Origin of the sequence: Dolichospermum sp. FACHB-1091 (assembly GCF_014697585.1) — a bacterium.
Classification (GTDB): Bacteria; Cyanobacteriota; Cyanobacteriia; order Cyanobacteriales; family Nostocaceae; genus Dolichospermum.
The window spans coordinates 1-57,671 of sequence record NZ_JACJSB010000005.1 but is presented as its reverse complement, the minus strand read 5'-3'; the positions used below and the strand labels follow the sequence as shown (position 1 = coordinate 57,671).

Annotated in this window: 52 protein-coding genes, 1 tRNA gene and 2 pseudogenes; 29 read left to right on the top strand and 26 right to left on the bottom strand. The window is 37.3% G+C overall.

Annotated features, from left to right (window positions below; genetic code table 11):
- Positions 1 to 11: 11 nt before the first annotated feature.
- Both H6G25_RS04715 and H6G25_RS04710 read right to left on the bottom strand, forming a co-directional pair.
- Entirely contained in the window at positions 12 to 1,901 is a 1,890-nt protein-coding gene (locus H6G25_RS04715; RefSeq protein WP_190391474.1) for a PP2C family serine/threonine-protein phosphatase, read from the bottom strand.
- A 424-nt stretch (positions 1,902 to 2,325) separates the two neighbouring features.
- A complete protein-coding gene (locus H6G25_RS04710; protein ID WP_277881729.1) occupies positions 2,326 to 2,682 on the bottom strand; it encodes an NAD(P)H-quinone oxidoreductase subunit M in 357 nt (118 codons plus the stop codon).
- A 667-nt stretch (positions 2,683 to 3,349) separates the two neighbouring features.
- On the opposite strand from H6G25_RS04710, the gene H6G25_RS04705 reads away from it, so the two are divergent.
- The gene (locus H6G25_RS04705; RefSeq protein ID WP_190391472.1) at positions 3,350 to 3,634 is read left to right on the top strand and encodes an Npun_R1517 family heterocyst differentiation transcriptional regulator; all 285 of its coding nucleotides are present in this window, start codon (positions 3,350 to 3,352) and stop codon (positions 3,632 to 3,634) included.
- A 261-nt stretch (positions 3,635 to 3,895) separates the two neighbouring features.
- On the opposite strand, the gene H6G25_RS04700 is transcribed toward H6G25_RS04705, so the two are convergent.
- A complete protein-coding gene (locus H6G25_RS04700) occupies positions 3,896 to 4,591 on the bottom strand; it encodes a response regulator transcription factor (protein WP_190391471.1) in 696 nt (231 codons plus the stop codon).
- Positions 4,592 to 4,727: 136 nt separating this feature from the next.
- On the opposite strand from H6G25_RS04700, the gene trpB reads away from it, so the two are divergent.
- The 9 genes from trpB (at position 4,728) to H6G25_RS04655 (ending at position 16,817) form a co-directional block, all read left to right on the top strand.
- Positions 4,728 to 5,966 carry a tryptophan synthase subunit beta gene (gene trpB / locus H6G25_RS04695; RefSeq protein WP_190391470.1) on the top strand — a complete coding sequence of 413 codons (1,239 nt, stop codon included), beginning with the start codon at positions 4,728 to 4,730 and terminating at the stop codon, positions 5,964 to 5,966.
- A 95-nt stretch (positions 5,967 to 6,061) separates the two neighbouring features.
- Entirely contained in the window at positions 6,062 to 6,577 is a 516-nt protein-coding gene (locus H6G25_RS04690; RefSeq protein WP_190391469.1) for a CAP domain-containing protein, read from the top strand.
- A gap of 316 nt (positions 6,578 to 6,893) precedes the next feature.
- Positions 6,894 to 7,457: a CAP domain-containing protein gene (locus H6G25_RS04685; protein ID WP_190391468.1), complete on the top strand. Its 564-nt coding sequence runs from the start codon at positions 6,894 to 6,896 to the stop codon at positions 7,455 to 7,457.
- A 235-nt stretch (positions 7,458 to 7,692) separates the two neighbouring features.
- Positions 7,693 to 8,322 carry a ribonuclease D gene (locus tag H6G25_RS04680; protein WP_190391467.1) on the top strand — a complete coding sequence of 210 codons (630 nt, stop codon included), beginning with the start codon at positions 7,693 to 7,695 and terminating at the stop codon, positions 8,320 to 8,322.
- Positions 8,323 to 9,786: 1,464 nt separating this feature from the next.
- Positions 9,787 to 10,098, top strand: a complete 312-nt coding sequence (locus H6G25_RS04675) for a HetP family heterocyst commitment protein (protein WP_190391466.1) — start codon at positions 9,787 to 9,789, stop codon at positions 10,096 to 10,098.
- A 302-nt stretch (positions 10,099 to 10,400) separates the two neighbouring features.
- A complete protein-coding gene (locus H6G25_RS04670) occupies positions 10,401 to 10,667 on the top strand; it encodes a hypothetical protein (protein ID WP_190391465.1) in 267 nt (88 codons plus the stop codon).
- Between the two features lie 9 nt (positions 10,668 to 10,676).
- Complete coding sequence (gene nifJ / locus H6G25_RS04665) at positions 10,677 to 14,237, top strand: pyruvate:ferredoxin (flavodoxin) oxidoreductase (protein WP_190391464.1); 3,561 nt, start codon at positions 10,677 to 10,679, stop codon at positions 14,235 to 14,237.
- A gap of 391 nt (positions 14,238 to 14,628) precedes the next feature.
- Entirely contained in the window at positions 14,629 to 15,648 is a 1,020-nt protein-coding gene (locus H6G25_RS04660) for a dihydroorotate dehydrogenase-like protein (protein ID WP_190391463.1), read from the top strand.
- 80 nt (positions 15,649 to 15,728) lie between these two features.
- On the top strand, positions 15,729 to 16,817 hold the full coding sequence (locus tag H6G25_RS04655) for an ATP-dependent 6-phosphofructokinase (RefSeq protein WP_190391462.1): 1,089 nt from the start codon (positions 15,729 to 15,731) through the stop codon (positions 16,815 to 16,817).
- A gap of 135 nt (positions 16,818 to 16,952) precedes the next feature.
- On the opposite strand, the gene H6G25_RS04650 is transcribed toward H6G25_RS04655, so the two are convergent.
- The 4 genes from H6G25_RS04650 to ppsA form a co-directional block, all read right to left on the bottom strand.
- Positions 16,953 to 17,159 carry a hypothetical protein gene (locus H6G25_RS04650; RefSeq protein WP_028084306.1) on the bottom strand — a complete coding sequence of 69 codons (207 nt, stop codon included), beginning with the start codon at positions 17,157 to 17,159 and terminating at the stop codon, positions 16,953 to 16,955.
- A 176-nt stretch (positions 17,160 to 17,335) separates the two neighbouring features.
- Complete coding sequence (locus H6G25_RS04645) at positions 17,336 to 20,467, bottom strand: PAS domain S-box protein (RefSeq protein WP_242034884.1); 3,132 nt, start codon at positions 20,465 to 20,467, stop codon at positions 17,336 to 17,338.
- A gap of 301 nt (positions 20,468 to 20,768) precedes the next feature.
- Positions 20,769 to 22,277, bottom strand: coding sequence for a pyruvate kinase (locus tag H6G25_RS04640; RefSeq protein WP_190391461.1), 1,509 nt, complete (start codon positions 22,275 to 22,277; stop codon positions 20,769 to 20,771).
- An 87-nt stretch (positions 22,278 to 22,364) separates the two neighbouring features.
- On the bottom strand, positions 22,365 to 24,800 hold the full coding sequence (gene ppsA, locus H6G25_RS04635; protein WP_190391460.1) for a phosphoenolpyruvate synthase: 2,436 nt from the start codon (positions 24,798 to 24,800) through the stop codon (positions 22,365 to 22,367).
- Between the two features lie 757 nt (positions 24,801 to 25,557).
- Here ppsA and H6G25_RS04630 point away from each other — a divergent pair.
- Both H6G25_RS04630 and H6G25_RS04625 read left to right on the top strand, forming a co-directional pair.
- On the top strand, positions 25,558 to 26,298 hold the full coding sequence (locus H6G25_RS04630) for a cytochrome c biogenesis protein CcdA (RefSeq protein WP_190391459.1): 741 nt from the start codon (positions 25,558 to 25,560) through the stop codon (positions 26,296 to 26,298).
- Positions 26,299 to 26,301: 3 nt separating this feature from the next.
- Positions 26,302 to 27,681 carry a cytochrome c biogenesis protein gene (locus tag H6G25_RS04625; protein ID WP_190391458.1) on the top strand — a complete coding sequence of 460 codons (1,380 nt, stop codon included), beginning with the start codon at positions 26,302 to 26,304 and terminating at the stop codon, positions 27,679 to 27,681.
- Between the two features lie 241 nt (positions 27,682 to 27,922).
- On the opposite strand, the gene hisG is transcribed toward H6G25_RS04625, so the two are convergent.
- Positions 27,923 to 28,567: an ATP phosphoribosyltransferase gene (hisG, locus tag H6G25_RS04620; RefSeq protein WP_028089852.1), complete on the bottom strand. Its 645-nt coding sequence runs from the start codon at positions 28,565 to 28,567 to the stop codon at positions 27,923 to 27,925.
- Between the two features lie 75 nt (positions 28,568 to 28,642).
- Between hisG and rppA the strand changes: the two genes are divergently transcribed.
- Positions 28,643 to 29,335, top strand: coding sequence for a two-component system response regulator RppA (rppA, locus tag H6G25_RS04615; RefSeq protein WP_190391457.1), 693 nt, complete (start codon positions 28,643 to 28,645; stop codon positions 29,333 to 29,335).
- 96 nt (positions 29,336 to 29,431) lie between these two features.
- Here rppA and H6G25_RS04610 read toward each other — a convergent pair whose 3' ends face one another.
- The 3 genes from H6G25_RS04610 to H6G25_RS04600 all read right to left on the bottom strand — a co-directional run bounded on the left by H6G25_RS04610 (position 29,432) and on the right by H6G25_RS04600 (position 32,298).
- Complete coding sequence (locus tag H6G25_RS04610) at positions 29,432 to 29,845, bottom strand: secondary thiamine-phosphate synthase enzyme YjbQ (protein ID WP_190391456.1); 414 nt, start codon at positions 29,843 to 29,845, stop codon at positions 29,432 to 29,434.
- Positions 29,846 to 29,931: 86 nt separating this feature from the next.
- Positions 29,932 to 31,005, bottom strand: a complete 1,074-nt coding sequence (locus H6G25_RS04605; protein WP_190391455.1) for a glycosyl transferase — start codon at positions 31,003 to 31,005, stop codon at positions 29,932 to 29,934.
- 126 nt (positions 31,006 to 31,131) lie between these two features.
- The gene (locus H6G25_RS04600; RefSeq protein WP_190391454.1) at positions 31,132 to 32,298 is read right to left on the bottom strand and encodes an aminotransferase class V-fold PLP-dependent enzyme; all 1,167 of its coding nucleotides are present in this window, start codon (positions 32,296 to 32,298) and stop codon (positions 31,132 to 31,134) included.
- A gap of 89 nt (positions 32,299 to 32,387) precedes the next feature.
- Here H6G25_RS04600 and H6G25_RS04595 point away from each other — a divergent pair, with 89 nt between their 5' ends.
- Positions 32,388 to 33,503: an ABC transporter permease gene (locus H6G25_RS04595; protein ID WP_190391453.1), complete on the top strand. Its 1,116-nt coding sequence runs from the start codon at positions 32,388 to 32,390 to the stop codon at positions 33,501 to 33,503.
- A gap of 81 nt (positions 33,504 to 33,584) precedes the next feature.
- Here H6G25_RS04595 and H6G25_RS04590 read toward each other — a convergent pair.
- The 5 genes from H6G25_RS04590 to ileS all read right to left on the bottom strand — a co-directional run bounded on the left by H6G25_RS04590 (position 33,585) and on the right by ileS (position 39,715).
- A tRNA-Leu gene (locus tag H6G25_RS04590) sits at positions 33,585 to 33,668 on the bottom strand.
- Between the two features lie 75 nt (positions 33,669 to 33,743).
- Complete coding sequence (locus H6G25_RS04585; protein WP_190391452.1) at positions 33,744 to 34,820, bottom strand: alpha-hydroxy acid oxidase; 1,077 nt, start codon at positions 34,818 to 34,820, stop codon at positions 33,744 to 33,746.
- A gap of 54 nt (positions 34,821 to 34,874) precedes the next feature.
- Positions 34,875 to 35,750 carry a M48 family metallopeptidase gene (locus H6G25_RS04580; protein ID WP_190391451.1) on the bottom strand — a complete coding sequence of 292 codons (876 nt, stop codon included), beginning with the start codon at positions 35,748 to 35,750 and terminating at the stop codon, positions 34,875 to 34,877.
- Positions 35,751 to 35,898: 148 nt separating this feature from the next.
- The gene (msrA, locus tag H6G25_RS04575; RefSeq protein WP_190391450.1) at positions 35,899 to 36,564 is read right to left on the bottom strand and encodes a peptide-methionine (S)-S-oxide reductase MsrA; all 666 of its coding nucleotides are present in this window, start codon (positions 36,562 to 36,564) and stop codon (positions 35,899 to 35,901) included.
- Positions 36,565 to 36,736: 172 nt separating this feature from the next.
- Positions 36,737 to 39,715, bottom strand: a complete 2,979-nt coding sequence (gene ileS, locus H6G25_RS04570) for an isoleucine--tRNA ligase (protein WP_190391449.1) — start codon at positions 39,713 to 39,715, stop codon at positions 36,737 to 36,739.
- 160 nt (positions 39,716 to 39,875) lie between these two features.
- Between ileS and H6G25_RS04565 the strand changes: the two genes are divergently transcribed.
- From H6G25_RS04565 to H6G25_RS04550, 4 genes are all read left to right on the top strand, one after another.
- Complete coding sequence (locus H6G25_RS04565; RefSeq protein WP_190391448.1) at positions 39,876 to 40,145, top strand: hypothetical protein; 270 nt, start codon at positions 39,876 to 39,878, stop codon at positions 40,143 to 40,145.
- Positions 40,142 to 40,594, top strand: a complete 453-nt coding sequence (locus H6G25_RS04560; RefSeq protein ID WP_190391447.1) for a nuclease — start codon at positions 40,142 to 40,144, stop codon at positions 40,592 to 40,594. Before H6G25_RS04565 ends, H6G25_RS04560 begins: the two co-directional genes overlap by 4 nt.
- A 216-nt stretch (positions 40,595 to 40,810) precedes the next feature.
- Entirely contained in the window at positions 40,811 to 41,062 is a 252-nt protein-coding gene (locus H6G25_RS04555; protein ID WP_190391446.1) for a hypothetical protein, read from the top strand.
- Positions 41,052 to 41,426, top strand: a complete 375-nt coding sequence (locus tag H6G25_RS04550; protein ID WP_190391445.1) for a type II toxin-antitoxin system RelE/ParE family toxin — start codon at positions 41,052 to 41,054, stop codon at positions 41,424 to 41,426. Before H6G25_RS04555 ends, H6G25_RS04550 begins: the two co-directional genes overlap by 11 nt.
- A 49-nt stretch (positions 41,427 to 41,475) precedes the next feature.
- On the opposite strand, the gene H6G25_RS04545 is transcribed toward H6G25_RS04550, so the two are convergent.
- From H6G25_RS04545 to H6G25_RS04535, 3 genes are all read right to left on the bottom strand, one after another.
- Entirely contained in the window at positions 41,476 to 41,943 is a 468-nt protein-coding gene (locus H6G25_RS04545) for a hypothetical protein (RefSeq protein ID WP_028090020.1), read from the bottom strand.
- Between the two features lie 26 nt (positions 41,944 to 41,969).
- Positions 41,970 to 42,902 (bottom strand): AAA family ATPase, encoded by a 933-nt coding sequence (locus tag H6G25_RS04540; protein WP_028090019.1) that lies wholly within the window; start codon positions 42,900 to 42,902, stop codon positions 41,970 to 41,972.
- Positions 42,903 to 43,077: 175 nt separating this feature from the next.
- Positions 43,078 to 43,620, bottom strand: coding sequence for a transposase (locus H6G25_RS04535; protein ID WP_190391444.1), 543 nt, complete (start codon positions 43,618 to 43,620; stop codon positions 43,078 to 43,080).
- A 369-nt stretch (positions 43,621 to 43,989) separates the two neighbouring features.
- Here H6G25_RS04535 and H6G25_RS04530 point away from each other — a divergent pair, with 369 nt between their 5' ends.
- Genes H6G25_RS04530 through H6G25_RS04520 form a run of 3 tightly spaced genes read left to right on the top strand, consistent with a single transcriptional unit; the run spans position 43,990 to position 44,740 of the window.
- Complete coding sequence (locus H6G25_RS04530; protein ID WP_190391443.1) at positions 43,990 to 44,220, top strand: DUF4926 domain-containing protein; 231 nt, start codon at positions 43,990 to 43,992, stop codon at positions 44,218 to 44,220.
- A 10-nt stretch (positions 44,221 to 44,230) separates the two neighbouring features.
- On the top strand, positions 44,231 to 44,572 hold the full coding sequence (locus H6G25_RS04525; protein ID WP_190391442.1) for a hypothetical protein: 342 nt from the start codon (positions 44,231 to 44,233) through the stop codon (positions 44,570 to 44,572).
- Between the two features lie 48 nt (positions 44,573 to 44,620).
- On the top strand, positions 44,621 to 44,740 hold the full coding sequence (locus tag H6G25_RS04520) for a toxin-antitoxin system HicB family antitoxin (protein WP_190391441.1): 120 nt from the start codon (positions 44,621 to 44,623) through the stop codon (positions 44,738 to 44,740).
- A 60-nt stretch (positions 44,741 to 44,800) separates the two neighbouring features.
- Here H6G25_RS04520 and H6G25_RS04515 read toward each other — a convergent pair whose 3' ends face one another.
- Positions 44,801 to 45,040, bottom strand: a complete 240-nt coding sequence (locus H6G25_RS04515; protein ID WP_190391440.1) for a thioesterase domain-containing protein — start codon at positions 45,038 to 45,040, stop codon at positions 44,801 to 44,803.
- 375 nt (positions 45,041 to 45,415) lie between these two features.
- Here H6G25_RS04515 and H6G25_RS04510 point away from each other — a divergent pair, with 375 nt between their 5' ends.
- The 4 genes from H6G25_RS04510 (at position 45,416) to wecB (ending at position 48,788) form a co-directional block, all read left to right on the top strand.
- On the top strand, positions 45,416 to 46,459 hold the full coding sequence (locus tag H6G25_RS04510; RefSeq protein WP_190391439.1) for a DUF2207 domain-containing protein: 1,044 nt from the start codon (positions 45,416 to 45,418) through the stop codon (positions 46,457 to 46,459).
- Between the two features lie 117 nt (positions 46,460 to 46,576).
- Entirely contained in the window at positions 46,577 to 47,251 is a 675-nt protein-coding gene (locus tag H6G25_RS04505) for a DUF1822 family protein (protein WP_190391438.1), read from the top strand.
- A 66-nt stretch (positions 47,252 to 47,317) separates the two neighbouring features.
- Positions 47,318 to 47,611 (top strand): hypothetical protein, encoded by a 294-nt coding sequence (locus H6G25_RS04500; RefSeq protein ID WP_206754772.1) that lies wholly within the window; start codon positions 47,318 to 47,320, stop codon positions 47,609 to 47,611.
- Positions 47,612 to 47,663: 52 nt separating this feature from the next.
- On the top strand, positions 47,664 to 48,788 hold the full coding sequence (gene wecB, locus H6G25_RS04495; protein WP_190391436.1) for a UDP-N-acetylglucosamine 2-epimerase (non-hydrolyzing): 1,125 nt from the start codon (positions 47,664 to 47,666) through the stop codon (positions 48,786 to 48,788).
- Here the strand turns inward: wecB and H6G25_RS04490 are convergent.
- From H6G25_RS04490 to H6G25_RS04480, 3 genes and pseudogenes are all read right to left on the bottom strand, one after another.
- Positions 48,777 to 49,388 carry a peptidoglycan-binding domain-containing protein gene (locus H6G25_RS04490; protein WP_190391435.1) on the bottom strand — a complete coding sequence of 204 codons (612 nt, stop codon included), beginning with the start codon at positions 49,386 to 49,388 and terminating at the stop codon, positions 48,777 to 48,779. The genes wecB and H6G25_RS04490 overlap by 12 nt on opposite strands.
- Positions 49,389 to 49,754: 366 nt before the next feature.
- Positions 49,755 to 50,405, bottom strand: a pseudogene (locus H6G25_RS04485) (M23 family metallopeptidase); the annotation flags it as partial.
- A gap of 131 nt (positions 50,406 to 50,536) precedes the next feature.
- Positions 50,537 to 51,190 carry a bifunctional 4-hydroxy-2-oxoglutarate aldolase/2-dehydro-3-deoxy-phosphogluconate aldolase gene (locus H6G25_RS04480; protein WP_190391433.1) on the bottom strand — a complete coding sequence of 218 codons (654 nt, stop codon included), beginning with the start codon at positions 51,188 to 51,190 and terminating at the stop codon, positions 50,537 to 50,539.
- A 235-nt stretch (positions 51,191 to 51,425) separates the two neighbouring features.
- Here H6G25_RS04480 and H6G25_RS04475 point away from each other — a divergent pair, with 235 nt between their 5' ends.
- Positions 51,426 to 52,604 carry an MFS transporter gene (locus tag H6G25_RS04475; protein WP_190391432.1) on the top strand — a complete coding sequence of 393 codons (1,179 nt, stop codon included), beginning with the start codon at positions 51,426 to 51,428 and terminating at the stop codon, positions 52,602 to 52,604.
- Positions 52,605 to 52,829: 225 nt separating this feature from the next.
- Here H6G25_RS04475 and H6G25_RS04470 read toward each other — a convergent pair whose 3' ends face one another.
- The 3 genes from H6G25_RS04470 to H6G25_RS04460 form a co-directional block, all read right to left on the bottom strand.
- The gene (locus H6G25_RS04470) at positions 52,830 to 53,081 is read right to left on the bottom strand and encodes a hypothetical protein (protein ID WP_028083014.1); all 252 of its coding nucleotides are present in this window, start codon (positions 53,079 to 53,081) and stop codon (positions 52,830 to 52,832) included.
- Between the two features lie 72 nt (positions 53,082 to 53,153).
- A complete protein-coding gene (locus H6G25_RS04465; protein WP_190391431.1) occupies positions 53,154 to 53,579 on the bottom strand; it encodes a hypothetical protein in 426 nt (141 codons plus the stop codon).
- 89 nt (positions 53,580 to 53,668) lie between these two features.
- Positions 53,669 to 54,025 (bottom strand): iron-sulfur cluster assembly accessory protein, encoded by a 357-nt coding sequence (locus tag H6G25_RS04460; protein WP_028083016.1) that lies wholly within the window; start codon positions 54,023 to 54,025, stop codon positions 53,669 to 53,671.
- 297 nt (positions 54,026 to 54,322) lie between these two features.
- On the opposite strand from H6G25_RS04460, the gene H6G25_RS04455 reads away from it, so the two are divergent.
- From H6G25_RS04455 to H6G25_RS04445, 3 genes and pseudogenes are all read left to right on the top strand, one after another.
- Positions 54,323 to 55,918, top strand: coding sequence for a hypothetical protein (locus H6G25_RS04455; protein WP_190391430.1), 1,596 nt, complete (start codon positions 54,323 to 54,325; stop codon positions 55,916 to 55,918).
- Positions 55,919 to 56,150: 232 nt separating this feature from the next.
- A pseudogene (locus H6G25_RS04450) lies at positions 56,151 to 56,453 on the top strand (AMP-binding protein); the annotation flags it as partial.
- A 660-nt stretch (positions 56,454 to 57,113) separates the two neighbouring features.
- Positions 57,114 to 57,671: ISAs1 family transposase (locus H6G25_RS04445; protein ID WP_190391428.1), on the top strand; the 558-nt coding region annotated here is incomplete at its 3' end.

The following is a 57,671-nucleotide window of genomic DNA, read 5'->3' as shown; positions in this document are numbered from 1 at the left end:
TAATTAAATGCCTACCTATTCCCTGTTCCCTGTTCCCTCTTTCCTGTTCCCTCTTCTGTTTGTGCTTGACTAGCCGACGGGGTTGGAGAGGAAGTTGTTGGTGGTTGTGATTTAAATTGCTCTTTCCACTTGTTTGCTAATAATAAACCAAATATTAACCCAAATCCCACAATAACAACTAACAATAGTGGTAATAATGGGGAAAATTTAACGGTCTTATTTTCCGTAATCACTTGAGTTTTCTGGTGATCATCCAATGGATCTAATTCTGTGTCAGCTAAAACCTGAGAAATATCTACTGTAATTGTTAAATCTGGTTCAGAATATTTCACATCATAATGTACTAAAGCAATGGTGACATTATCATGTCCATTTTTAGTATTGGCAATTTCTATGAGTCGTTGTCCAACATTTTCTATACTTTTATTCTCGGAGATAATAAGTAAAATTTCTGCTTCCCCACATTCTTCTACTCGGTCAAAATCACTCAAACCATCGGATGTCAGCAAGAAAACAGCATCTTCATCAATAATAAAGCGTTGTGATGTGGGGTGTAATGAGCTACTTTTGCTCATTCCCAAAGCCTGAATTAATGATCCAGAACCACTGTGTTGCAATGCTTCCCTGTAGAGAGCATAACCTAAACGGACTTCGCGGGAAGCGACATCATCATCTAAGGTAACTTGATGACAACTATGGCGAGTAATCCAATAGGCACGACTATCACCGACATGAGTAATATACATTTCATGGGCGATAGGTAAGGCCATGACAATGGTTGTTCCCATGCGTTGTCGCCCTTGGCGATTTTCGCTATCGTTTTGCTGGCTAATTTTGTCGTTAGCGGTTGCTACTGCTTGTTCTAACTTGTGTAGTATGACTGAGGGATTTATTTGATCATCGGTAACTGGAATCAGTTCTTTGACTTCTTGCACGATAGTTTCAATTGCTAAATTAGAAGCCACACTACCTCCATCGTGTCCACCAATACCATCACAGACAATTGCCAGGGCGTTATCCTGGGGTGGTTTAGTAATTAAAGTGTCGCTGGCAGGGTAACAAGCATCTTCATTCCGTGGACGGACTGGACCTGAGTCAGTTTTAGTATAGATTTTAATAGTAGTTGCTTGGAATCTTTCTAATTGCTTCAATCCCTGATCTAAAACTTGGATTAATCCGCTTGATGACTTAATTTCTCCCTCCATCAGCAGCTTACACACTTCTTGCATAAAAGGAGCAATATTTGGTTTGGCACTTTTGAGGAGTTCTTGCCAAAATGCTCCCAATTGAGATAATGTCGGTGTGTTTTGTCTATCAAAACGCAATTCTAATAAGCGAACTAATACCCCCTCAACTCTTAATACATAAGGATCTAGTAGGGTAGATACTACACCTTGGCTGACTAAGGGTTGCCATAAATTTGCTAATTGCCATAGCCAATGAATTTGGCGAATTGATGAGGCTTCACTCCAGGCATCATCTAAACTACTGCACAGACTTACTTGAGTAATACCTGCATCAACTAATAATGGCGATCTTTCTAATAATAATATTTCTGATTGGGGCTGCCCATTACCTAAGTCGAGGATTCCATAAACTTGGGGTATATGGAGACGATAGGGAATTAGTTTCAGATAAGGTCTAATTTTTCCTAAATCCTCTAATTCAGGGATTTGGGGCAATAACCCAGGTTTGATATCTAAAAGTATGGATTTATTAATGACTAAATAGCGGTCAGCTAAGATAGATCCAGGATGACTTGGGCTGAAATCATCCCCCACAGCCCAGAGGTAACGCTTAGGTAAGGGTGTGGAACACTGCTGGCAAAATTTGTGGGTAAGGGGATTAGCAAATTGACATTCAATATTTGGGCAGCAGAGCGTTACCGCATCATTTTCCATAGTTTTCCCACCGGTTCTGCAATTGGCATTTTATTCAACAGTATTTGGTAACGGCATTTGATACCGCCCATATTTTCTTTAACCCACAGCCCAATCATAACTGCTATTGTGCTGGGAATATGTAGCTAAGTAGGTTGGCGTTAAAAATTGTCGTTATGACAAGGGAACTCTTAACTCTTAACTCTTAACTGGGAAGAGGTTTTGGGCAACTTTACTTTTCGTTACTTGTGTCGGGTTTTTTCCGTTCACTTACTTATATCAGAACTAATTTTCAACTTTTGACATACCGACTAAACAAAATTTTACCACAATAATCGCCAAGCAGTCCTAGAAGGACGGGGCTTGTGTTCCATGTTTTTGGTCACTAAAGCTTGACATACCTGGCGAATTAGATTCGCCAGGATTAGGTAGATATGTACTAAGTTTATTGATTTTCTACAACTGCAACTTGAGGTAGTCCCATGCTGTAGTTAGTAACGCGACTAGAGAGATTGTAGCTAATTTCGCCTTTTTGGAGGAGCGATCGCAAATAATGCTCTAAGTCTGAACCAATGCGGCGTAAGTTATAATCGGTTAGATCCTCGCCACTAGATGCTTCTACCAGTTGATCAAACTGGCGATAAACTTTTTGCAGGGCATCTTCGCTCCAGTTAAATTCATTATCTGGATCAATATCTAGTGTCAAGACTTGATTACTCGGAATCAGTTCATAGGAGTCCATTTCCGCCGCAAAAATGCGAATATGACGGGTTGTGGACTTAAGCAGCATTGGGTTATCCATGAGGGTGTAAGAGTTTGGCTGAATTACACTGCAATTATTTTAACAATAATACAGAACTTCAAGCGTTCAGGGGTCAGAATTTTGGGAATTGATTTTTTTGCTGATGCTGCTTTTTTATAAAGAGCATCGTTATGATAAGCGTTATGATAAGCATTGAAGTATTACAACTTGGCAAAGGTAAAAATAATAATATTTCTTGACGTTTTGAGCAAATTGATGTAAAAAACTTTGACAAGGACTAATCAGTTTTTTACGAAAACCTTATGGCATGACAACTCAAAAATCGAATAATAGTTTATGGCTTATGGCTTACATGAGTCATAAATAGTAAAGAAACACCAAAAAACAGTAAGATATAACTGAAAAACACAGGGGGAGTAAATAGAATGCCAGTTTGTTCCGGGAGAATTGAAGTAAAAATGCCTAAAAATATGGCTACGCCACGCAGACTATCAAAATTTTAAACTTTGCGCCTTTGCGCCTTTGCGTTTTTATGTAAAACATGACTCATGCCAACATTATGCAAAGCTGCTAGTTTTATGGATGAGGAAAAATTCTTATCTTTAATAACTTTGGATTCACAAAAGTATAGAAAAAGCATAAGTAATTTTTCTAGAGATTTAATCCATCACCCGTATCACCACTAAGTAGAGGAATCTTCAAAACTATGAACTCCAAAGCATTACCGCGCCAAATAAATAATCTTGAAGTCGGTGTTTATGAATGTGAAATCCACCTCAAATTCCGTCTGATTGAAGAAAAAAGTCTGCTAAGTGATCGGGAGCAACTATTACAAGTATTACTAGAGGCTTTAACGGAAGGGGCTGATGAATTTTTGGAAACCTTGCAAGCTTCTGTAAAAGCTCAGGAAATATCGGAGTTTAAAGCCTCCCCACAAATGCGTCGTCAACTCATGCGCTTACGCAATTTCTCCGATACTATCCCCCAGTAGTAATCGCTGTAATTTTCCACCATAACAAGCCTGATTTAGAGTTTTGAAGATTGAGTTTTTCAGGTCTGCACCTGTTTTTCCTAATCATGAGTTAGCTAGAAAACGTAAAATTGAGTCTACATATCATTGTTACCTCAATACTGGCAAGCTAGGAAGACCACAGGTAGGAATCTGTAACATTATGTTACTATTGTGTTAGGGAAATTAGCCAGGTGTATTTTACCATTTCTTTACCAATTAACTGCCATCATTGCGGGTGGTTTATTTAGCTAGACCATGTTCTAGCGCGAAACGAACCAATTCTGTGCGACTATTAGTACCAGTCTTACTAAATAAACGACTGACATATTTTTCCACATTGCGGACACTTGTTTCCAAGCGTCGAGCAATTTCTTTGTTCATCAATCCTTCGGCTACTAGGTTTAAAACACTTTGCTCTCTAGGAGTCAAATCTATCTTAAAAGGGGCTGGGGATTGGGATATGGCACTTCTATGAGTTAATAGTATTCTAATTTGAGCGATTTGATTAGCCAATTCGGCAAGATTTGGAGTTTCACCCTCCTCCCCGGAAGCAGAGGTTTGAGCGCTGCGACGAGCCAATAAATTTTCGACTATGGCCACTAATTCATCGGGGTCGAAGGGTTTGGGTAAATAAGCGTCAACACTCGCTTTGTAGCCTTGAATGCGATCGCATGTCATCCCTTTGGCGGTTAAAAACACCACAGGTAATGCTTGAAAACGGGGATCATCGCGCAGTTGTTTGAGGAACTGATAGCCATCCACCTGGGGCATCATAATATCAGAAATCACTAAATCGGCGGTGTTCTCTTGCATCCAGTCCCAACCTTCACGGGCATTACTGGCAGTTTGAACCCTAAAACCGCTTTCTTGTAAGTATTCTTTCACTGCTTCCCGTAATCCCGGTTCGTCATCTACCAGTAACAGTTGTGCTGACATTGAAAAGTCCTATAAGTGTACATTCTTCTAATGTAGCGAAATTTAGTAAAGATTGACTACTAGACAACCAGAGCATTCTCAACAAGTCTAGAATTAAAATTAACTTTGTTCTCTAATTTTAGATTTTACTTAATCTGTGACTACTACACCCCTCTCTCTGAATTTCTCACAAACTGCTTTAGTCCCCGATACTTTAGGGCGTTTTGGCCGCTTTGGTGGTAAATATGTTCCTGAAACCCTCATGCCAGCTTTAGCCGAGTTAGAAACAGCATATCAGCAATATCGCCATGAACCTAGTTTCCAAGCTGAATTACAAGGTTTATTACGTGATTATGTCGGACGTGCCACACCTTTGTATTTTGCCGAACGCCTTACCGCTAATTATGCCCGTCCTGATGGTACAGGAGCGCAAATCTATTTAAAGCGTGAAGACTTGAATCATACTGGCGCACATAAAATTAATAATGCCCTTGGTCAAGTATTATTGGCAAAACGTATGGGCAAAAAGCGCATTATTGCGGAAACCGGGGCGGGACAACATGGCGTAGCGACCGCTACAGTTTGCGCCCGCTTCGGTTTAGAATGTATTATTTACATGGGTGTTCACGATATGGAACGCCAATCTTTAAATGTGTTCAGAATGCGGTTGATGGGGGCAGAAGTTCGTCCAGTGTCTGCAGGTACGGGAACTCTCAAAGATGCCACTTCTGAAGCCATTAGAGACTGGGTAACGAACGTAGAAACTACCCATTACATCCTCGGTTCTGTGGCAGGTCCCCATCCTTACCCGATGATGGTGCGGGATTTTCATGCTGTAATTGGTGAAGAAACCCGCGCTCAAGCTATGGAAAAATGGGGCGGTTTACCTGATATTCTCTTGGCTTGTGTGGGTGGTGGTTCTAACGCTATGGGACTATTTCACGAGTTTGTTCAAGAACCGTCGGTACGTTTGATTGGTATAGAAGCCGCTGGAGAAGGTGTAAATACTGATAAACACGCTGCCACACTCACGAAAGGAACAGTGGGTGTATTACATGGTTCTATGAGTTATCTTTTGCAAGATGAGTATGGTCAGGTGATTGAACCGCATTCTATTAGTGCTGGTTTAGATTATCCTGGTGTAGGTCCAGAACACAGTTATATGAAAGATAGTGGTCGCGCTGAGTATTATAGCGTTACCGATGCTGAGGCTTTGGACGCATTTCAGAGATTATCTAAATTAGAGGGTATTATACCAGCATTGGAGACTTCTCATGCGATCGCTTATTTAGAAACTCTTTGTCCACAACTTGCTGGTAGTCCCAAAATAATCATCAACTGTTCTGGAAGAGGCGACAAGGATGTACAAACTGCTGCTAAGTTCTTAATTCATTAAGTACAGTTGGGGAGAATTAGGAATACAAGTTCTTTTGAACTTGTGAGTAATTTCCTCCACCTCCCCAAGCAATTAATTTTCAAAGGTGATCAATCATGCTGAAAAACTTTATTTTCGCTGCTAGTGCGGGTTTTTTGGTTTTAGTTAGTGGAACAATGGCTAGTTCAGAACCTAATTTATCGACCGGATTAACTCCTAATTACCAAGTTGCACAAGGTAATGTGAATACTGCTGCCATAGAAGCATCGGTTTTCCGACGAATCAACCAGTATCGGGCTTCGCAAAATCTACCCGCACTTACCCGTAATTCTACCATTGACAATCAAGCAAGAATTCACAGTCAAAATATGGCTAGTGGTAGAGTCGCTTTTGGACATGATGGATTTTCAGGACGAGTAGCAGCAACAGGTATTGCTTACAGTCGAGTCGCCGAAAATGTCGCTTATAACCAAGGACATCAAGATCCCGCGGATCGAGCCGTTCAAGGCTGGGTGAATAGTTCAGGACATAGGGCTAATATTAGGGGCGATTATAACCTAACGGGGATTGGTGTAGCCAGAAATAACCAAGGGAAAATTTATTTTACACAAATTTTCCTGCGGTCAAGATAAATGTTTGTAAATTATAAGATTTTAGTATCCATGACATCTATCATTGGATACTATTTTTTATTAATTATTTTAATTTTAATTAGTTTAGTAATGTAGTGTAAATAGCATTGACAAAACCTATTCTCTGTTAAGACTAAATATGGCTGCTCTACGCGATGACAATAAACAAAAGTATTATCCAGATAACTGATTGAAATTGTGAAAATTCAATGATTCTTGAGTTTATATTTGGTAAATAGTATCCTGGTAAGTATTCCGATCATCAGAAGATAGGGTATATATCCTATAAATCCATACATTACTTAATTTAAACCTCATGTTAAGACAAACTGCTTTTGGCATCGCTTTAAGTACGCTTGTCCTTGCTAGTGGCTATATGACTGCTGCTAATCCAGATAATAGTTCTGCTAAACAAACTGGCCGATATCAGCGTTCATCACTTGTGACAAGTCAAGCCAAAATATCTAATTTTAGTTTTGAAACTAATAATTTAGAGAAATCAGTTTTTACTCAAATTAATCAATATCGAGCAAAACGGGGACTAGGAAAGTTAAATTTAAGCGAAAAGATTAGTCAGCAAGCGAGAATTCATAGTCAAAATATGGCTAGTGGTAAAGTTCCTTTTAGCCATCAAGGATTTGAACGGCGCGTTATGGCTATTCCTCTTAAATACAGCAGTGCGGCAGAAAATGTCGCTTACAATATGGGATATAGTAATCCTGCAAATGAGGCGGTTTCTGGCTGGTTAAAAAGTCCTGGACATCTTAAGAATCTTCAGGGTAAATATAATCTAACTGGGGTTGGTGTGGCTACCAATGAGCAAGGCCAAGTCTATCTAACACAAATATTTTTAAACGCTACAGTCCCAGGGCGCAATTAAGAATTAGTCGTTGGATAATGGTGGTATGAATTATATTTCGCGCCAAGTTACAAAGGAGCAAAGGCGCGAAGGAAAACAGATTTTTCGGTAATGGTATTATTAATAATAATTTTAAAAGATGCCTCTGGTTTGATAAGAGGTATAAATCGGTTTATGAATTTTGCCTTTTTGACTGGAGTGTTAAAAACAGTATTAAAATCTGGCACAATAAAGATAATTTATATTTGATAACTTCATGATATTGCAGGATTTTCAAGTTGGTGACGGTGATTTAACTGATGCTGCCCTTTCTGAGTATTTAAAAGCTCCAGCGATCGCTGTTGATACGGAAACAATGGGACTTTTGCCACAACGAGACCGTTTGTGTCTGGTTCAACTTTGTAACCCAGAAGGACAAGTTACTGCTATTGGCATATCTAGAGGACAAACAGCCGCACCTAATTTAAAAACACTTATGGAAGCAACCCATATCATCAAAGTTTTTCACTTTGCTAGGTTTGATATGGCTACTTTAAGGCATAATTTAGAGATTTTTGTTCAGCCCGTCTTTTGTACTAAAATTGCTAGTAAGTTAGCACGTACTTATACAAATCGTCACGGGCTAAAAGACGTAGTGTTAGAACTGGAAAAAGTAGAATTAGATAAAAGCGCCCAGAGTTCTGATTGGGGTAATGCTAGTAATTTATCTGATGTACAATTAAGTTACGCTGCTAATGATGTGCGTTACCTACTGAGTATACAGCAAAAACTTACTGTGATGTTACAACGGGAAGAGCGTTGGCAACTTGCCCAAGAATGTTTTCAAACTTTATCCACAATTGTCGCCTTAGATCTATTACAATTCAAGGACTTATTTGAACATTAGATATCTTAGGAACTTACGCAAAGTAGGGGTAATTCATGAATTACCCCTAAATAAGAATAGGCCTTGAGTAACTTAGTTAAATATAACAATACTTGCAATTTTGATAGAGACGTTCCATGGAACGTCTCTACAAGCATTTTGAAATCAGCAACGCCTTACAGCGATTTTTAGGTAAATAAACCACATTTTAAAGTCTCACGCCAAGGCGCAAAGTCGCAAAGGAACAAAGGAATATAAAAATTTGTAAGTTTGCGACTGTTCCTAAAATAGACATCTGCGGTAAAGATTGTAGAGATATGACATTTTTTTTAAAAGTCTATTAATAAAAGAATCAAATATTACATATATAAATATTGCTCAATTCCTCAGAACCTTGATAATCATCTTCTCGGCTGCTTTAATAGGTTGAGTATTTGGTTATCAGGTGTAACTAATTTAGCCAGATTATTAAAAATAACGGAAAATAAATAGTCATACAACATTGGGAAAATAATTTATCTCTAATCTAGAATTTTGTAAATACTCCTTATGACACTATTTAGACAGTCATACAATATTGTATTACCTCTAATCTAGAATTTTGTAAATACTCCTTATGACACTATTTAAACAGTCATACAATATTGTATTACCTCTAATCTAGAATTTTGTAAATACTCCTTATGACACTATTTAAACAGTCATTTAATACGCAATTTTAACCTGACATTTTTTCTATTATTTAGAGGCACAAAGTGCCAATTTGGCTTACTAGTTACTGAAAACATAGTATTCTATATATAATAGTGTCACAATGGGTATTTACAAAACTGTAGATAGCAAATGTCAGGAAATATTTCAATATTGTATGACTATTTAAATAGTGTCATAATTAGATTAGCTGTATTTCCTATTCGTTATCAAACAATCAAATTAGGCATAAAATACTAGGAATTTACCTATATTTTTTACTAATAGAAGGGTAATGAGTTTAGTAATTTACCAATTTATACACGCAAACAATTCGGAATCTAATTTATTTAGATAAAAAATTGCCCATGGTACAACAAAGATTACAAGACTACTAATTACTTAACAGATATAGGGTTATTTGAATGTAAACCGCTTCTGAATAAACCTCACAGAAAATTAATAAAATTCTCTGATAACCACAAATAATATTGATATTCAATCGAAAAGTTGTCGCTATACTCGAACTTAGATATCAAGGTTATTTACCAAGAGAATTAAATTCTTTGCATATCATCTGTATATAACGGTGTGATATCCGATATCCCATGAATTTCTGGCTGTAATTTGGGATTTAGAGCATTAGAAGTCATGAGTTACAAGACTTATCAAATCAGGATAAAAGTTCCCAAGTTTGATCATCAAGGTCTGATTAATTTTGACTAAAAGATTCTCTATTCTCAGTTATTACAACCTCTTCCATTTCAGTCCTACAAGATTAAATCAGGGTTAGTTATGAACTATTCAGCTTCTTATTCTCAGAAAGATTTTCATAGTGTTATCACTCCTGAACAATTCAATCATATCATCGAGGCTATTGCTGATGGTCGGTATTCTTGGGCTTGTGTGCTGATTTTACGTTATATTGGTTATAATCCGATACATTATATTCCTCAACGTACTTACAGCCGATTAATTAAAGAAAACCGTCAAATTTCTGCACTGGTAACAGCTAGTAAACAAAAAACATCCTCTGATATTCAAGCTTCTGTCAATAGTCCTAATTACAGAGATTTATCTCAACTCGTAACCGCAGGAGAAAGGTAGATTCAACTGTAAATGATTTCGGATACCTGTTGTTATATATCCCATGCTAACTTTAGTATGGGGTATTTTATAGTATGGTAGGACTTACGCACAAGTCACGGAATAATGAACCACGTTCGCGGAGCGTCCCGTCAGGGATAGGAACGAAGAGAAGGAAGAAAAGAGGGTTTGAGAGATATTTTGCGTAAGTCCTGTATGGTAGGGAATTGCTTTGAATATTAGCCAATAGATAGATGAAAATTATGATAATTTTTGCCAGTCTAGAAGACAGAGTAATCTTTAATTCATGAAGATATAAAACAATGGCTAAAATATTACAGTGCAATGCCGATATTTATCAAATTGATGTCAAGTTGCTTCTGGAAGATATGACTCTAGAGGAAACAGAAGTTTTTTTAGGGGGTTATTGCTATATTGATTTATTCAAAAATAAGTTAAAAAAACAAAATATCGGTGGAGATGATAAATACAGCAAGCAGAAAATTAACAGTGTAGATAATTCCAAAAAAACTTACTTTAATGGGGTATCTATACCCAGAAAAGGAAACACTGTAATTATATACGAGTAATATAAAGATATGAATCCGAAAAATAAAATTTTTGCCACTATAGACGGTAATGAAGCTGTTGCTCAGGTTGTTTATCAATTAAACGAGGTAATTGCTATTTACCCTATTACACCATCTTCACCCATGGCTGAATGGTCTGATAGTTGGATGAATGAGGGAAAACCGAACATTTGGGGAACTGTTCCTTCAGTGGTGCAGTTACAGAGTGAGGGGGGGGTTGCTGGTGCTGTACATGGGGCTTTACAGACGGGTTCACTAACAACGACATTTACAGCTTCCCAGGGATTGATGTTAATGCTCCCAAATATGTATAAAATTGCAGGAGAGCTTACACCTACAGTATTTCATATTGCGGCGCGATCGCTGGCAGTACAAGCGCTCTCAATTTTTGGAGATCATAGTGATGTCATGGCCGCGAGAAGTACGGGTTTTGCTATGTTGTGCGCTGCTTCTGTACAAGAAGCCCATGATTTTGCTCTTATTTCTACACGCGCAAGTTTAGAATCACGGATACCTTATTTACATTTTTTTGATGGTTTTCGCACTTCTCATGAAGTAGATAAAATAGAAATATTAACAACTCAAGACTTACAAAAATTCATTCCCATAGAGTTAGTAATTGCCCATCGTTTACGAGCTTTAACACCTGATAACCCGGTATTACGAGGAACGGCACAAAACCCTGATGTTTATTTTCAAAGTAGGGAAACGGTAAATTCTTTTTATTTAGCTTGTTCAGATATTACTCAAAGGGTCATGGATGAGTTTTTAGAAATGACGGGAAGAGAATATAAAATATTTGATTATTATGGAGATCCAGCAGCGGAAAAAATCATTATTCTCATGGGTTCTGGTTGTGAAACTGTCCAGGAGACTGTAGATTATCTTAATAAACAAGGGGAAAAAGTTGGAGTAATCAAGGTGAGATTATATCGTCCTTTTGATGTCCAAAAATTTATTAATTCTCTGCCGAAAACTACCCGCAGTATTGCGGTTTTAGATAGAACAAAAGAACCAGGTGCTATTGGTGAACCTTTATATTTAGATGTGGTGACAGCGTTAGCGGAAAACCAAATTAATCAAATTAAAGTTGTTGGTGGTAGATATGGTTTATCATCTAAAGAATTTACACCGGCGATGGTAAAAGCAGTATTTGATAATTTAGATATTGACATCCCGAAAAATCATTTTACGATTGGCATTAATGATGATGTTACACATACTAGTTTAGGATATAATCCAGAACTTAATATTGAGGCAGATAATATATTCAGGGCAATTTTCTACGGTTTGGGTGCAGATGGTACAGTGGGTGCAAATAAAAATTCAATTAAAATTATTGGAGAAGAAACTGATAATTATAGTCAAGGTTATTTTGTTTATGATTCTAAAAAATCTGGTTCTGTAACGGTTTCTCATTTGCGCTTTGGTTCTGAGAAAATTCGTTCTCATTATTTAATTACGAAAGCCAATTTTATCGCTTGTCATCAATGGGATTTTTTAGAAAAATTCCCGCTCTTGAAAGAGATAATTCCTGGTGGTACTTTTTTATTAAATGCACCTGATCATCAAGATGAAATTTGGGATAAATTACCAGCTTCTATACAGCAGGAGATAATTAATAAAAATCTCAACTTTTATGTGATTAATGCCTATAAAGTCGCTCGTGAAGCGGGAATAGGTGGACATATTAACATAGTTATGCAGGTTTGTTTCTTTGCTATTTCCGGTATTTTACCAAGGGCAGAAGCCATTGCTAAAATTAAGGAATCTATTTATAAAACCTACGGTAAAAAAGGTGAAGAAATTGTCGAACTGAATATTAAAGCAGTTGATAAAACTCTGGAGAATCTTCATCAGATTATAGCCAAAGCAGCAAAAACAGAACTATCATCTATTTCCGAAAATATACCAGATTTCGTTCATGATGTATTAGGTAAAATCATAGCCCGTCAAGGAGATGATTTACCCGTGAGTGCATTACCAATAGATGGTACATATCCCACAGGAACATCTAAATGGGAAAAACGCAACATTGCGGCAGAAATTCCTGTTTGGGATAGTGACGTTTGTATTCAATGTGGTAAATGTGTAATGGTGTGTCCTCATAGTGTAATTCGTGCTAAAGTATATGCACCAGAAGTATTAGAAAATGCACCAAAAACTTTTAAAAGTACAAATGCGAAAGAACATGATTGGCATAATTTAAAATTTACCATTCAAGTAGCAGCAGAAGATTGTACAGGTTGCGGTATTTGTGTTGATATTTGTCCTGCAAAAAATAAGGCCGAACCTCGCAGAAAAGCCATTAATATGGAAGCACAAAGACCATTGCGAGAACAAGAGCGAGAAAACTGGGATTTCTTCTTAAATCTTCCTAACCCAGATCGAAAAAATTTGCAGTTGCATCATATTAATCAACAACAAATGCAAGAACCTTTATTCGAGTTTTCTGGTGCTTGTGCGGGATGTGGAGAAACACCATATATTAAATTAGTAACACAATTATTTGGCGATCGCATGATCGTCGCTAATGCCACCGGTTGTTCATCTATCTATGGTGGTAATTTACCCACCACTCCTTGGACAAAAAACGCCGCAGGTAGAGGTCCAGCATGGTCTAATAGTTTATTTGAAGATAACGCCGAATTTGGGTTAGGTTTTCGCATTTCTATAGATAAACAAGCGGAATTTGCAGCCTATTTACTTCAACAACTTGCACCAGAAATAGGTGAAAGTTTAGTAACAGATATCCTCAATGCTGAACAAAAAGATGAAGCAGATATTTATGAACAACGAGAACGAATTTCTATTCTCAAACAAAAATTAGATCAACTTCTTGAATCTATAACCAAAAGCAATCTCAAATCCCAAATCCAAAATTTAAAATCCTTAGCTGATTATTTAGTCAAAAAAAGTGTTTGGATCATTGGTGGTGACGGTTGGGCTTATGATATTGGTTATGGTGGTTTAGATCATGTAATTGCTAGTGGCCGCAACGTTAATATTTTGGTATTAGACACAGAAGTTTATTCTAATACTGGAGGTCAAATGTCTAAATCTACTCCTAAAGGTGCAGTGACAAAATTTGCAGCAGGTGGTAAAAGAACAACTAAGAAAGACTTGGGTTTAATGGCTATGACCTATGGTGATGTTTATGTTGCTAGTGTAGCAATGGGAGCAAAAGATGAACAAACTTTAAAAACTTTTTTAGAAGCTGAAGCTTATAATGGTCCATCCTTAATTATTGCCTATAGTCATTGTATTGCTCACGGAATTAATATGAGTACAGCAATGCAAAATCAAAAAGCCGCTGTGGACTCTGGACGCTGGTTATTATATCGTTATCACCCCGACCGCATTAAACAAGGGAAAAACCCCCTACAACTCGATTCTCGCACTCCTAAGATACCAATAGAAAATTCCATGTATATGGAAAATCGTTTTCAAATGTTGACGAAAATTAATCCAGAAACAGCAAAACAACTTTTAAAAGAAGCACAAGTTGATGTTAACAATCGGTGGCAAATGTATCAATATTTAGCCGCAGGAAAATTACAGGAAACCTAAATCAGAACTCAGGAAAATGAAGAAAATAATCAAATTATCTAGTTTATATCGTAGGTTGGGTTGAGGAACGAAACCCAACTTAATCCTAGGTTGATTTGAGGAACGAAACCCAACTTAATCCTAGGTTGATTTGAGGAACGAAACCCAACTTAATCGTAGGTTGGTTTGAGGAATGAAACCCAACTTAATCGTAGTAGGACTTACGCAAGATTCATGGAATAACGAACCACTCCAGGCACAGAGGTCACGGAGAAATGAGGATTTGAGAGATATTTTGCGTAAGTCCTGCGTAGGTTGATTTGAGGAATGAAACCCAACTTAATCAAAGATTTTTTTGGATAGTGCTATCACTCAACCTAAATTCATCACTTTTTAGCAAATTATTAAAATTATGAATTTAACTACCACATATTTAGGCTTAGAATTAAAATCTCCTTTAGTTCCTTCCGCTTCCCCACTTTCACGGGAAATTGATAATATTAAAACCATGGAAGATATAGGCGCTGGTGCTGTAGTTATGCACTCACTATTTGAAGAACAATTAACTTTAGAAAAATCCCAACTTCATCATCATCTCAGTTATGGTACAGAAAGTTTTCCTGAAGCTTTAACCTATTTCCCCGACATAACTAATTTTCGGGTAGGACCTGAAGAATATTTAGATCATATTCAGAAAGCTAAGGAAACAGTAGATATTCCCATTATTGGCAGTCTTAATGGTTGTTCTGTTGGCGGTTGGACTAAATATGGTAAACTCATGGAAGAAGCGGGGGTATCAGCACTAGAATTAAATATTTATTATGTTCCTACAGACCCAGATTTAATAAGTGCAGAAATTGAACAGAATTATATTGATATTCTCACATCTGTGAAAGCCGCAGTCACTATTCCTGTAGCTGTTAAACTCAGTCCCTATTTTACTAATATGGCAAATATGGCCAAACGTTTAGATCATGCCGGTGCTGATGGTTTAGTATTATTTAATCGCTTTTATCAACCAGATATTAATTTAGAAATTCTAGAAGTTGAACCTAATGTATTATTAAGTACCCCCCAAGCCATGCGTTTACCTCTGCGCTGGATAGCCATTCTCTATGGTCATATTCACGGTAGTATTGCTGCAACTAGTGGTATTCATAATGCTCAAGATGTAATTAAAATGCTGATGGTGGGCGCAAATGTTACTATGCTTTGTTCTGTATTATTGCGGAGAGGAATTACTTATATCCAGTGTTTAGAAAAAGACCTGCGTGAATGGATGGAAATACACGAATATGAATCTGTACAACAAATGCAAGGTAGTATGAGTCAGTTAAATTGTCCTCATCCAAGTGCTTTTGAACGCGCTCAATATATGAAGGCTTTACAAACTTATAATCCAGATTCTGGTAGAGTTTATACAAAAAGTTAGGTAATAGGTAATAGGTAATAGGTAATAGGTAATAGGTAATAACTAAAAACTAAAAACTAAAAACTAAAAACTAACAAATAATGAAAAAACGTATTGGTATTCTTACTAGTGGTGGTGACTGTCCTGGGTTAAATTGTGTGATTCGCGCTGTTGTCAGTCATGCAATACAGACTTATGATTGGGAAGTGGTGGGTATTCCCTACGCGACTCAAGGACTGCTAGAGCGGAAAACCGTCCCTTTAGGTATCCACAGTTGGAATTTGCACGGTATTGACCCGCTGCTGAACATGGGGGGAACAATCTTAGGTACTATTAATCAAGGGGATACCTTAGCCCATGCTGATGAAATATTATCAGGTTATGAAGCGATCGCTTTAGATGCTTTAATTGCTATTGGTGGAGATGGTAGTTTAAATATTATTCACCAATTAGCAGTTTTAGGTAATTGGCATTTAGTCGCTATTCCTAAAACTATTGACAATGATGTTGCTTTTACAGAACGTTCCATTGGCTTTGATACCGCAGTTAATACCATTGTTGATGCTATTAATCGGCTTACATTCACTGCTGCTAGTCATGACCGAGTAATGATTATCGAAGTTATGGGACGGACAGCGGGACATTTAGCATTATACTCAGGAATTGCCGGCGGTGCTGATGTGATTTTAATTCCTGAAGTTCCCTATAGTATTCAGGGTATATGCAATCACTTAGGGGAATTACGCCATGGTTGTGATAGCCAAAGCGATGGCTGGTACAGGAAATTTGCTATTATTGTCGTAGCTGAAGGTGTATCTGTTTCTGCGGAAGATACAAATAGTGCTTCTAGTTGTATGATTGATAAATGTGGTAAAGGTCAATACATTGCTGAAAAAATCGCTAATTGTAGTAATTATTTAATTAATACTAGAGTTTCCGTCTTAGGACATATTCAGCGCGGTGGTATTCCCTCAGCTTTAGACAGACTCACAGCTACTATGTTCGGTAAAGTTGCGGTTGATTTAATTGCTCAAGAACAGTACAACAAAATGTTAGCTTGGCAAAATGGAAAAGTTGTCACTTTCCCCATTGAAGATGTTATCAATCATAATCCCTCCCTTGTTGATCCTCACGGTGATTTAATCCAAACTGCTAAATGTTTAGGCATTTATATTGGTGAAGAAGTCTAAGTAGTCTAATTTAATCTCTCAATAACAATATCAACTTAAGCGGGCAAGATGCCCACACCACAAGATTTTTGTCATTAATATCTGTAACTCTTGAGCGGGCAAGATGCCCACACCACAAGATTTTTATCAAAAATGCTATTTTCCTGCTTCCGCAAGTGCTTCTAAATGAAAAGCCACATTTTTAAGTGCCATTTGAATTTCGTTACTGTAACCAATACTTCTCCACCTTGGGGTTGTGGCATTGTCTAGCGCGGTTGTATCAAGGTATTGTGCAAAAACTATCAGTTTTTCGGTGTCTGTTGCTGCTGTTGCCAAATTTTCTAAAAATTCTTGAGGTGTCATAGATTTGCCAGAAAAGGGTAAAAGTCTCAGAAATCAGTCAATTGTATGAGCATAAGTTCTGTAATCTCAAAAATCTGTCCAAAATATCCAAATATTCATTCAAATATTCATTCAATCACGACTTTACTCCCGTCTTCAAAACGCTATGGTAACACTCATCAGGGCTAAAGACCTGACTACAAACAGAGGACAAAATTTAATTTTTCCAGTAATTCTTGATTGCTATAGGGTTTTAATAAAATTGCTGCAACTTGAGCTTCATTATCTGGTTCTATATTGCGTCCACTACAAGCAATTATTTTGACTTGGGGATTAATTTCTTTTAATTTGCAAATGGCGGCATTTCCATCCATTTCTGGCATCATTATATCCATTAATACTAGTTTGATTTTGTCCTGATTTTGGGTATAAATATCAATAGCTTCTTTGCCATTTTTAGCAGTGAGAATTTGATAATTGTAGGTTTCTAAAATCGTTTTCGTAACTTCTCGAATTTGTTTTTCATCATCTACTAATAAAATCAACTCTCCCTGTCCTGAATACATTTTATCATCACCAGATTCTAAAAGTGAAACTTCCTGGTTTATTGATGGTAAAAATAGCTGAAATTTGCTACCTTGTCCAACTTGGCTATCAACGTTAATAAACCCCTTGTGGCTTTTAATAATTCCTTGTACTATTGATAGTCCTAATCCTGTTCCTTTACCAAAGTCCTTAGTAGTAAAAAATGGCTCAAAGATTCTTTCTACTATTTCCGGAGACATTCCTATACCTGTATCTCTAACAGTAATAACAATATAATTCCCAACTTTAGCATCAGAATTTATTTGCCGCATCTCTTCATTAATATATAAATTTTCCGTAGAAATAGAGATATATCCACCATTAGACATAGCATCAGCAGCATTAACGACTAAGTTAATTAATACTTGATCCAGTTGGGTTTTATCCCCGGAGACTGTCCATAGTTGTGGAGAAAGATGGGTATAGAATTTGATAGATTTAGGAACAGTTTGTTTTGCAAACTCTATAGTATCCTTGATCAAATAATTGATTTGTAAAATCATATATTTGCCTTCAACTCCTTTAGCAAAGGATAACAGTTGTTTCACTAAAGCCGCTCCTTTTTTAGAGTTATTTTCAATGATTGTCAGCAGTTGCAGCGGACGTTTATTGTCTTGATAATATCTATCTTTTAGTAATTGAGCAGATCCTAAAATCGGAGTTAAGATATTATTGATATCGTGAGCAATACCACCAGCTAAAATACCTATACTTTCCAATCTCTGAGCGCGGAAATACTGCTGTTGTAGTCGTTTCTTTTCTGTAATATCAGTGTCTACCGTCAGAATAGATTTGGGTTGGCCACCAATATCTAACATTAATGTCCAGCGACTTTGAACAATAATTTCCTTCCCTGATTTGGTTTTTTTGTATAATTCACCCTCCCAACTTCCAGATTTAACTACAGTTTCAATAGCTGATACTGGTATGTTTTGTTTGTCAACATTTGAATGATAGAAAATATCATTGCTATTTCTACCTAAAACTTCCTGATTTTGCCAACCATACATCCTTTCTGCTCCCTGATTCCAAAAGATGATTTGAAATTTTAAGTCTTGCACTAAAATTGCATCAGTAGCAATATCTAAAAGGGCAGCTTGTTCAGATATTTTCCGTTCTGTTTCCTTGCGGTCGGTAATGTCTCTAGTAGTTCCAATCATCCGTAGCGGCTGACCATTTTCATCATGGTGGATTTTAGCCCTAGTACCCAACCACCTGAGACTACTATCACTAGATATCACCCGATATTCACAGGACAAATCAACTCCTTTCTCAAAAGTTTTATGCACACAATGACGAAAATGCTCACGATCTTCACTGTATATTAAATTGAGAAATTCTGCGTCTATAGGAGACAAGGCATGACCAGATAGACCACACATTAAACCCATATTTGGAGACCAAAAAACCTCATTCTTTTGGATATGCCAATCCCATATCGCTGTATTCCCCGCTGCCATTGCTAAACTAAGTCGCTCTTCACTTTCTTTTAATGACTGTTGAATATTTTCCCGTTCAATAATTTCCTGTTGTAACCGCTCATTAGCGGTTATTAATTCTGCCGTACGTTCCGCTACTTTGATTTCTAAAAGGTCACTATTTTGACGTAGTGCAGCTTCTAATTTTTCCCGTTCATGAAGTGCAGCGTGCTGTTCACTAACATCAGATATTGACCAGAGAAAACGAGTGCTTTTATTTAGATGATCATACAAAGGATTAACTCTGACTTTGCTAGGAAAAGGTGAACCTTGACGAGGACATAAATACATTTCCCATTCCTGTAAATTCTGCAATTTACTTAACCTGGATACAAAATCAAAAGGGCATTTGTCAGCAATATACACCACTAATGGCTTACCAATAAGTGCCTTTTGAGGGACAGATAATAAGAATGATGCAGCTTGATTAGCTTCTTGAATCACACCTAAACTATCAGTTACAAAATAACCATTAGGTGCAAATTCAAATAAATTTTGATAACGCAGTCTTTCTGCTTCCGTAATTTCCCGAGCCAGGATTAGTTGTTCATTTTGTTGACGCAGTTCCTCTTCCGCAATTTGCAATTCTTCTAAGGTTTCTTGAAGTTCTTCATTAATTTTTGGATTACAAGGAATTTGTTTTTCTCCCGATGCTTGCAAAGCATGAGAAAGTTCCCCAGGGATTACTTCTATTTGTTGATTAACTGGGTTGTGTTCTGTCGTTGATTCTGCAAAATTTTCACGCAATGCTTGCATTATACCAACTATTTCTTCTATATTTAAGGCTTGTAATAAGCTCTTCTCTGTGATGATACCTATTAATTTTCCTGCGTTATCTACTATGGGTAAATGCTGAATACAATATTGCTCTAAAAGGGTAAACACTGTTAAGATATGCTCAGATGATGATGCTTTTAAAGTAACTAGTGGCTGAGTCATCACTTCAGCTATTTTTACCCCTAATAGGTTGATATTTAAGGCAATTACTCTCAATACATCTTTAATGGTAAATATTCCTTGCAACTCGTTTTGATTTACTACTAGAACATAGTCGTTTGCTGTTTTAAGTGGGTTATTAACTTGATAAGGTGATTGATTTATTAAGTTAATCGCATCCATAACACAACTATCGGAACTAATAGTTAAAGGAGAATAATCAATGATTTGACCTAAACTAGGTAAGTTAATAAAGGGCTGGTTAAAACCATTATTTAATAAATCCATTGGTTTGGTATCATGGGTAGATGGTGTTGTAACTAATTTCATATCTGTAAAACTCTAATAATTAGTAGCTAATCAATTTGATAGGAATACTTTAATTTTGGAGAATTAAAAGATTTATTTCTATCAAAAGATTAAGTAAAATCTGGCACAAGTTGGTACTATAGATACAATGGAGATATAATTCAATTATAAACTTCCTAGTTAGATTGTAAGCTGAAAACGTTATATTAAACTTTCAACTTTATAAATATTTCCTATAGTGAACATTCACAATTACTACACATAGTTTTGTGAAGACATCGGCAGAAAGGAAGATTTATGTTGATTTTTTTTTTCATACCAATTACCAAGAATGTAAAGCTCTTAACTGGGGTGTTTTCTTAACTTGGTGGGCTTGCATTCTGGTGAGGACATCATCTAAAATACCCACAGCTTCAACAATATAAGCACCTTTATTCAGCATGACACATTCTGCTCGTTCTGCCATGGCCGCATCGGTAATTTCTGCCCGTGAAGGCATTCCATGTTTGACGAGATTTTCTAATACCTGGGTTGCCCAAATTACGGGTATATGGGCAGCTTCGCATAACCATAATATTTCCTCTTGAATTTCCGCTAGACGTTGATAACCAATCTCAATAGCTAAATCTCCCCTAGCAATCATAATTCCAAAGGGTTGTTTACCTGCGGCTTGAATAATTAATTCTGGAAGATTGCTAACCGCTAGGGGTGTTTCTATTTTAGCAACTATGGCAGGTATGGGAGAATTTTCTGGTAATCTGGCTGTTAATTCCTGTTGTAAAAGCTGAATATCTTCAGCAGTTTGTACATAGGAATAGCCGATAATATCAACTTGAGCCGCATGACTAGTAATAAAGTCTAAATCCTGTTTATCTTTTGCCGTCAGGGAACTCAAATGCAAATCAGTGTCAGGAAAATTGATACCTTTTTCTGGTAATATCTTTTCACCTTTAAGCCTAGCATGGGTGATTTTTAACCATACACCCTGGGGTGTAATTGACTCTACATAAGCCCCAATACGTCCATCATCGATCCAAACTATTGTGCCAATTTTGAGTTCTTTTAATACCTCTGGAATTGTACAACTAACTTGAAAATATTGAGAATTAATTGCAGTTGGTAAATCCTGGGCCAGGAGGAGAGATTCACCTTTAAATATCCGCTGTTTGGGGCTGGGGCTAAGGGCAGATTTAATTCGGGCTTTGGGACCACTCAAGTCCATGAGAATTTTACAGACAGAACCTAATTCTAATTCTGCTTGTTTGACATGATTAATCATTGCTAACCATTCAACAGATGTATCATGAGCGCAATTTATTCTAACACAGTTTGTGCCTTGACGAATTATATTTTCCAGAAATTGATAATTAGTCGCGGCTTCATTTGGTAACGTCACCATAATTCGGACGCGACGCTTATCTATCGTGTTACCAAATAAATCTTCAGTATTTTGTTGCAGCAAGCGATCGCCTTCAAAAAATAATTCCAAAGGAGGATGTATAATTGTTGAGTCTTGTTCTGGGCGACAAACTGCCTGTAAGGTGGCAATGACAGCATCTAAAGTCGGTAAAACCTTAGCTTCTATCCTCCCTAAAGATGATAAACCCCAGGGCATTAAAGCCGCTTGTAGTTCTCGTAAATCGTGTCTTCTCAGTGCTAGATAATAGGCCAAATTGAGGCTACTATTAATGAAAGATTGACGGTGAATTTGCTTTTTCCATTGTTGAAATATTTCTGTTCCTTCTTCACTAATAGATTGACGAAGTTCCTGTAATTTGGTAAGCAAAATACAGGGATTAGATAAGTCTAACTCTAGATTTGTTGTTTGCATATTGGTTAGTTGTCAGTGGTAAGTTGTTAGTTGTAAAACTGTTACCTATTACTTATTACCCATTACCTATTCCCCATTACCCATTACCTATTCCCCTTTTTCTGCTTTGGCAATTTCTAACATTGTTTTGATCACAGAATCAGGATTTAGACTAATAGAATCTATACCTTGTGCAACGAGGAAACGAGCAAATTCTGGATAATCACTGGGCGCTTGTCCACAAATACCGATTTTGCGGCCATTTCGTTTAACTGTAGTTATGGCTTTAGCAATTATTCGTTTTACAGCTTCATTGCGTTCATCAAATAAATGTGCAACTAATTCAGAATCTCGATCTAATCCTAATGTTAATTGGGTTAAATCATTAGAACCAATGGAGAAACCATCAAATACTTGGCTAAATTCATCAGCTAATAAAACGTTACTGGGTAATTCGCACATGACGTAAACTTCTAAGCCATTTTCACCTTTAACTAAGCCATTTTTTGCCATTTCTGCTAATACCTGTTTTCCTTCTTCGGGAGTACGACAAAAGGGAACCATCAAAATCATATTGGTTAAACCCATTTCATTTCTTACCCGTTTCATGGCTTGACATTCTAAAGCAAAACCTTCACGATAACGAGGATCATAATAACGAGAAGCACCACGCCAACCAATCATCGGATTTTCTTCTTTGGGTTCAAATTGTCTACCTCCTAAAAGATTGGCATATTCATTACTTTTGAAATCAGACAATCTCACAATTACAGGTTTAGGATAAAATGCTGCTGCAATTGTGCCGATACCTTGGGCTAATTTAGTAATAAAAAATTCGGCTTTGTTTTCATATTGTGCCGTTAATTCGCTAATTTTATATTTGGCAAGTTCGTCTTCTAATTTGTCAAAATGTAATAATGCTAAAGGGTGGGCTTTAATATGGTTAGCAATAATAAATTCCATTCTCGCTAAACCAACACCATCATTAGGAATTGCTGTCAAACCCAGGGCTTCTTCAGGATTACCTACATTCATCATAATTTTAGTGCGGGTACGGGGCAAGTTATCTAAAGTTAATTCTTGAATTTCAAACTTTAATAAACCCGCATAAACTTGACCTGTTTCCCCTTCGGCACAACTAACAGTAATCTCTTGTCCAGTTTCTAAAATTGTAGTTCCATTTCCGCAACCAACGATAGCAGGAATGCCCATTTCTCTAGCAATAATTGCTGCATGACAGGTTCTACCACCAGAGTTAGTGACAATAGCACTGGCCTTTTTCATGATTGGTTCCCAGTCCGGGTCTGTGCGGTTGGTAACTAGCACTTCTCCGGCTTGGAAAAGGTTAATTTGATGGACATCAAGTATGATTCTAGCTTTACCTTGACCGATCATTTCGCCCACGCTACGACCTGTTAATAAAACTTGACTTTTTTCTTGGAGTTGATAAGTTTTGAGAACGGTTTTTGATTTTTGAGATTGAACTGTTTCTGGTCTAGCTTGGACGATAAATAATTCACCAGTTACCCCATCTTTTGCCCATTCAATATCCATTGGTGTGGTTATTCCCCGAATTTGGGAATAATGATCTTCAATGATACAAGCCCAGTCAGCTAATTGTAATATTTCTTGATCATTGAGGGCAAATTGATGCCGTTCAATTTCAGGAACACGAACATTTTTAGTTAATTTTGACCCACCTATGTCATAAATCATTTTAATTTCTTTTGTTCCCAAACGCTTTTGGAGGATGGGCTTATATCCTTGTTTTAAAGTGGGTTTAAATACTAAATATTCATCGGGATTAACAGCGCCTTGAACAATAGTTTCACCCAAACCATAAGCAGCGGTAATTAAAGCTGCATCTTGGAAACCTGTTTCCGTATCAATAGAGAACATTACTCCAGAAGATGCTAAATCAGAACGTACCATTTTTTGGACACCGACAGATAAAGCCACTTCAAAATGATCAAAACCTTTAATTTGTCGGTAGGAAATCGCCCTATCTGTAAAAATAGAAGCAAAACATTTATGACAAGATTCTAATACTCCTTGCAGTCCATGAACATTTAGGTAAGTTTCTTGTTGTCCCGCAAAACTCGCATCTGGTAAGTCTTCGGCTGTGGCACTAGAACGCACAGCTACATCAGTATTAATACCATATTCTGCACATAAACTTTGATAGGAATTAGCGATCGCTTCTTGTAATTCTAGCGGAAATGGAGTTTCTAACATCAATGATCTGGCTTTTTTCCCACATTCCCGCAGATTATCCATATCTTCGACATCTAAATCTGCAAAAATCTTCCTTAATTTTACCTCTAAACCAGCCCCAGTAATAAAATATCTATAAGCACCAGCAGTAGTCGCAAAACCATTAGGAACTTTCACCCCTTTGGAATTTAATTGTTGAATCATTTCCCCTAAAGAGGCGTTTTTACCACCTACCAAGGGAATATCTGCAATTCCCACGGAATTAAAGGGTAATACTAAAGCTTCTGGGATAGCTTGGCTATTTTCTTGATTGCGTTTAATTTCCAGCATCTTCTGAAATTCCTTAAATAGCTAATATTATTTAATTCAGAACCGAATTTATCTAAATAGACATCTGGTGAAAATTAAATAAATATGCGTGAGTTGAAACCTTTGTAGAGGCGTTCATCATGTAGGGATTTTCGGATCTACAATTTTTACCGGAGATGTCTAATGTATTATCTTCTAGGATGTTGCTGATATGTTCACATTCTAGACTATAATTCAGTTTCAGATCAGATGGCGAAATAATACGTAATACATACAACAGGACCAATTTTCGTTGTGTGACAGTTAAGTTAAGGGTGTGAAAGATGGGTAGTAAAGTATACAAAATTTTTAACATGGAAAATTAATTAATTTTACATAACTGCTTAAGTAGGTTGGCGTTAAAAATCGTCGTTATGACAAGGGAACTCTTGACTCTTAACTGGGAAGAGGTTTTGGGCAACTTTACTTTTCGTTACTTATCTTGGTTTTTTCCGTTCACCTACTTACTTATCCATTAAACCCCACCGTTACCTGACTTCAAACCTGAGAACACCTGACTTCTTTCTGACTTTCACCCCTTTCACCCCTTTCACCTGAGAACACCTGACTTCTTTCTGACTTCTTTCTGACTTCTTTCTGACTTCTTTCTGACTTCTTTCTGACTTTCACCTGAGAATAAGACCATTAACCCCAAAACTGCCCCTCCATACAGCGAACTCTACAACCCGAAATACGTTAAAATCTGAGCAGAGTAAGCATTTTCTACTTAAACATATTCATGTTAGAAATTCTAGAAACCCGAATTTACGAACTGGAACAATTTGCTAACACCCTTGTTGCTAACCAACTTGCCCACTTAAGTATTGTGAGTATTGGCATTATTTTCGCCGCTGGCTTGCTTACCAGTCTCACACCCTGTATGCTGTCTATGTTGCCCATTACTATTGGCTATATTGGTGGTTATGAAGCTAAAACCCGCTTACAAGCAGCAGTTCAATCAACTTGGTTTGCGTTAGGATTAGCAACTACACTGGCAGGAATGGGAATTATAGCAGGTTTAGTGGGTAAAGTCTACGGTCAAATAGGAATTGGTTTACCAATTATTGTGAGCATTATTGCTATTATTATGGGATTAAACTTATTAGAAGCATTACCCATACAATTTCCTTCTTTAAATGACACAACTTGGATTTCTGAGGATTTGCCTCCCGGAGTGCGTTCCTACTCTATTGGCTTAACATTTGGGTTGGTTGCTTCTCCTTGCAGCACACCAGTTTTAGCGAGTTTATTAGGTTGGGTTGCTAATAGCCAAGATTTAGTTTTAGGTGCTGTTTTGCTACTTGCTTATACAGCCGGATATGTAGCTCCATTAATTTTAGCAGGTACGTTTACTGCTAGTATTAAAAAACTATTAGAATTGCGCCGTTGGTCTGGCTGGATAAATCCTGTTAGCGGGGCATTATTAGTAGGTTTTGGTGTTTTTTCCTTAGTTTCTCGTATCCCTATTAGTAGTTTCTAAATAATGACTTTAGATCAAACAACATCCACAGAATTAATTTGGTGGTTAATACCTGGGAAATTTATGCGGCGAAAAATTTTACCCATATTAACTGATTTACGTTTGGCAATTATCCTCTTATTAGTAATTGCCTTATTTAGTGTTAGTGGTACTGTCATTGAACAAGGACAATTACCTGCATTTTACCAATCTAACTATCCAGAACATCCCGCTTTATTTGGGTTTCTCACTTGGAAAGTTATTCAAGTAGTCGGGTTAGATCATGTATATCGAACTTGGTGGTTTTTGAGTTTATTAGTTCTATTTGGAACGAGTTTAACAGCTTGTACCTTTACTCGTCAATTACCAGCCCTGAAAGCTGCTCAGAAATGGAAATATTACGCAGAACCTCGCCAGTTTCAAAAATTAGCTTTGAGTGCTGAATTAGCGGGTGTTTCCCTACAGTCAATTACGCCAATTTTGCAGCAAAAAAGTTATCGGATTTTTCAAGAGAAAGATGATATTCTTTATGCTCGTAAAGGTATAATTGGTCGCATTGGTCCGATCATTGTTCACATTGGTATTGTCGCCATTTTATTAGGCGGAATTTGTGGATCAATGACGGGATTTATGGCTCAAGAAATGATTTCTAGTGGGGATACATTCCAAGTAAAAAATATTGTTGATGCTGGTGCTTGGTCTTCTCAAGATGTGTTAAAAGATTGGTCTGTGCGCGTTAATCGCTTTTGGATTGATTACACACCAACGGGAGGAATTGACCAATTTTATTCAGATATGTCTGTGCTGAATAATCAGGGTGAAGAAGTTAATCATGAGAAGATTTATGTTAACAAACCTCTGCGTTATCATGGTGTAGTTTTCTATCAAACAGATTGGGGAATTTCCAGCGTTCAGGTAAGATTAAATAAAAGTCCAATTTTCCAATTACCAATGGCACAATTAGACACCAAAGGTAAAGGTAGAATTTGGGGAACTTGGATACCAACAAAGCCTGATTTAAGCGAAGGTGTTTCTCTATTAGCTAAAGATTTACAAGGAATGGTATTAATTTATGATGCTCAAGGTAAATTAATTAATACTGTGCGTGCAGGAATGTCTATCCCTGTAAATGGAGTTAATTTAAAAATTATTGATGTCATTGGTAGTACGGGTTTACAAATTAAATTTGATCCGGGTATTCCCATTGTTTATACTGGTTTTGCTTTATTAATGTTGGGTGTAGTCATGAGTTATTTTTCCCATTCCCAAATTTGGGCTTTACAAACAGGTGAAACTTTATATATTGGAGGTAAAACTAACCGCGCTCAAGTTGCATTTGAACAAGAAGTTTTGACAATTTTAGATCAAATTAGTTCGGTCAGCAAAATAGAAAAAGGTGAGTAATTTTGTAGGTTGGGTTGAGGCTTTGGGAAATCCAAAAAAATCTCGAAAATGTTGGTTTTCATTCTTCAACCCAACCTACTAATTGCCTATACTAAGTAGGTGAACGGAAAAAAACCGACATAAGTAACGAAAAGTAAAGTCGCCCAAAACCTGTTCCCTGTTCCCTGTTCCCTGTTCCCTGTTCCCTGTTCCCTGTTCCCTTGTCATAACGACAATTTTTCACGCCAACCTACTTAATAAATTAAACTGGGTTGAGTATTTCTAACCGCATTTGTGCAATTAATTGATGTAAATTACCTGTATTCAAACGGTAGCTTAAAGGGTGAACAATTAACCGCGCTGTACTTTCATACAAAGTGGCAATTTCAATTAAACCATTTTCCTTTAAAGTCTTGCCCGTGGAAACTAAATCAACAATTGCTTCCGACATTCCCGTAATTGGACCCAATTCCACAGAACCATACAAAGGGACAATTTCTATGGGTAAATCTAAACCTTGGAAATATTCTCGCGCACAATTTACATATTTAGAAGCAACCCGACCATGTGCGGGTAAATCCAAAGGAGATTTGTAGGAACTGTTCGCTTTTACAGCCACAGACATTCGACAATATCCAAACTTTAAATCTACTAATTGCGCTACTTGAGGCTGTTTTTCTCTAATAACATCGTAACCCACAACTCCCAACTGTGCTTGACCATATTCTACATAAACAGGCACATCTTGCGCTCGGACTAACAGCCCTTTGGCTTGTCCACTAGTATCAGGAATTTGCAATTGACGGTTTCCTGATTCTAAGAAAGCACTAAAATCTAATCCCACAGATTGTAATAGCTTAAGAGTAGGTTTAAGTAATTCACCTTTTGGTATGGCAACAGTTAACATTCTTTTTTTGATGTCCTTAATGTGTTTATAATTCACTATATTGAGAATATATCTATATTGTCCATTACCAACAAAATGAAAATTTTATTAGTTGATGATGAAATTGAACTAACTGACCCTTTAAGTCGTCTTTTAACCCGTGAAGGTTACAGTGTTGATACTACTTATGATGGCATCAGTGGCAGCAATTTGACAAAAATAGGCAGTTATGATCTACTGATTTTAGATTGGATGTTACCAGGAAAAACTGGGTTGGAGATTTGCCAGGAATTACGTTCTCAAGGTAAAACAACTCCTGTGTTATTTCTGACGGCCAAAGATACTCTTGACGATAGAGTTCAAGGTTTAGACGCGGGTGCTGATGATTATTTGGTAAAACCTTTTGAATTGCGGGAATTACTAGCAAGAGTTCGGGCTTTATTGCGTCGTGCTGGTACAGAATCTCATAGTAATATAACGGGAAAATTAATTGTAGGAGATTTAGAACTTGATATCCAAAATCAAATAGCTTATCGTCACGGAAGAATGATTGAACTCTCTCAAAAAGAAAGTCAATTATTACAGTATTTTATGGAAAACACCGGACAATTATTAACTCATGCCCAAATTTTACAGCATTTATGGCAAAATGAGGAACAACCTAATAGTAATGTAATTGCGGCTTTAATTCGTCTGTTGCGTCGTAAGGTAGAAATAGGGGATAAAACTCAACTTATTCATACTGTTTATGGGAAAGGTTATCGTTTTGGCCGTATTTTCATTGAATAAACCAGAATAAACCAGAATAAACCTAATAATTAAAGTCAGTTTTAACCGACTTCTTGAAGAAGTCGGGGATCTAAATCTATTCAAATCTATCCAAATTTATCCAGAAATATGAACTACTAATTCTCTCACATTATTCTGTTGACGATGTTCCCAAACATAGATTCCTTGCCATGTTCCTAATACTAAATGACCACGATTAATGGGAATTTGTTCAGAAGTATGGGTTAAAACTGTGCGAATATGTCCTGGCATATCATCGGGTCCTTCTGCATCATGAATATAATAGTTTCCTTCTGGTACTATCTTCGCCATGAAATTAGCTAAATCAACTAATACATCAGGATCAGCATTTTCTTGAATTACTAAACTAGCTGATGTGTGACGTAAAAATAAACTACAAAGCCCAGTTTCTACCCCAGATTCGGCCACAATTGCTTCAATTTTAGCAGTAATATTGTGAAATGATTTGCCATTGGTGGAGACTCTTAATAATTTTTGGTAGTGTGTCATAATCCTAATGGTGTAAGATCCCCAACTTCTTTTTTAAAGATATCAAGAAATATTGAATCAATAGTAGAAGTCGGGTATCTGAATACTTACAAATAATCTATCACAGCTTTGGCAATTATTTCATTCCCGTCTTTATTTATTACTTGTGTTTGCTTTGGTGGTTGGGGTAACTGATAAAGAAAATCCCAATCTCCTTGAAAAAATTCCCGTACAGTAATAATTTGATGATGATTATAATTGGCAATTCCTGCTAACATAAAAGCTGCCTCTGCAAAATCATCACGGGGGATAGTTACTACTGGTACATCTAAAAGTGTCGCTTCTGAAAATGTCCCATAACCAGGTTTAGAGATAATTCTCCCGCAAATTGGCATAAAATCTACAGGACGATATTGACGATTTGTAACTTTAATTAAGTTGGGTAAATCTGGGGCTAAAAAATCAAAAGTAATAAATTGCCAATCGGGAAATTTGCTAATATTAGCATAGGGAATTTCTTGCAAACTATAACCCCCAAATGTTAGTAAAATGGTTTTTTCTGGAGGTGTGGTTATTCCCCAATTGCTGCGTAATTCATCAGTAGCAAAACGAGGATAACCACCGGTTAAACCTACATCAGTGATATTGGGAAAAGCCGACATTGGTTCATGAAAAGGAAGACGAAATAAACGGTTAGATCTTCCATACCAATCACTAATCCAATCAGCAATTTCTGTAAATTCTCCTCCCCAATCTCGATAAATTAAATCCCAACCAAAATTACTGATCATCCAGCAAGGAATATTCGCAGCTTCAGCAAATCCAGCCGCAAGAAAGGGAATATCTGCCAAAATCAGATTAACACGATTTTGACGAATAAAATTAACTTCTGAAGCAATTAAAGCTTTGTGATTTTTTTTGATTTCTCGCAACTTTTCTAAAGTGGCTGGTTTATCCATGATCAAACTATCAATTTGAATAACACCTAAATCAAACGCCCGTTGACGTAAAATAAAATCACCTTCTATATAGGATTCTAGTAACCAGCGAGGTGCAGTAGTAACTAGAATTAATAACGCTTCGGGGCATAATTTTTGAATGGTATTGGCTATGGAAGCTGTGCGGGTAGCATGACCAAAACCGTGATTGGTAATGGCTATATATATAGTTGGTCTTTTCATGATTTAAAACAAGGTTAAAAAGAGTATTAGGCGATTGCAAATCGCTACTACACAAGCAAAGTCCACGACAGTGGACTAATACAATTTAACCCACGAAGGTGGGTTTTGTCTGTTTAGCCGCGATTTCTAGTCGCCCATTTCTCTAAAATTTGATACTGCTGTGATTAATTCATCAATTTCTGATTCCAATGTTAAGTAATGAACGCTAACACGAATACAGTTAGGATGAGCAATTGTTCTGGTTAAAATATTTTGTGATTCTAGATATTGCACTAATTTAATACTAGGTTGATTAGTTAATTGAAAAGAGACTAATCCGCTTTCTGGAGGAGAATTTTTTAAACATTTGATATTAGATAAAGAGTTTAATTTTTGCCAAAGATATTGACTATTTTGGCAAATTTGCTGATATCTTTCCTCTGCTGTTCCCCACTGTTCATGAACTGTAATTGCTGCTTTTAAACCTATATATAATGGTGTTGATGAAGTAGAAACTTCATATCTTCGCCCATCTGGTTGCCAACCAGTTGGTTGAGCTTGACTATTAGTAGTGACTCCGTTTAAACCAATAAATGTAGGATGCAAATTTTCCCTGGTTTCGGGACGGACATATAAACCACCTACACCAGCAGGACCACATAACCATTTGTGACCAGTAAAGGCATAAAAATCTACATCCAATGCGGTTAAATCTACAGGGAGAACACCCACCGACTGAGCCGCGTCTATCAACAGCAGAGAATTATTACTTCTGCATAGTTCTACAATTTTGTCAATAGGTAAAACTTGACCAGTATTCCATAAAACATGACTTAAAACTACTAAGCGGGTACGAGGACGGAGATCTTCAGCAATAATATTGATAGGATTTCCCTCATTTAAAGTAGCCATTAAGGGACAGGTAGTAACTTCTACCGCAAATCTACGGGCAATTTCTTGAGCAGTAGCAATGACTCCAGGGTGTTCACAGTCGGAGAGCAGTAGATGATCACCCGGTTGCCAATCAATACCCCACATAGCAATATTACAACCTATGGTAACATTACCAGTGAGGGTAATTGTGTTAGATGGTATATTTAATGTGGATGCGATCGCTTCTCGACTGGCTTGTATTTGCGGTGATATCCAACCATAGGCCGCATTACCAAAAGGACCGAGATGTTGAATATGTGCCTGAGATTGGGTAATAGCATCCATAGCCCCTTGAGGCATTGGACCCTGTCCCCCGTAATTAAAATAAATTTTATTACTTAAAGCGGGAAATTGGGCGCGATGGTGATGTAATTTATTCATAAAATCAACTAGGTTTGTGGTTTTTATCTAATTCATTGATATATACTTTTATCAATAAATAATCAACATCAAATTCTACATCAAAAACTATGAATTGGTGGCAACGACTTAACAAAAATCCTTTAGCACGATCTGGGGCAATTGTCCTCTTCTGCTTCTATTTAGCCGTAATTGGTGCTGATTTTATCGCTCCTTATAACCCTTATGATTCACAACCGAACGGTTCACTACTTCCACCGACTCAGATTCATTGGGTATCTCAATCAGGGCAGTTTATTGGACCCCACGTATATCCTACAACACAAGGCGATACTAACTTAGAAACTGGGGAAAGAAAAATAATTATAGATCAGACAAAGCCTTCACCATTACGGTTATTTGTTACTGGACCAAAATATCAATTATTCAATTTGAGTATTTCCCTACCTCCAAAATGGCAAGAAGTCACAATTATTCCTGGTATTTCCTTAAATTGGCATTTATTTGGGGTTATTGGTGACGCAAAATTTAATATTTTGGGAACAGACGAACAAGGACGCGACCAATTTAGTCGCTTGTTACATGGTGGTCGAATTAGTATGTTTATTGGTATTTTCGGGATTATCATTACCTATCCATTGGCATTGCTTACTGGTGGTATTTCCGGCTATTTTGGCGGAATAATTGATAGTATCATCATGCGTTTAGCAGAAGTCTTGATGACCTTTCCGAGTATTTATTTATTAGTAGCATTATCAAGTATTTTGAGCCCAAAATTAACCAGCACTCAGCGATTTTTATTAATTATTGTGATCACTTCTGTAATTAGTTGGGCAGGTTTAGCCAGAATAATTCGCGGACAGGTATTATCAATTAAAGAACTCGAATTTGTGCAAGCAGCAAGGGTAATGGGTGGTAATCCAATTTATATTATTGTCCGTCATGTTCTGCCACAAACGGCAACTTATATCATTATTTCTGCTACTTTGACAATTCCTAGTTTTATTGGTGCGGAAGCAGTTTTGAGTTTGATTGGTTTAGGGATTCAACAACCAGATCCTTCTTGGGGAAATATGCTTTCTTTAGCTAGTAATGCTTCTATTTTAGTGTTACAACCTTGGTTAATTTTACCACCGGCAATTTTGATTATTATTACAGTTTTGTCATTCAATGTATTAGGTGATGGTTTGCGTGATGCACTTGATCCTCGTAGTTTACAGAGGTAAATAGCCACCGCTTCCCATAGCTTTGTCTAGCTGTGGGACTAATTACCTAAATTTGTCAAACACTTAGTCAGTTGCCAAAGATGGGCAGGAGGAGAATCGAACTCCTATGACCTCACGGTCGCCGCATTTTGAGTGCGGTGCGTCTACCAATTCCGCCACCCGCCCTTGGGTGTAACTTTCTCATTATAGCCTATTTTTTGATTTTGGCAATAGGTATTGAGATTTTTTTTGAGAAATTTTTTAGTCAGCAATTGATGAATCAATATCCTCCAATCTGGGACATCCACTGAGTGCCATTGCTACCTTTAACTCATCCTCTAGTAGGGAGATGATATGAGATACACCAGTTTTTCCAGCCACCGCTAATCCCCATAACACAGGCCGGCCAATGAGTACAGCCTTTGCCCCCAGTGCTAAGGCTTTAATTATGTCTGTGCCTCGACGAATCCCACCATCTAACAAAACCTCTGCCCGTCCGTTTACTGCTGCTACAATTGGGGCTAGAGCATCCAAAGAAGCGATCGCCCCGTCTAATTGTCTACCGCCATGATTAGAAACAACAATTGCTTGAGCGCCATGTTCCACAGCCCGAACCGCATCATCAGATCGTAAAATTCCTTTAACGACCACAGGTAAGGGGCTAATAGATTGTAACCATTGCAAGTCTTTCCAAGTGACTGCGGGGTTAATTTGCTGGCTAAAATAAGTCAATAAACCAGATTCTCCTTGTTCTTGGGGAATCTCTAAACCGGAGATATTGGTGAAATTACCAAGCTGTAAACCAGCAGGTAGGGTAAACTGATTAAGTTGGTCTCGTTCTCGTTTTCCCAACACGGGAGCATCTACAGTCAGACAAATCGCTTTGTAGCCCGCTCTATAGGCTCTTTCCACCAAAGCCCTAGTTAAACCCTGATCTTTGTGGATATAAAGTTGAAACCATTGTAAACCATTAGCAACAGTAGCTACTTCTTCTAAACTCTTATTAGCTAATGTACTCAACACCATACCGACACCTGCAATTTCCGCAGCTAAGGCTGTAGCAATTTCACCTTCTGGATGCGCCAGACCTTGAAAGGCCATGGGCGCAATTAACAGAGGTAATCGCAAATATGCCCCTAAAATCTTGGTAGTTAAGTTAACTTCACTAACATCAACTAGCATTCTTGGATAAAGTTTAACTCTTGCAAACGCAGCACGATTATCTTGCAGCGTAATTTCATCCCATGCACCACTACTATAATAGTCAAAAGCCATCTGTGAAAGATGCTCTTTTGCCATTTGTTCGTATGCGAATAAATTAATCGGTGATAGATTCATGTTGCGTAAAGGTAATTTATCTAGCAAGATCAGTTTCAAAACCTAAGATATAATCTACCAATTACGCCAACCTCCTGGGGATGCAGTTTCGTCTTGATGATTAATACTGTGATTTTCCAATATTTTTTGGTATTCTTGACTACTTGCCCACCGATCAATTTCTCGCGCCCGCAATACGGGGACAGGGTGGCTTAATTGGGCTGTGCGAGCAGATTTCACCATTTCCCCCAATTCCGTTTTACTAATGTCATCATAGGCACGAGCTTGGTCAATAAAGGCATCTAAATTCAATTGGGGTGCTAAACTGGGAGAACCACCGGCTAACTTCATTAATACTGACATGACTATTTTAGGGTCTTGGGTGGCTAACAAAGCGGCACGATCACAGGTAAACTCAGCACAGCGTACCCATTCTAATAATTGTGACTGCATAGCTTGTGCCAATACAGCACCAATATTTGGCACAACTGCGGCAGCTAAAATCAGTAAATTCACTGGCGTTAAATACACGCTGTGATCGCATTTTAGATGACCTAATTCATGGGCAATTACCGCCTGTATTTCTGCTGGTGTCAATATCTCAATTAAGGATGTGTGGATAACCACAAAGGGCTGTTTACCCCGCATAGCAAAGGTATAAGCGTTAGGGGCTGGATGTTGACGCACATATAATTGAGGCGGCTCAATGTCAAGAATTTGACAAGCTTCTAATAATAATTTGTGTAATTCTGGGAGTTGTTTTTCTCCTACTAAAATACTAGAAGCGATATTCTCTACATAAAAAACCTGTTCGGCCATTGGACCGAGCCAATTTCTCACCATCATATCTAAACCAGGGATTTGCTTGAGCGTTTTAGTAGCTTCCAAGTCTAGAGGATGACGGAACGAGTCAGCTTTTAAACCGATTAGTGAGCTTTTAAATAGGGACATAGTATTTAAAAAAATTAAAAAATAAAAAAGGAAATGTAGGTTGGGTTGAGCAAGAGCAAAACCCAATATAATATTACCAAGAATTTTGTTGGGTTTCCTTGAGTCAACCCAACCTACGATATAATGCTTTTAGTCTTAACAGAGAGTTCTAACTTACCTGCGCTTCCGCAATACCTACGGGACAAGTGACGTTAGTACCACCTAAACCACAATAACCACCGGGATTTTTGGCTAAATATTGCTGATGGTATTCTTCAGCATAGTAAAATTCAGGTGCATCTAATATCTCTGTGGTAATTGTACCATAACCAGCATCCTTGAGAGCTAATTGATAAACATTTCGTGATGTTTCCGCTAGTTGTTTTTGATTTTCGGAATAGACGTAAATTCCCGAACGGTATTGAGTACCAGTGTCATTACCTTGACGCATTCCTTGGGTGGGGTTGTGGCTTTCCCAAAAGACTTTCAGGAGTTGGGAATAAGTAATTATTTTCGGGTCAAATACAACTAACACCACTTCATTATGACCGGTCATACCGCTACATACTTCTTGGTAAGTGGGGTTGGGTGTGTAACCAGCAGCATAACCTACCGCTGTAGTGTAAACTCCTGATAATTGCCAAAATTTGCGTTCTGCACCCCAAAAACAGCCTAAACCAAACATAGCAGTTTCTAAGCCTTGGGGAAAAGGTGCTTTGAGGGGATTTTTGTTCACATAATGAAGTGCTGGTACTCGCATTACTTCGTCCCGTCCAGGTAACGCTTGCTCAGATGTTGGCATAGCTGATTTCTTTCCAAATCCAAATATTCCCATTGTTTTTAATTTGTATTATGTATGATGGCGATTCTTCTTGATTATACTTTGGGAATTTTAAAACATCCTCTTCGATGATCAATGATTTCATTTTTTTCTAGAGATCCCTGACTTCTTTTTTAGATTATCAATAAAATACAAATTGATAGTAGAAGTCGGGGATATTATTTTTCTAAAACTCTCCAGCTAAAGCAGGAATACACCGTTCACAGAGTAAAGGATGTTCTGCCGATTCACCAACATGGGGCGAATAATTCCAACAGCGATCGCATTTCTGATATAATTTACCATTATGCTCTTGTTCTGCGGCATTGACTACCCCAATATCCCAATTATCCTCACCTTGAACTCGCAAAGTTTTTAATCCTTTTAATGTGTCAGGTGTATCTAATAATTGCACTTCAGAAGTGAGGAATAAATATCGTAATTCATCAATTCCATTACCGCTAACATTCAAAGGTTCAATAGCAGCGCGTAATTTTTCATCACTGAAATAAATCAAAGCAATAGCTTCTAAAGAAGAACCAATTAACTTTTCTACCCGCGCTTGTTCCAATACCTTATTAACATCACTGCGAATGCGTCGCAATGTTTTCCAAAATTCCGCTAATTCGGGATTATCCCATTCATCATTCACCTTAATCCAACCAGCTTGAAAAACTGATTTATGAGTCGTTTTATAGGGGATAAATTGCCAGATATCCTCCGCAGTATGACACAAAACGGGAGCGATCGCTTTCGCTAAATTTTCCAAAGCAATTTGCAGAACTGTTTGACAACTACGACGACGGAAAGCATCAGCAGAACTGATATATAATCTATCTTTCGCAATGTCTAAATAGAAATTTGACAAATCTACAACACAGAAATTCTGTACAGTTTGAAAAAAGCGGAAAAATTGGAAACTATCAAAAGCTTCCGTCACCTCATTAAACACCTCACGAATGCGATGCAGCATATATTTATCCAAATCTGGTAAATCATCAAACGCTACAGCATCCTTCTGAGGATCAAAATCATGCAAACTACCCAATAAAAACCGTGCCGTATTGCGGATTTTATTTCTTACATCAGCTAATTGCTTGATGATATTACCACCCAAACGGACATCACCAGAATAATCTACCGAAGAAACCCACAACCGCAAAACATCAGCGCCATAAGCGGGTTCTTTTTTCTGGTCTTTTCCACCCAAAATCATTAATTGAGGGTCTACCACATTTCCCACAGACTTACTCATTTTCCGTCCATGTTCATCCAAGACGAAACCATGAGTTAAAACAGTTTTATAGGGTGCAATACCATTAACCGCTACACTAGTCAACAAAGAAGATTGAAACCAACCGCGATGTTGGTCAGAACCTTCCAAATACATATCCACAGGATAACACAACTCCCGTCTTTGCTTCGCCACCGCCGCCCAAGAAGAACCAGAATCAAACCAGACATCCATTGTATCTGTACCCCGGCGGTAAGTCTTGCCGTTATTGCGGTATTGTTCCGGTAATAACTCCTCTACAGACAACTCCCACCAAGCATCAGAACCTCTTTGAGCGATGATAGCTTGAACATGATTAATCGTGTCCGCATTCAGCAAAATTTCCCCAGTTGCTTCATCATAAAACACCGGAATCGGCACACCCCAAGAACGTTGACGAGAAATACACCAATCCGATCTTTCTGCTACCATAGGCGTAATGCGGTTTTCACCTTGTGCCGGAATCCACCGCGCAGAAGAAATAGCCGTTAAAGCCTCATCCCTAAATCCTGACACAGAAGCAAACCATTGTTCAGTAGCGCGGAAAATCGTCGGTTTCTTCGTTCTCCAGTCATAGGGATACTTGTGAGGATATGCTTCCTCCTTCAACAGAGAACCAACCTCATGCAAAGCATCAATAATCGCTTGATTCCCATCGCCCAAAACATTCAAGCCAGAAAACTTACCAGTATCGTCCGTAAAATTACCACTATCATCAACAGGAGCAAGAATCGGCAAACCGTAACGCTGACCAACGATATAATCTTCTTGACCATGACCAGGAGCAGTATGAACTAACCCTGTCCCCGACTCAATAGTGATATAATCACCACCAACAACCACCGGACTTTCACGGTCAAAAAGAGGATGACGATAAATAGTACCTTCCAAATCCTGACCAGAAAATTTGACTTTTACCCTTAACTCACAATCCAACCTAGCAGCTAAACCTGCTACCAACTCAGCCGCAACGATGAGATATCGAAACCTCACCCCCTCAGTCCCCCTCTCCGCTTGCAGAGGGGGGGAAGTAACATCTTCATCCCCCCTCCTCGCTTGCGGGGAGGGGGTTAGGGGGTGGGGTTGTACCTCCACAACCGCATACTCCAACGCACCATTTACAGCCACAGCCAAATTACCGGGGATAGTCCAGGGGGTAGTAGTCCACACAGCCACGCCCAAATCAGGCAGGAACGGCTCTAAAACTGATTTTAAGTGTTCTGTAACCTTCACCACCGGAAACGCGGCGTAAATGCTGCGAGAAACGTGACCTTCAGGATATTCTAACTCAGCTTCTGCTAAAGCAGTTTTAGAACTAGGACTCCAGTGTACAGGCTTGAGACCGCGATAAATATAACCTTTGAGGAACATTTCCCCAAAAACGCCAATTTGCGCGGCCTCGTATTCTGGCTGTAGAGTTAAATAAGGATTTTCCCAATCACCCCAAATCCCATAGCGTTTAAAACTTTCTCGTTGCTCATCTACGGTTTTTAGTGCGAACTGTTTCGCTTTTTGACGCAATTGCAAAGGAGTGAGATTTTGCCGTTCTGCCTGTTTCATATTTTGCAGAACTTTCAACTCAATGGGCAATCCGTGACAATCCCATCCTGGAACGTAGCGAATTTTACGACCTTGTAGCAAATGGTAGCGGTTAATAATATCTTTGAGAATCTTATTTAAAGCATGACCAATATGCAATTGACCGTTAGCATAGGGAGGACCATCGTGCAGTATAAATAATTCGCCGGGGTTGTTTTCAGCCAGTTGAGAATAAATGTTGTTTTCAGCCCAGAATTTTTGGATTTCGGGTTCGCGCTTAATGGCGTTTGCCCGCATATCGAAGTTAGTCTTGGGTAAGTTGACGGTATCTTTGTATTTTCCAGTTTCGGTCACAGGTTCATGCCTAAATGTAGGTGTGCAGGTTATCCAATCAATTATAAGTCGTCGGTTGGGTTGAGAAAACCCAACAACGCTTATTGGTATTTTGGGGTTAATTTTTTGTTTTTGCAGGTTTACAACATATACAATATATAAAGTTACCCACAATAGACTTATGACACTAACCCTCAGCTTACCACCAGAATTAGAACAATATTTAATACAGGAAGCACAACAACAAGGTCTTTCTGTGGAAACTTATGCAGTGCAATTGCTACAAAAAGAAAAACAATTGAAAATAGTTAATGTGCTTCAGTCTTGGATAGATGAAAGTGATGAACAAGAACAGCAAGAAACAGGGGAATATTTAATTAATGCTTTAGATGAAAATCGTTTATCCAATCGTCAATTATTTCCGCAAGAATTAAAAGGTATCAGTTGGTGAATAAAATTATTTTATTAGATGCTGGACCTATAGGCTTAATCACCAATCCCAAATTATCAGATGAAAGCCTTGCTTGCGCTAAATGGCTACAAATGCTAATTTTTTCAGGTAGTAGAGTTATCATTCCTGAAATTGCTGATTATGAAGTGCGACGAGAATTATTAAGAGCAAATAAATTTAAAGGTATTGCTCGTTTAGATGAATTAACTCAACTGGTAGAATATCTACCAATTACAACAAATGCAATGCGTCAAGCTGCTTTATTTTGGGCGCAAGCTCGACAACAAGGACAACCAACAGCAGGTGATAAAACAATAGATGGAGATATAATTTTAGTTGCTCAATCTGTAACTTTAAATATTGCAGATGTTGTGATAGCCACAACTAATGTTGGTCATTTGTCAAGGTTTGTTAATGCTGATTTATGGCAAAATATTCAAATAAACTGAATAATAACAGGACTTACGCAAAATATCTCTCAAACCCTCTTTTCTTCGTTCTCTTCGTTCCTTCGTGGTTCATTAATGTAGGTGTGCAGGTTATCCGATCAATTATAAGTCGTCGGTTGGGTTGAAGAACAAAACCCAACAGCAGTTATGGGTATTTTGGGGTTAATTTTTTGTTTTTGCAGGTTTACAATATATAAAGTCACCCACAATAGACTTATGACACTAACCCTCAGCTTACCACCAGAATTAGAACAATATTTAATACAGCAAGCACAACAACAAGGACTTTCTGTGGAAACTTATGCAGTGCAACTTATTCAAAAATCTATTTTCCAATTAGAGAAAAATTCATTTGAAGAAACACCCACAGAAATTGTCATTGAAGGTATTCATCAGGGAATAAAAGAAGCATTAAGTGGACAAACTATACCTCTTTCACAAATGTGGGAAGGAATAGATGCAGAATAATGAACCACTATCAATTGAAATTGCTATTACTCCTCGTTTTCAAAGAGATTTGCGAGAACTAGCTAAACGCTATCGTTCCATTCGTAGTGATATTCAACCTTTAATTGATCAACTACAAGCAGGTGAAATTCCTGGAGATAGAATTGCGGGAATTAAATATCAAGTTTTCAAAGTTCGTATTAAAAATAGTAACATTCAAAAAGGAAAAAGTGGAGGATATAGGGTGATTTATTATCTAAAAAATGCTCAAGGAATTATACTCACTACAATTTATTTTAAATCTGATCTGACAGATGTGAGTAATGAAATAATTGAACAAGCAATAGCTCAATATGAAGAAGAAAATACCATTCCAGATCAATAAAAATATAAAATTTAACTACTTGAGTAAATTTTTCATTTTCATGTAAAAATTAATCCTCTAGTTTTGGTCTTCTTCTTTTCTGTATAAACTCTATTTGAGACCTATAACCTATTGTTGCAGAAACAATACGTTCTCTTAGTTCTTGTGAGGTTTGTTTTTGTGTTGATATTTTCAAGAATTTTGCAAAAGACTCCAGAGATTTTTTTGTAGAAAAATGAGATTTCAAAAACTCTATTCCTTCCTCCATAGAATTTAACTTATCTAATTTTTCTGCAAGTTGAGTATGGTCTAAATTCTCAGACTGCTGATTTTTATTAATGGTTTTGCGAGATGTCTTTTCTAACTTTTCGACAATAATATGCTTGGGATAATGACAATTCACCCTTAGTTGTGCTTTCCCTTCTAAAATATCTTTCTTTTGCTGATCATTAAAATTTAGCCATTGTCTCCTAACTATATCAATTACTTCTTTAGGTATATCATCTATATCATCGTTGTTAACTGAATATTGATTCATACTGCTTATATGGTAATTTTGAAAAATTATCTAAATTCACTTAATAAATACTCAAACTCATCTACAAATTCCTTTATCTCTTGAATAAGATGTGGAGGTGCAGATGAATTTAAAATAACTGGAATCCTATCTTCTGAAGCAGTTGAAAACAAACTTTGATATTCTCTAATGAAAGTATCAAATTTGTTTAATTTGTGATTTTTTTCGATATCGTCTATATACCTTTGATGATCTTTAATTGGTTGTTTACCTTTACTCACCTTAACCATTGTAAATAGTATCTTAAGAATCTTCGGATCAATGGATGAGGTATTAGCTTGTTTTGCATAAAAGTTATAGTCATCTTTAAAATCATGAATACTTTGGGTTAAATACGAAATTCCTAACGTAGAAAGATGATCAGGTCTTGCAGGTATTACAATATAATTACTTGCTGCTATAGATGTTTGAGTTACAATATTAAAATTGGGAGGACAGTCTATTAAAACAAAGTCATAGCTTGATGTTAATGTCTCTAATCCTTGGCAAATTGAACTAAAAATTGTTATATATTGTTCTGCTTGTTCAAGTCTGCCATATCCTCCTGCTAACCTGCCAGCAAGTTTCATATCAATATCAATCAATGATAAGTCAGAAGGAATTAAATGTAATGAACCTTGTTCACTATATTGTTGTATTTTTTCATTAATTGGACTTGGATCAACTCTCAAATCACTCAATGATTTATAATTAGAGATGCCCTTGACAAATGGCGTAAAAAATGTTTTTAAAGTCAGTTCTTTTTCATCAAGCCAACCCAGTTCATTCAACTTTAAAAAAGAGAAGGTTAAACTGCACTGAGGATCAGCATCAATTAATAATACTCGATAACCTCTACAGGCTAATTCTGTTCCTAGATTAGCGGTGATAGTGGTTTTACCAACGCCACCCTTATAGTTAATAATAGATACTACTTTCATACTGAAATCGAAGTGATTTTTGCAAAAGAGATATAGTTATGGATTAAAACCCATGTTCACATTATACTACTAAGCGTCCGCAAATGGCAAATGTAGGTTGGGTTGAGGAACGAAACCCAACATCACCCATAGGCATTATACCATCAATGTTGGGTTTCATTTCATTCAACCCAACCTACTCGTTGCCAATATCATCATCAAAAATAATTTCCTCACCCGCACCCCACATCATGTCATACATACCTTGACGCACAGCACGGTGAAAACTGGAATATTCCCAATCTTTTGGTGCTATTACGAAACCATGTTTCACGGGATTATAATGAATATATTCAACGTAATTTTGAAAATCAATTTCATCTCTAATTAAATGTTCCCAAAAACGATATTGCCATATAGCCCGTTGTTTTTTCTTTTTTCTAGATATAGATATATTTTCTGGTGAAATAGTTTCACATTTACGACTAAAATAACTTTTAATTAAACGCCAACGGGTAGAAAAATCATGATCATTTTCTGGTAAAGTCCAAATACAGTGGAGATGATCAGGTAAAATCACAATAGCATCTATAATAAATGGATGTTTCCGCATTACATAACCAAAAGCATCTCTTAATAAAGAAACATTTTTTTGTAAACATAATATTTTTTGTCTTTTCTCTGTCACCACTGTAAAAAGGTATGTTCCTCCTGCCACTTTGGCGCGGCGATATTCCATACTATAAATATCCTGTGAATAAAGTTGTGTTTTATAACCTTGATTTTACCCCGTAGGTTGGGTTGACGCAAGGAAACCCAACATTAATTATAAAGTGAAGCGCAACCCAACATTAATTATACAGCACTTCCCGATGTTATAAGGTACAAGAACCCCACCCCCAACCCCCTCCCCGCAAGCGAGGAGGGGGCTTAAGATGTACCTAGAGCGGAAACCCCTGTAATATGTTGGTGGGTGATGTTGGGTTTCGTTCCTCAACCCAACCTACAAATATTGGCGGTTATAAAGAATGAGTAATTATAATATGTCGGTGGGTGATGTTGGGTTTCGTACCTCAACCCAACCTACAAATATTGGCGGTTATAAAGAATGAGTAAAAGTATGCCCGAATTATTAGATGTAGTAGCACTCACAGTTAATTTATCTGAATATAATTTATTATCTGGTCAAGTTGGTTCAATAGTTGAATTATTAGCTGATGGTGCTGCTTTTGAAGTAGAATTTAGTGATAGTAATGGACAAACTTATGAATCTGTTGGGTTGCTTCCACAGCAAATAATGGTGTTACATTTTGAGATAAAAGCACCCATTAGTTTTTGAAGGAATTTATATGTCTGAAGAAACTAGATTGACTTACACCGATAAAGAAACCGATGGGGTAATGATAGATTTGTCTAAAATAGCGGAACAAACACAAGCACAAAATATTAATTTAGCTTTGAAATTTTTACCAAAGCTACCAGCAGAGGCTTATGCAGCATTGCAACATATAGAGGTAATAGCTTCATCTGAAGATTGGCAAAAAATCACCTATCAAATAGCACGTACTTTAGTAAATGCTCAATATGAAATCACTCATCGTCAAATTATGGAAAAGATGAAGCTGGATAATTTAGATGAGATGGAATCTGATGATGATATTTTAGCTGCTGCTTTGAAACTTACGAGTTAGTTTATTTTTACCAAGCTAAAAATAGATAGAGTCACTCACAATAGATTTATGACATTAACCCTCAATTTACCACCAGAATTAGAACAGTATTTAACAGAGGAAGCACAACAGCAAGGACTTTCTGTGGAAACTTATGTAGTCCAACTTATTCAAGAATCTATTTTCTAATTAGAGAAAAATTCATCTCTTGAAGAAACACCCACAAAAATTGTAATTGAAGGTATTCATTCAACCCAACCTACTCATGTCTAAAGGTTGAACTTCTGTGTATGGAGGTGATTTAATTTGTCTTCCTCTACCAGGAATTTCTATAGGACATAATTCAATAGTTTTCGGTAAATAATCAGTCCAAGTATGAAAAACCCTCCTGTTACCACCAGCATAGGGTAGGCAAAATAGGCGTGATTTGGCTTGGAGGTTGGGTTTAGGGCAAGTTATCCAGGAGGTAAATATTGTTTTTGTGTTCATTGTGGGGTTTATGTGGGGCAATGGTAGTTGATTATTATTTAATCTCAAAGTTGTCTGTTTTGATGATGAAAATTAAATAACGAACCACAGAGGACACGGAGGTTAGGAGGGAATGAGAGTTTAAAAGGTTTTATGCGTAAGTGTTATTCAAAATCTTCTCAGGCTCTCAGGGGAAATAATGTTAATAACATTAACATTATTAACAATATTAACTTTATTAAGGTAAATACTTAAGTAACTTAGTGATGACAATCAGATAAATTTTAGAGACACTTGTTTTGTCAGAACAAAAAGCGGTGAATATTACTATGGTTCACCAAGACTTTTTGTCTTAAACTCCAGAGAAGGTACAAGGTAAACAGAGAAAACGAAACTATGAATAAACAATTGATCAAAAGAATCTCTTTTTCATTACTTTCTGTGCTGGTGACATTTTTAATTACATTTAGTCATGCTCTTGCACAGGAAGTAAAGTTTTATTGGGACTATATCAATGTTAATATTGATGTGCAAAATAACGGCGATATGTTAGTCACTGAAACACAAAAATATGTGTTTAAATCAGATTATCCTAATCAACGATCTCGCTATATTCCTTTAGATAAAGTTGATGAAATTAAGGATGTAACGGTTCAAGAAAATAATCAAATTATTCCTAGTGAAACCGGAATTGAAAATAATCAAATCTGGATTCGTTGGCAACATCAATTAAAAGCACCTGAAAGTCATACTTTTGTCATTAAATATCGTGTAGTTGGTGGGCTGCATATTAATGGTGATAATACTCAAGTTTACTGGAAAGCCATTTTCGCTGACCGTAAAGCCCCAATTAAAGCAGCAACAGTTCGGGTACAATTACCAGAAGCTTTATCAGGTAAAGTCCAAGATTTTCAAAATTTTGGTATACCAGCTACAAGCCGTCAACTAAATCCGAAAACATTTGAATTTGTAGCAAATCAGCCTATTCCACCGCAACAAGAACTAGAAGTTCAGGTGACATTCCCTAGCGCAATTCTGAATATTCCTCAACCCAATTGGCAACAAGGTGGCTTTGTTTTGAATTGGAATAACTTTATATTTCTGTGCTTTTTCGCATACATTGCCTTTGTTATAGTTTCGCCAATCATAGTTTCGCCAATCAATGATCGAAAATGTCCCCAATGTCAAAAATTTACGCTGAAACGGAATTATAAAATATTAGTTCCGGCAACTACTAGGAGTAAAGGAAGGAAAAGAGTAACCCACCACTGCCAAAACTGCTCATACCATAACGAGTATGAAGAAGAAATTCCAGTAATTAGCTACATTGATGATTCTGCTGGTGGCGGTGGCGGCGGTGGCGGCGGTGGTGGTGGCGGTGGCGGTGGTGGCGGTGGTGGTGGTGGTGGTGGCGGCGGTGGTGGCGGTGGTGGCGGTTGATAGCCAGTCAGAATTTACACCTCATTACAAGTCCCGTTAGTAGCAATTCTCATGTTCTGCACCATAGCGAAGGTATTGATAAATCTGAAAAGTTCTTAATTGAAGAAGGAAAACAAAATGAAATTATCAAAATTAACAACTTTAGTTTTTGTACTAGGAGCAATATTATATAGCTCTAAAGTTGATGCTCAAAATGTGCCGAATATTTTAGGTCTTGCCCGGAGTAAATCGGCAAGTATGGAAATATTTATTGATTCTAATGATGCAGCAGAATCTTACCTCAACCAGAGTGTTGCCCGCCTACTATCAGGAGATTTAAAAGGGGCAATTGAAGATTGTAACCAAGCCATTCGTCTTAATCCTAACTACGCACTAGCTTATAATAATCGAGGTTTTGCCCGCCTACTATCAGGAGATTTAAAAGAGGCGATTGAAGATTTTACCCAAGCCTTGCGTATTGATCCTAGCCTTGCACTAGCTCAGAATAGCCAAGATTCTAACCCTGGTCAATTGGAAGATGTAAAAGGAACTATTGCCAAGTTACAAAAAGTAGCTAAACTATTTAAAGAAGAAGGAAAAATAGCTGAATATCAATATACTCTTGATTTAATTAAGAAGATAAACATTGAGCCATCAGAATTATATGAAAATGGCCAGCCATTTTTAGAAGTTAAAGCCAGAGAACAAGGAGATAATTACATTAAATTAAAATTTTGTGCTGAAATGGGTGAAAAATTCCAAATCCGGGTTACTCTAAATAATGCAACCATTACAGAAAAGTTTGTCATTTAACCAATAAGGTTTAGTTAAGAAAATTGTTGGTTGGGTTTCATTTTTCAACCCAACCAATTCGCGTAGATGTTGGGTTTCACGTTGTTCAACCCAACCTACATAGACTATTATAAAAAGTTTGTCGATGCTACTAAAACAGTAGCTATTGCTATGGAAAAAAATGGTAATACTAAAATAGGTATTCAACAAGCTTTAAGTCATAATTTTGCTTTTTCAGGTGTGACAGGGACAATCAAATTTTTATCATGGGGCGATCGCATCAGTAAGGTTGTGTTATTTCACATACAACCAGATACTCAAGCACTTACAGGCTATAATTTTGCCCGCAAATACTATAAACAATTTGGTATAATTAGGTAAAAAATTAATTACCGTCTAGGAAAATTAAAAGTAAATTGTAATTATTTGACTAATGACTAATCAACACCGCATTGGCATTATTTTAGGAACTCGTCCCGAAGCTATTAAACTAGCACCAGTAATTCAAGTTTTTCAAAATTCTCCAGATTTTGAATTGCAGGTAATTCTCACAGGACAACATCGAGAAATGGTTGAACAAGTAATGAAGTTGTTCAAACTCAAAGCTGATTGGAATTTGGAGATTATGCAGCGTCAGCAATCTCTTAGTGAGATTACCTGTCGAAGTCTACAAGGTTTAGAAGCATTATTTCAGGAACAAACTTTAGATTTTGTGATTGTTCAAGGAGATACGACAACTGCTTTTGCTGCAACTTTGGCCGCTTTTTATCAAAAAATTCCTGTTGGTCATGTGGAAGCTGGTTTAAGAACTGATGATTTATTTAATCCTTTTCCAGAAGAAGCTAATAGAAGATTAATTTCTCAGCTTACACAATTGCATTTTGCCCCGACAACTTTAGCGGTGGAAAATTTACAAAGTTCTGGAGTGTTGGGGGAAATTCACCTCACAGGAAATACAGTGATTGATGCTTTGTTAAATGTGGCTGCAACTAAACCAGTTTGTCATATACCGGGTTTAGATTGGCATCAATATCGGACAATTTTAGCAACAGTTCATAGACGGGAAAATTGGGGAGAACCACTGCAAGATATCGCTGAAAGTTTTTTACAGATTTTAGAGCAATTTCCCGATACAGCTTTATTATTACCATTACATAAAAATCCGATAGTTAGAGAACCATTACAAAAATTGTTGGGGAATCATCCCCGGATTTTCTTGACAGAACCTTTAGATTATGCGGAATTAGTGGGGGCTATTGAGCGATCGCATTTAATTTTAACAGATTCTGGTGGTTTACAAGAAGAAGCCCCCAGCTTGGGTAAACCAGTGTTAGTTCTTAGAGATACTACAGAGAGACCAGAAGCTGTCACCGCAGGTACAGCCAAACTCGTAGGTACACAAACGGAAAATATTGTCGCAGCCGCTAGTGAACTACTGAGTAACTCGGCCGCTTATACTAAAATGGCCACCGCCATTAATCCCTTTGGCGATGGCCATGCAGCAGAACGCATTTTACAACTTGTCAAAAATTACTTGTCAACGCAGCTAAATACCTAAAGCCCTCCGAGTTTGATAACCAACAACACCATCTACACGCAGTCCGTTACGTCTTTGAAAGTGACGTACTGCATTAATGGTTCTTGAACCGTAAACACCATCAACTCTAATCCCTAAAGCCCTTTGGATTTCTCGGACTCGTTCACCCCTTGTGCCATATCCTACAGTTAATCTACCGCCAACACCGTACCTAGAACGGTGTCTACGATAAGAATAGCCAGGAGTGTTACCAATCCATCTTTCAGCAGCATAGTATCCCCGGTAACGTCCCGAGGAAATTCTCGCAAATCCATTTCTCACATTTCCAGTATCACCAATGTATGAACCATTTTGAACACAAGCTATAGATGAATTATCGGTGCTGGGTCCTGTACGAATATTCAGACAACTACCATTAGTCCTGACATACTCTGCCGAAGCGAACTGCATTTGAGTAACTGTAGCTAGTAATATACTCACACCAGCTAAAGTTAACCATGCAGAAGATTTAAAAAACTGTCGCCAATTCAATACCTGGGATAATTTAGGAAGATTTAATGCAAAATTTCCATTTGTTTCTTCATCTTCTATATACATATAGGAATAAGTCAAATATTCCATAATCACCCGCTCCTTTATCTGAACTTTTGCGATACTTTTGTCTAGATCTAATCTTTATTTATTTTATACTTCTTTACTAAGATAAGTTAGCTGCTATATTTCGCCATTTAAACTGTCACATCAAGTATTTGTAATGAAATCATCAATTACATAGAGTCGTTATACCATTTCTTTGCGAGGGGATATTTTAAAGGTATTATGTTCGTAAATATTAACACCAAAATTCTCATGAACTCACCCCTTTAGTCCCCTCTTCCCTACAAGAAAATGGTGGTTTTAAGCCCCCTCATCAACAAAGGCTTTTCCTTTTCCCTCTCCTTGTAGGAGATTTTAAGTATATATTTTTGCCTATCCATTCATCCCCTACTGCTGATTTTCTTCACAAACTTTGATACTCACTGTTGCTGTCTCTCCAGTTATAACTGTAGTTCCATTACATTCAGTATTATTACTCACAGGTAAAAGGGGCTTTGAGATGAGGGGGACTGGTTGATTTATCCGTGTTTTTGCAGTGGTGGCTGAGGGCAAGAAACTGAGAGGATTACTAGCTAAACGACCATCCGGGTAAAATTCAAAATGCAGATGAGGGGCACTGCTATTGCCTGTTGAACCGATTTCAGCAATAATTTGACCTTGTTTGACCTGTTGACCTTTACTGACCAATAGACGGCTATTATGTCCATAAACCGTTACACTACCGTTCAGATGTTTAATTTCTAGAAAATTGCCTAATCCCCAATTATCCCAACCAGCTTTTACCACTGTACCAGCAGCAGCAGCCAAAATTGGCGTGCCTTTTGCACCAGCAATATCAATTCCCTCATGTTCATATTTACGGAAACCTTGGGAAAAAATTCCTTGGGTAGGCCAAATCAAGCTACTACCAGGTGCGAGTGCGGGGTTAATTAGAGAAACTGTCTGAGTCAAAGCGGGGGTGACTTTGTTTAATACTAAATAAAAAGATATTAAAGCCATCAAAGCATAATTACAAAAGCGGTAAATATTAACTTTTTTCATCAGTTTCTAGCCTAATACTTGCTATAGCAGTAAAAAAGAAGTCAAAACCGACTACTATAAATAAAGAATGCTATAGTTATTTGCTAGTTCAATCCAATATCTGTCATATCAGGACAATTATTTGGTTAAATTTACCACTTGTGCAACACTGTGAACTGTAACTTCTGAGTGAGAACTTTTGCTTGTTGAGTAATCCCATCCCAATTTTCTTCTAATACCCATTTTTTTGGGAATAATTCCCCACTTAAGCCCACAGCTATCGCCCCAACTTTTAAAAAATCTTCGGCGTTTTCTAAGGTTACACCCCCCGTAGGAATTAAGGGAATATGTCCTAATGGTCCTTGCAAACTTTTGATGTAATTACTTCCTCCTACTGATTGTACAGGGAACACTTTCACGCAACTGGCACCATAATTCCAAGCGGTAATAATTTCCGTCGGTGTTAATGCACCGGGAATTATCGGTATATTTGCGGCTACGGCGGTTCTAATCATGTCCGGATCAGTATGGGGACTAAAGAGAAATTGACACCCGCAAGCGATCGCCTCTTGTAATTGCTGGAGGTTAAATAAAGTACCTGTACCAATTATACAGCCGGGTAATTTGGTACGTAGTGTGGAAATTAACTCCGGTGCGCGATCACTATTCCAGGTAATTTCAATTAGTCCCATGCCCCCAGATGCTACCGCTACAGCCATTTTTTCACCCCAGACCATTTTTGGGGTGCGAATTACAGCGATCGCTCGGTGTATCTTTAATTGTGACAACCAAATTTGATTAAGCATTTTCACTATGTATAGTATTTTGAAGATATGAGATACACATTTATCGGGCAAGATGCCTGCACCACAAGAGTTTGATTATTCCAGGTTGTACCTTATTTGACTGAAATATGCTGTATATAAAATAGCAAGATACGGGTGTTTTCTTTCTGTAATTTAAATTTCATTCGCGGTAAGTAAAAAGTCTCATTAATGGTAAAATGACCAAGGTAGTATTAATAAATAAGTTGAATTGACAATGAATCGGATTTTTTGGATTACTGCTTTAATCGCCTTTATTAACTCCTTGAGTTTGACAATTTTAATCCCTATTATTTATCTTTATGGTAAACAATTTGGTTTAAATGATTTCCAAACTAGTTTATTGTTTTCTACCTACTCTGTCGCTCAATTTTTTGCCACTCCTGTAATTGGTAAGCTTTCTGATAGATTTGGGCGTAAACCATTATTAATAATTAGTTTAGCAGGAACAGTAATTGCTAACATTATAGCCGGCACTGCCACAACAGCAATCTTAGTATTTCTCGCCAGATTTTTAGATGGAATTACCGGGGGAAATGCCGCCGTTGCCCAAGCGGTTATTTCTGATATCACCAGTCAAAAAAATCGCGCTCAAGCCTTTGGAATTTATGGCGCAGCCATGGGATTAGGCTTTGTTATTGGTCCAGTTATTAGTTTATTAGCACAGCAAATTTCTTTAGGGACAGCATTTTTAGTTTCTGGTGCAGTTGCTATGATAGCCATGTTAATGACCATGTTCTTATTACCAGAAACTTTACAAAACAAATCTCCAAAGTTTAGTAATATTTTGGATTTAGGATTGGAAAATTTAATTAAAGGGTTTGCTATGCCAGGAGTTGGCATTTTACTATTAATTAACTTTTGTACCGGGACAACATTTACCATGTTTACCTATGCCTTTCAACCCTATTTTATTCAAGTTTTGCATCAAAATAATCAATCTTTAACCCTCTTATTTCTAGCATTTGGCACTTTGGCAGTAATTATGCAAACTTGGGGAATATCGGTTCTCCGTCCTAAATTTAATGTCGTCAAGATATTATTTCTAGGTTTATTTGTTCGCAGTTTATCATTTTTCTTAATGCCCCTTTGGCCTAGTATCACCTATTTTGTCATAGTTAGCATATTATTTGCTTTATTTAATGCCCTGGTCCAACCTATGATTAGTACATTAATTTCTCTTAATGCTAAACCACAAGATCAGGGAACTGTCTTAGGATTAAACGCATCTTATTTAAGTATTTCTAATGGTATTGGTCCAGTAATAGCCGGCATGATAGTTCAACAATCGAAACCGGTTACTTATGGCTATCCTTTATATATAGCAGGCATTTTGACGTTTCTGGTTTTAGCCTTAGCAATAGCTACACGCAAAAGATACAGCACTGCTATTTAATGCGTTAATTTAGGTAGTTTAGCCCAGATCAAAGCAGGATTTAATGAAAATAAATGTTAACTGTTAAATGTCAAGTAAACTTAAATAATTGTCAACAATTTATTCATATCCTCGAAAATGTCACTTCTGGCAGTATATTGTCAAGAATACTACCTTCGTGTCATATAAATCATTGGTTGCGAAAATACTTTTTACAAAGGGTAGTTCATTACAGCATTTGGTAGATTAGGACAATTCATTTTTTGTCAATTTTTTAGACACCCAGCTAATAATACCACTCAGCAAAGCCCCACCCATCAGGATACCAATAGCAGGGTTAAATAATGGTATCCAAAGTTTATGCCACAAATCCAGACCAAGGTTGATTCCCGAAGCATCACCAATCACAGCAATAACAAGCCACGCGAAACCTAAAATCACAAGGAAAACATCAGCAACAAGGATGAAGTTAAGCCAGTTTAATAATTTGTCTTTCATTTTTATTGGTAATTTGTAATTTGTAATTGGTGATTGGTGATTGGTAAAGAGTTAATTAACAATTATCAATTGTTAATTGTCCTCAAATAACCATTTTTTGACTTTGGCTAAATTTTGCCAATCAGGTTTTCTAGTGAAACCATCTTCAATACTATTTTTAACTTCTTCTTGCCATTCTTCATTGACAAATATCAACTGTTTTGCAAACTCAATATGTTCCCGTAAACCTTTTTGACCTGTTTCCAGCATAGCTAAAGCCAGATTAATTCTTCCCTGTGGGTCTTGGGGATTGAGTTTAACGGCTTTATTAGCGGCTTTAAAAGCCAATGAACCCTTGTTATCAAGAAGATATAACCAGGCTAGACAAATCCAAGCTGAACTAGCCTTAGGAGAGCGATCGCATACCTCTTTAAATACAGGAATTAGAGATTCTACAGATTCTCCAGCTTTATACCGTTCTAAACCTGTATCAAACAGGGAATCAATTGTATTAGTCATTTGTTAGTTGTCAGTTGTCAGTTGTCAATTGTCCGTTGTCAGTTATCAATTGTTATTAGCAACCAATAACCGACAAACCTGTCTAAATATTACACACCGAAAGATTTACCGCAACCGCAAGTTTGGACAGCGTTGGGGTTAGTGAATTGGAAACCACCACCAATCATGGCATCGCTATAATCGAGCATGAGACCATAAAGGTAAAGTAAACTTTTGCGATCGCTGATAATTTTGAAGCCATCATAATCAAACACCTCATCATCAGGGGTAATCTTGCTGATATCCTCAAAATCCATCATATAAGACATTCCCGAACAACCGCCTTGTCTAACTCCCACCCGTAGACATAAATCTTTTCCTTGTTTGTCTTGAAGAGACTTAACTTGACGCAATGCAGTTTCAGATAACAGAATTGAGCGTTGTTGAGTTTGAGTTGCTTGTGTCATGGATGATTAACTCCTGAACTGATTTTATCAATACCCCATAAGGCATTTTCATACCTCTGGGCTGCTATGAATGTTTTTGTATTCATTTTAGCGACATTAGGATGGGAAAAAAGCATAAGAAGATGAGAAAATGAGAACATGGGTAGAAAATTATCAATTATTCCTGCCGTCTTCCCCCTTGCCTGTTTCTGAGCAACCCAGAATTTTTATTCTAGAATTGAGGGAATAGGTATGTTTAATGATTAACCATTCCCAAAAATCGCCCTTCTCATCGCTTTGTTCTGATTCATTTACTTTATGACAAGTTTTAATCGCTCTACCAGTCGCCGGTTGCAGAAATTAACCCAGATTCCTTCTGTATGGGAGGGCGATCGCCGTCCATTGTCATCACCACACAGCCCAGGGGACCCAGAAGCCAAAGGAGAATGTATTCTCTGGGTGGATGCCTCTGAAGGTATAGTTAGAGGCATGGACATGGTAGATCCAAGCCTGGGACCTGAAGCCATTGTGCGGACTTTAATGCGGGCAATAGAACATCCACAAAGTCCGGCCAAGCCCGCTAGACCCCAAAGAATCGTTGTCCGCGATCGAGAAATTCAATTTTACTTGCGGGGAGTGTTGCAAGATTTAGATATTGCTATTGACTACCTACCCGAATTACCAATAATTGATGAACTTTTTCGCTCTTTTGCGGAAATCGTTGACGGACAAACTCCCGATTTACCACCCAAATACGCCAAACTCCTCCATGATAAAGCCTTAGAAGTCTGGCAAGCTGCCCCTTGGAACTTTTTAGAAGAACAGCAAATTTTATCAATAGAAATCAATCAATGGGATGTAGACAAACTCTATGCCTCCGTCATGGGAATGTTAGGAATTGAGTATGGAATTTTGTTTTATCGTTCTGAAGATTCTCTGAAGCGGTTTCGGGCTGCCGTTATAGCCGATGATGATGAAACAAATCGAAATTTAGAAGCAGCTTTCCTCAAACAAGATTGTTTATTTCTCACCTTTGATTCTGTAGACGATAGCGACGATGATGATATAGGTGATTTGGCGGATATGCCTGATTCAGAAATTGAACCTACTTTCGGTAATATTCACCCCCTAGAAGGGCTACGTTCGGTTTTGTATGAAGAAGAAGCACTACTAACTTTTGTCGCATTAGAAAGTTTACTGCGGTTTCTGCGTGATTACCGTCGTCAATTATCCCAGGAAGATGGTCTCACTCTGAGCCAACGTTATCGAATTTCCTTACCAAAAAGCGATGAAAATCGTAGATCTTTAAATGTTACCGTTTCTAGAATGCCAGAATTGACGGCAGAACTGGAAGAAATGGCTGGTTTGAATGATGATGAAGATGATTCTATATTTGAAGCCCTAAGAGACGATTTGATTCCAGAAGATGCGTTCATGAGTCTGGGTGTGTTATCTTGGAAAACATTAGATCACCTACGTCAAGGCGCTAACCACCAAGCAGGGGGTGAATTTGAGCCTGTGGGGGATGGTTTACCTGTGATTGTGATTCAAACCTCTCGTCCTAAAGCTAAGGGGATTATTAAAAATATTCAAGAGGCTGGAGGACTGAACGCAATTTGTTTCCATACTGTTACTGATCCGATAGATGATAATCTCTATGACTTGGGTTTATTGCAAACACGCAATCATGAATTATTTTTGTTTGGGCAATTTTTAGATGATGACCCAGTGCATATAGAAGCTAAGAGAAAATGGCATCAGCGATGTCAAAATACTCAGGGTCATTGTGGTTTAATTATTGCTAAAGGATTGACTGGCTCAACTCGTGGTAATCCCCAATTAGGAGATATGATGGCTCTATTGGAAGCTCATGTACTTTCCGCTGCTGAGTTGACCTTGGAGACAGTTGACTAAATAAGTTGACTAAATAAACAGATATACCTATAATTCATAAATTAAGTTAGTAAGTAGGAAATAAATAAACCTGTCCTACTCATACCGGGTCGTGGTAATCTACTTTTAATTAGATTTAGGTGTATCCGTTGAAAAAAATAAAATGAAAAATTTGTCAGAATTTTTTCCATTGCGTCATGAGCCTCCATCATTAACAAGCCCTCATTCTCTTATAACCATAAATAATTCCATAGAAGATAGGTGTGTTCATCATTGGTTTGAGGAGCAAGCACAAAAAACCCCACACACAGTAGCAGTAGTATTCGGTTATGAAAAACTAACTTATCAACAACTGAATCAACGAGCTAATCAACTTGCTCATTACCTCCAAAGACTAGGAGTTAAACCGGAAACTTTGGTAGGGATTTTTATTGAGCGATCCTTGGAAATGGTCGTAGCACTATTAGCGGTTCTCAAAGCTGGTGCAGCTTATGTCCCCCTCGATCCCTCCTATCCCCCAGATCGTCTTGCTTATATGTTGGCAGATGCCCAGGTGTAAGTGTTGTTTGAGTCATAAAAAAGTGTTCGTAATTCTCCTATTATCATAGTTTATTGTGTATTCTGATTACTCAATGTCGGTGGTATGATTTACCACGGGGGCTATATGGGCATCAAAAATGGCGCGAGGATGGAACATTTATTTGAATACTTAAAGGGACGTATACTAGCGATCACTGATCACAGGGGACTGATAAATTAGAAATTTGGCGCGGTTGAGGGATTTTTGGTAATTACTTCTAGTGGATAAAGTTAAACTCATAACATGAAAACGGGATATACTAAATAAATGAATCAAGGTGTTGGCTAGTAATAAAGGTGACGACACGACTCAAGACAAAAACCTGCTGCTCCCAGATTTCAACAAGAACGATGTTTTGCTTGGTATCAGCGCAAATATCGTTGCCTTGTCGTCAAATGGGAGCGTCAAAATAAACCTTTTGACCCATTCATAGACCTTGCCACCACCCATATCTGGACTAACAAAATATTATTAGCGGGATAGGTTAATCTAATTACAAGTTAATCTCTTTTCTTTCCCTCAGGAATCCCCGGTATTCAAGCAGGGGGTTTTCATTCTCGGGGGTAAAAAAGAAAAGAAAAGTGATCTTTTGTTGATAAAATTACAAAAAGATCACTATTTTTTGTATTTTAAAATATGTTAAATAGTTTAATCGAAAAACTCAAAGAAGTCAAGGATTTCCGCCAATCTCAAGGAAGAAGGCATGAGTTATGGGTAGTCCTTACTATTATTATTTTAGCCTTATTAACAGGAAATGTTAGTTATAAGCAAATTACATCTTTTTGCAAAGCTGAAGAGGAAAAGCTGATTGAAATGTTGTCTATAAACTCAAAAACGCTCCCGTCTTATAGTACAATAAGAAGAGTAATGCTCGGAATAAATATTATAGATATACGGTCAATAATTACATCAATAATTAATAATTATTATTCGCCAAAATCTCAGGAAGATTGGATTGCTATTGACGGGAAGATTTTAAAAAAAACTCTGACTGATTATGAGGAAAAATCCCAGAATATGTTAAATGTGGTATCTTGGTTTAGCCAAGAAACAAAGTTAATAATTAAGGTAGAAATTCAGAAGAATAAAAAAAAGTCAGAAAGTGCTGTAGTCCGCTCTATGATAGAGAATTGCGATTTATCTAATAAGGTTTTTACTTGGGATGCCTTGCATTGTAATAAAGAAATAACTAAG

Coding starts and splice junctions, on each gene's coding strand:
- H6G25_RS04715 (WP_190391474.1), bottom strand. CDS start 1,901: ATGGAAAATGATGCGGTAACGCTCTGCTGCCCAAATATTGAATGTCAA.
- H6G25_RS04710 (WP_277881729.1), bottom strand. CDS start 2,682: ATGGATAACCCAATGCTGCTTAAGTCCACAACCCGTCATATTCGCATT.
- H6G25_RS04705 (WP_190391472.1), top strand. CDS start 3,350: ATGAACTCCAAAGCATTACCGCGCCAAATAAATAATCTTGAAGTCGGT.
- H6G25_RS04700 (WP_190391471.1), bottom strand. CDS start 4,591: ATGTCAGCACAACTGTTACTGGTAGATGACGAACCGGGATTACGGGAA.
- H6G25_RS04690 (WP_190391469.1), top strand. CDS start 6,062: ATGCTGAAAAACTTTATTTTCGCTGCTAGTGCGGGTTTTTTGGTTTTA.
- H6G25_RS04685 (WP_190391468.1), top strand. CDS start 6,894: ATGTTAAGACAAACTGCTTTTGGCATCGCTTTAAGTACGCTTGTCCTT.
- H6G25_RS04680 (WP_190391467.1), top strand. CDS start 7,693: ATGATATTGCAGGATTTTCAAGTTGGTGACGGTGATTTAACTGATGCT.
- H6G25_RS04675 (WP_190391466.1), top strand. CDS start 9,787: ATGAACTATTCAGCTTCTTATTCTCAGAAAGATTTTCATAGTGTTATC.
- H6G25_RS04670 (WP_190391465.1), top strand. CDS start 10,401: ATGGCTAAAATATTACAGTGCAATGCCGATATTTATCAAATTGATGTC.
- nifJ (WP_190391464.1), top strand. CDS start 10,677: ATGAATCCGAAAAATAAAATTTTTGCCACTATAGACGGTAATGAAGCT.
- H6G25_RS04660 (WP_190391463.1), top strand. CDS start 14,629: ATGAATTTAACTACCACATATTTAGGCTTAGAATTAAAATCTCCTTTA.
- H6G25_RS04655 (WP_190391462.1), top strand. CDS start 15,729: ATGAAAAAACGTATTGGTATTCTTACTAGTGGTGGTGACTGTCCTGGG.
- H6G25_RS04650 (WP_028084306.1), bottom strand. CDS start 17,159: ATGACACCTCAAGAATTTTTAGAAAATTTGGCAACAGCAGCAACAGAC.
- H6G25_RS04645 (WP_242034884.1), bottom strand. CDS start 20,467: ATGAAATTAGTTACAACACCATCTACCCATGATACCAAACCAATGGAT.
- H6G25_RS04640 (WP_190391461.1), bottom strand. CDS start 22,277: ATGCAAACAACAAATCTAGAGTTAGACTTATCTAATCCCTGTATTTTG.
- ppsA (WP_190391460.1), bottom strand. CDS start 24,800: ATGCTGGAAATTAAACGCAATCAAGAAAATAGCCAAGCTATCCCAGAA.
- H6G25_RS04630 (WP_190391459.1), top strand. CDS start 25,558: ATGTTAGAAATTCTAGAAACCCGAATTTACGAACTGGAACAATTTGCT.
- H6G25_RS04625 (WP_190391458.1), top strand. CDS start 26,302: ATGACTTTAGATCAAACAACATCCACAGAATTAATTTGGTGGTTAATA.
- hisG (WP_028089852.1), bottom strand. CDS start 28,567: ATGTTAACTGTTGCCATACCAAAAGGTGAATTACTTAAACCTACTCTT.
- rppA (WP_190391457.1), top strand. CDS start 28,643: ATGAAAATTTTATTAGTTGATGATGAAATTGAACTAACTGACCCTTTA.
- H6G25_RS04610 (WP_190391456.1), bottom strand. CDS start 29,845: ATGACACACTACCAAAAATTATTAAGAGTCTCCACCAATGGCAAATCA.
- H6G25_RS04605 (WP_190391455.1), bottom strand. CDS start 31,005: ATGAAAAGACCAACTATATATATAGCCATTACCAATCACGGTTTTGGT.
- H6G25_RS04600 (WP_190391454.1), bottom strand. CDS start 32,298: ATGAATAAATTACATCACCATCGCGCCCAATTTCCCGCTTTAAGTAAT.
- H6G25_RS04595 (WP_190391453.1), top strand. CDS start 32,388: ATGAATTGGTGGCAACGACTTAACAAAAATCCTTTAGCACGATCTGGG.
- H6G25_RS04585 (WP_190391452.1), bottom strand. CDS start 34,820: ATGAATCTATCACCGATTAATTTATTCGCATACGAACAAATGGCAAAA.
- H6G25_RS04580 (WP_190391451.1), bottom strand. CDS start 35,750: ATGTCCCTATTTAAAAGCTCACTAATCGGTTTAAAAGCTGACTCGTTC.
- msrA (WP_190391450.1), bottom strand. CDS start 36,564: ATGGGAATATTTGGATTTGGAAAGAAATCAGCTATGCCAACATCTGAG.
- H6G25_RS04565 (WP_190391448.1), top strand. CDS start 39,876: ATGACACTAACCCTCAGCTTACCACCAGAATTAGAACAATATTTAATA.
- H6G25_RS04555 (WP_190391446.1), top strand. CDS start 40,811: ATGACACTAACCCTCAGCTTACCACCAGAATTAGAACAATATTTAATA.
- H6G25_RS04550 (WP_190391445.1), top strand. CDS start 41,052: ATGCAGAATAATGAACCACTATCAATTGAAATTGCTATTACTCCTCGT.
- H6G25_RS04545 (WP_028090020.1), bottom strand. CDS start 41,943: ATGAATCAATATTCAGTTAACAACGATGATATAGATGATATACCTAAA.
- H6G25_RS04540 (WP_028090019.1), bottom strand. CDS start 42,902: ATGAAAGTAGTATCTATTATTAACTATAAGGGTGGCGTTGGTAAAACC.
- H6G25_RS04535 (WP_190391444.1), bottom strand. CDS start 43,620: ATGGAATATCGCCGCGCCAAAGTGGCAGGAGGAACATACCTTTTTACA.
- H6G25_RS04530 (WP_190391443.1), top strand. CDS start 43,990: ATGAGTAAAAGTATGCCCGAATTATTAGATGTAGTAGCACTCACAGTT.
- H6G25_RS04525 (WP_190391442.1), top strand. CDS start 44,231: ATGTCTGAAGAAACTAGATTGACTTACACCGATAAAGAAACCGATGGG.
- H6G25_RS04520 (WP_190391441.1), top strand. CDS start 44,621: ATGACATTAACCCTCAATTTACCACCAGAATTAGAACAGTATTTAACA.
- H6G25_RS04515 (WP_190391440.1), bottom strand. CDS start 45,040: ATGAACACAAAAACAATATTTACCTCCTGGATAACTTGCCCTAAACCC.
- H6G25_RS04510 (WP_190391439.1), top strand. CDS start 45,416: ATGAATAAACAATTGATCAAAAGAATCTCTTTTTCATTACTTTCTGTG.
- H6G25_RS04505 (WP_190391438.1), top strand. CDS start 46,577: ATGAAATTATCAAAATTAACAACTTTAGTTTTTGTACTAGGAGCAATA.
- H6G25_RS04500 (WP_206754772.1), top strand. CDS start 47,318: ATGTTGGGTTTCACGTTGTTCAACCCAACCTACATAGACTATTATAAA.
- wecB (WP_190391436.1), top strand. CDS start 47,664: ATGACTAATCAACACCGCATTGGCATTATTTTAGGAACTCGTCCCGAA.
- H6G25_RS04490 (WP_190391435.1), bottom strand. CDS start 49,388: ATGGAATATTTGACTTATTCCTATATGTATATAGAAGATGAAGAAACA.
- H6G25_RS04480 (WP_190391433.1), bottom strand. CDS start 51,190: ATGCTTAATCAAATTTGGTTGTCACAATTAAAGATACACCGAGCGATC.
- H6G25_RS04475 (WP_190391432.1), top strand. CDS start 51,426: ATGAATCGGATTTTTTGGATTACTGCTTTAATCGCCTTTATTAACTCC.
- H6G25_RS04470 (WP_028083014.1), bottom strand. CDS start 53,081: ATGAAAGACAAATTATTAAACTGGCTTAACTTCATCCTTGTTGCTGAT.
- H6G25_RS04465 (WP_190391431.1), bottom strand. CDS start 53,579: ATGACTAATACAATTGATTCCCTGTTTGATACAGGTTTAGAACGGTAT.
- H6G25_RS04460 (WP_028083016.1), bottom strand. CDS start 54,025: ATGACACAAGCAACTCAAACTCAACAACGCTCAATTCTGTTATCTGAA.
- H6G25_RS04455 (WP_190391430.1), top strand. CDS start 54,323: ATGACAAGTTTTAATCGCTCTACCAGTCGCCGGTTGCAGAAATTAACC.